Origin of the sequence: Streptomyces sp. NPDC038707, from assembly GCF_040636485.1 — a bacterium.
Taxonomy (GTDB): domain Bacteria; phylum Actinomycetota; class Actinomycetes; order Streptomycetales; family Streptomycetaceae; genus Streptomyces.
The window spans coordinates 55455-110000 of sequence record NZ_JBEZUP010000014.1 but is presented as its reverse complement, the minus strand read 5'-3'; the positions used below and the strand labels follow the sequence as shown (position 1 = coordinate 110000).

The following is a 54546-nucleotide window of genomic DNA, read 5'->3' as shown; positions in this document are numbered from 1 at the left end:
CGAGCTGCTGGAGGCCGCCGACCGGGTGGTGCTGCGCGACGGCCCGCAGGCGTCGATGAACGCGATCGCGGCGGAAGCGGGGATCACCAAACCGATCCTGTACCGGCACTTCGGCGACAAGGGCGGGCTCTACGCGGCCCTGGCCAAGCGGCACACCGACGCCCTGCTGGCCTCCCTGCGGGCGGCGCTGGACGCGCCGGCCGGCCGGCGCGAGCGGGTCGAGTCCACCCTGGACACCTACCTCGCCGCCATCGAGGCGCGGCCCCAGGTGTACCGGTTCCTGATGCACCCGGCCGAGGGCAGCGCCGGCGGGGAGCACGGCTTCGACACCGGCAAGCACTCCGTGCCGCTGCTGCGGCGGATGGGCGAGGAACTGGCCCAGGTCATCGAGGAGCGGGTGGACCTCGGACCGGAGAGCCGGCAACTGGCCCGGGTGTGGGGCCACGGGATCGTCGGCATGATGCACGCGGCCGGGGACTGGTGGCTGGGGGAACGTCCCTGCTCCCGGGCCGACCTGGTGCGCTCCCTCGCCGACCTGCTGTGGGGACGGCTGGCCGCCGCCGGGGACCGGCTGGGCGGCCCCGGGTTCTGACACCCGGCCCCGCTCTAGCGGCCCGTACCGCTCCCCCGGTGCCAGGAGGCGCGGGAGACCTGACGCATCAGCCTGCGGTGGCGCCATCCCGTCAGACGGTCGGCGTAGATCTCGCCCGCCAGGTGGTCGTACTCGTGCTGCAGGCACCGGGCGAAGAAGCCGGTTCCGTGCACGGTGACGGGCTCCCCGGTCACCGTCCGGCCCTCGAGCACCGCGTGGTCGTAGCGCTCGGTGCCCGCTTCCAGACCCGGCAGCGAGAGACAGCCCTCCGGTCCCCGGACCACCACACCGTCCGCCTCCACCAGCCGTGGGTTCACCACATGGCCCAGGTGGCGCACGTCCTCGTCGTCGGGGCAGTCGTAGACGAACACCCGCAAGGGCACGCCCACTTGATTCGCCGCCAGCCCGACCCCGCCGGCCGCGTACATCGTGGCGAACAGGTCCTCCACGAGGGCCGCGAGGGAGGGGCCGAAGTCGGTGACGTCCCGGCAGGGCTCGCGCAGCGCCGCGTCGCCGAGCAGGGTGAGGGGCCGGACGCGCCCGCGGGCGCCCGGAATGGAACCGTGTCGCATGGCGGCAAGGGTACGGTTCCTTCAGCTCATGCCCGCCGCGCGAAGGCGTGGGCCGGAATTCGGGTGTGTGAACGGATCTCGATAGGCTGAGGGTCCCACCACGCTGCCGGATGGCCCCAGGCGCGGCGCGTACGCAAGGAGGATCGAGAACTGATGGCAGGCAACTCGGACCCGCTCTCGCCGCGGGCCAAGCTGGCCGTGACCGCGGGCAAGGCGGTCGCTGCGGCATCGCGCGCCGCGGGGCGCGGCAGCGGGTCGGTGATCGGTGGCCGGGTCGCGCTGAAACTCGACCCCGACCTGCTCGGACGGCTCGCCCAGAACCTGGACGTCGTCCTGGTGTCGGCGACCAACGGCAAGACCACCACCACCCGGCTGATCGCCGAGGCGCTGCGCGCCGCGGGCCCGGTCGTGTCGAACGCGCTCGGCGCCAACATGCCGGCCGGCATCACCTCCGCCCTCGCGGGCGGTTCGGACGCCAAGTTCGGCGTCATCGAGGTCGACGAGAAGTACCTGGCCGGTGTGGCCCGGGACACCGACCCCAAGTGCATCGCCCTGCTGAACCTCTCCCGGGACCAGCTGGACCGCGCGGCCGAGACCCGGATGCTCGCCGAGAACTGGCGCGAGGGCCTGGCCGGCTCCAAGGCGGTCGTCGTCGCCAACTGCGACGACCCGCTGGTGGTGTGGGCCGCGTCCTCCTCGCCGAACGTGGTCTGGGTGGCGGCCGGCCAGATGTGGAAGGACGACGCCTGGTCGTGCCCGTCGTGCGGCGGTGTGATGCAGCGCCCCGGCGACGACTGGTTCTGCGGCGAGTGCGGCTTCCGCCGGCCCACCCCGACCTGGGCGCTGTCCGGCGACCACGTGCTGGACCCGCACGGGTCCGCCTGGCCCATCCACCTCCAGCTGCCGGGCCGCGCCAACAAGGCCAACGCCGCGTCCTCCGCGGCCGTCGCCGCGGTCTTCGGGGTGCCGCCGCAGGTCGCCCTGGAGCGGATGTACCAGGTGCAGGCGGTGGCCGGCCGGTACGACGTGGTGCAGTTCCAGAACCGGGACCTCAGGCTGCTGCTGGCCAAGAACCCGGCCGGCTGGCTGGAGACGTTCTCCCTGATCGACCCGCCGCCGGCGCCGGTGATCCTGTCGGTGAACGCGCGCGGGGCCGACGGCACCGACACCTCCTGGCTGTGGGACGTCGACTACACCCGGCTGACCGGCCACCCGATCTTCGTCATCGGCGACCGGAAGCTGGACCTCGCCGTCCGCCTGGAGGTCGCGAACCAGCACTTCCAGGTCTGCGACAACCTCGACCAGGCCGTGCAGATGTGCCCGCCGGGCCGGATCGAGGTCATCGCGAACTACACCGCGTTCCAGGACCTGCGCCGCCGCGTCGGCAACTGATCTTCGAAGGGGCGACCAACCTCATGAGCGACAACCAACTGCGGCTGGTGTGGATCTACCCGGACCTGCTGAGCACCTACGGCGACCAGGGCAACGCCCTCGTCGTGGAGCGCCGGGCCCGGCAGCGCGGCCTGGACGTGGCCCGGCTCGACGTGCGCAGCGACCAGCCGATCCCGACCTCCGGTGACATCTATCTCATCGGCGGCGGCGAGGACCGTCCGCAGCGGCTCGCGGCCGAGCGGCTGCGCCGGGACGGGCATCTGCACCGCGCGGTGGAGAACGGCGCGATCGTGTTCTCGGTGTGTGCGGGCTACCAGATCCTGGGGCACGAGTTCATCAACGACCTCGGCCAGCGCGAGCCGGGTCTCGGCCTGCTCGACGTGGTGTCGGTGCGCGGCGAGGGCGAGCGGTGCGTCGGCGACGTCCTCGCGGACATCGACCCGCAGCTCGGGCTGCCCCAGCTGACCGGCTTCGAGAACCACCAGGGCGTCACCCACCTCGGCCCCACCGCCCGCCCGTTCGCCCGGGTGACGATCGGCAAGGGCAACGGCACCGGCGACGGCACGGAGGGCGCGTACAACGGGACCGTCTTCGGCACGTACATGCACGGGCCGGTCCTCGCCCGCAACCCGCTGATCGCCGACCTGCTGCTGAAGCTGGCGCTCGACGTCAACGCGCTGCCGCCGATCGACGACCGCTGGTACGACGCGCTGCGCAACGAGCGCATCGCGGCGGCCCAGCAGCCCGCGTGACCGGCTGCGGCTCGCGTCGCACCCGTCCCTTCGCCGGGATGTCAGCGTGGTCCGGCAGGCTCCCGGCGTGCCCGCCTGACGGCTCGTCCGCTCACATGTGCGGGCGCGTCCAGCAGGCGGACGCCCGCTGTGGAGTCACCCCCGCACGCCGGTAGGGTGACCGGGAATCCGCCGGACAACGTGGTCCGGTCACCCGGCCCACGTTGAGAAGGTAATTCGGGCTATGCGCATTGGTGTCCTCACGTCCGGCGGCGACTGCCCCGGTCTGAATGCCGTCATCCGGTCCGTCGTGCACCGTGCCGTCGTCGACCACGGCGACGAGGTCATCGGTTTCCGGGACGGCTGGAAAGGCCTCCTGGAGTGCGACTACCGCAAGCTCGACCTGGACGCCGTGGCCGGCATCCTGGCCCGCGGCGGCACCATCCTCGGCTCCTCCCGGGTCCGTCCGGAGCACCTGCGGGACGGGGTGGAGCGGGCCCGGGGCCATGTCGCGGAGCTGGGCCTGGACGCGATCATCCCGATCGGCGGCGAGGGCACCCTGAAGGCGGCCCGGCTGCTCTCGGACAACGGGCTGCCCATCGTCGGCGTGCCCAAGACCATCGACAACGACATCGCGGTCACCGACGTCACCTTCGGCTTCGACACCGCGGTGACCGTGGCGACCGAGGCCCTGGACCGGCTGAAGACCACCGCCGAGTCCCACCAGCGGGTGCTCATCGTGGAGGTCATGGGCCGGCACACCGGCTGGATCGCGCTGCACTCCGGCATGGCCGCCGGTGCCCACGCCGTCGTCGTGCCCGAGCGGCCCTTCGACATCGAGGAGCTGACGCGGAAGGTCGGCGAGCGGTTCGCGGCGGGCAAGCGGTTCGCCATCGTGGTCGCCGCGGAGGGTGCCAAACCGCGCCCCGGCACCATGGACTTCGACGAGGGCGGCAAGGACGTCTACGGCCACGAGCGCTTCGCGGGCATCGCCCGGCAGCTGTCGGTCGAGCTGGAGCAGCGGCTCGGCAAGGAGGCCCGGCCGGTGATCCTCGGGCATGTGCAGCGGGGCGGGACGCCCACGGCGTACGACAGGGTGCTGGCCACGCGGTTCGGCTGGCACGCGGTGGAGGCGGTGCACCGGGGCGAGTTCGGCGCGATGACCGCGCTGCGCGGGACCGACATCGTCATGGTGCCGTTGGCCGAGGCCGTGGAGACGCTGAAGACGGTTCCCGCGGAGCGGTACGCCGAGGCGGAGTGCGTTCTGTAGCCGGCGGGCGTCTTTTCGTTCAGGGGAGAACAATCCGCCCCCGGTCGCGGCCGCGACCGGGGGCGGTTCTAGTCTTGGGGCGGACAACTCGCACAACCCCCACGAAACAGGAGCCGGCGGATGGATCACAGCGGGCACGGCATGACCATGGATCTGCCGCCGTTCACGCTGGGGCGGGGGCTTCAGTGGTCGGCGGAGCCGTTCTTCCTCGTCGCCTGCGTGGCCGGACTCGCTCTGTACGGATGGGGTGTCGTGCGGCTGCGGCGGCGCGGGGACGCCTGGCCGGTGAGCCGTACCGTCTCCTATGCCGTCGGGGTGCTCACCATCGCGCTGGTGATGTGCACCAAGCTGAACGACTACGGCATGGTCATGTTCAGCGTGCACATGGTGCAGCACATGGTGATCAGCATGCTGTCGCCGATCCTGATCCTGCTCGGCGCCCCGGTGACGCTGGCGCTGCGCGCGCTGCCGGCCGCCGGGAAGGGCCGCAAGGGCCCGCGCGAACTGCTGCTGATGCTGCTGCACAGCCGGTACATGCGGGTCATCACGCACCCGGCGTTCACCATCCCGCTGTTCATCGCCAGCCTCTACGCCCTGTACTTCACCCCGCTGTTCGACTTCCTGATGGGCTCGATGGCCGGGCACATCGCGATGATGGTGCACTTCCTCGCGGTCGGCGTGGTGTTCTTCTGGCCCATCATCGGCGTGGACCCCGGTCCGCACCGGCCGGGTCATCTGATGCGGATGCTGGAGCTGTTCGCGGGCATGCCGTTCCACGCGTTCTTCGGTATCGCGCTGATGATGGCGTCGTCCCCGATGGTGGACACCTTCGAGCACCCGCCGGCCTCGCTGGGCATCGACGCGCTGTCCGACCAGAGCGCGGCGGGCGGCATCGCCTGGGCGTTCAGCGAGGTCCCGTCGGTGCTGGTGCTGATCGCGCTGCTGTTCCAGTGGTACCGCTCCGAGCAGCGGCAGGCCAAGCGCCAGGACCGGGCCGCCGACCGGGACGGTGACAAGGAGCTGGAGGCGTACAACGCCTATCTGGCCTCGCTGAGCGCCCGCAAGGGCTGAGCCGGAGTGTCCCGCGCGGGCCGGAGCCGACGGGCTCCGGCCCGTCGGCGTATCCCGCTCGGGCCGGAACCGGGGCACCATGGGTCGGGGACGGACCACGAGGAGGGTGTCGCGATGCGCGGTTCCATGAACGGCTCCACGAACGGTTCCACCAAGGCGATGGGGGCGCTCACGGCCGGCGCGCTGGTCCTCGTGACCGCGTACACGGTCGCGCTCGGCAGCAACGGCTGGCTGTGGTTCGGCTGGGTGGTGCTGGGGCTGCTGACCCTGGCCGTGGTCGTCACCCGGTCCTGAGCGACGGCGCGCGGGCGCTGGCTACAGTGCCCGCATGAACAGCAGGACACCGGCGTTCGACGAGCTGGACCGCCGGATCATCACCGCCCTCATGGCGAACGCCCGCACGAGTTTCGCCGAGATCGGCGCGGACGTCGGTCTGTCCGCCACGGCGGTCAAGCGGCGGGTGGACCGGCTGCGGGAGACCGGGGTGATCACCGGGTTCACGGCGACGGTCAGACCGGCCGCGCTGGGCTGGCGCACGGAGGCGTACGTCGAGGTGTACTGCGAGGGCGCGGCCCCGCCCCGGCGGCTGGCGGAGGTGGTCCGCAACCATCCGGAGATCGCGGCGGCCATGACGGTGACCGGCGGCGCCGACGCGCTGCTGCATGTGCGGGCCCGGGACGTGGAGCACTTCGAGGAGGTGCTGGAGCGGATCCGCGCCGAGCCGTTCATCCGCAAGACGATCAGCGTGATGGTGCTGTCGCACCTGCTGCCGGAGAGCCCGGAGGCGGGCGCCACCCACGCGGCACCGGAGTGACCGAACGGCGGGGCGCGCGCTTGCTTCGTGCGTGCGCCCCCGTGAGAACGCAGCGATGCTGCGCAGTTGCGCAGCCTTTCGCGCTTGTCGTCCGTCTTCCTCCCTTTCTACCGTGGTGTCACCCCTCAGTGACACACAGGAAAGCGGAGGGAACCCTCTGTGACCGCACGTCGTGTGCCGCGTCCCCGGCGTTTTCTCGTCTGCGAACCCAGACACTTCGCCGTCCAGTACGCGATCAACCCCTGGATGCGTCCCGGCCGGCCCGTCGACGTGGGCCTGGCCCGCCGGCAGTGGCGGTCGCTGGTCCGCGCCTACGAGGATCACGACCACACCGTCGACCGCGTCGAGCCGGTCGCCGGCCTGCCGGACATGGTGTTCGCCGCCAACGCGGCCTGCGTGGTCGGCGGCCGGGTCTTCGGCTCCCTCTTCCACGCCCCCGAGCGGCGCCCCGAGTCGGACCACTACGACACCTGGTTCAAGGCGGCCGGCTACGACGTGTACCGGCCCGAGTCGGTGGCCGAGGGCGAGGGCGACCTGGTGTGGACGGGCCGGTACGTGCTCGCCGGCACCGGGTTCCGCACCACCCCCGGGGCGCACCGGGAGGCGCAGGAGTTCCTGGGCCGGCCGGTGATCGGCCTGCGGCTGGTGGATCCGTACTTCTACCACCTGGACACGGCGCTGTTCGTGCTCGACGACGAGAACGTCTGCTACTACCCGGAGGCGTTCTCGCCGGGCAGCCGGGAGGTGCTCCAGCGGCTGTACCCGGACGCGGTGCTCGCCACCCGCGAGGACGCGCTGGCGTTCGGCCTGAACTCCGTGTCCGACGGCCGGCACGTCTTCATCGCCCCGCAGGCCGGGGCGCTGGCCGGCCGTCTGGCCGGCCACGGCTACGTCCCCGTCCCCGTCGACCTGTCCGAGCTGCACAAGGCCGGCGGCGGCATCAAGTGCTGCACCCAGGAGATCCGCTGATGACCGCACCCGCGCGCCCCCGTACGTCCGACGAGCTGATCCGGGCGGAGGAGCCGGTGCTCGCGCACAACTACCACCCGCTGCCCGTGGTCGTGGCCCGGGCCGAGGGCAGCTGGGTGGAGGACGTCGAGGGCAACCGCTACCTCGACATGCTGGCCGGTTACTCGGCCCTCAACTTCGGCCACCGGCACCCGGCGCTGATCGAGGCCGCCCACCGCCAGCTCGACCGGCTCACCCTGACCTCCCGCGCCTTCCACAACGACCGGCTGGCCGGGTTCGCCGAGCGGCTCGCGGCGCTGACCGGGCTGGACATGGTGCTGCCGATGAACACGGGCGCGGAGGCGGTGGAGAGCGCCATCAAGGTGGCCCGCAAGTGGGCGTACGAGGTGAAGGGCGTCCCTGACGGCCGGGCGACGATCGTGGTGGCGGCGGAGAACTTCCACGGCCGTACGACCACGATCGTCGGCTTCTCCACGGACGAGACGGCCCGCGCCGGCTTCGGCCCGTTCACGCCCGGCTTCAAGGTCGTGCCGTACAACGACCCGGCCGCGCTGGAGGCGGCGGTCGACGACACCACGGCGGCCGTGCTGATCGAACCGATCCAGGGCGAGGCGGGCGTGATCGTCCCGGACGACGGCTATCTCAGGGGGGTGCGCGAGCTGACCCGCCGCAGGGGCTGTCTGTTCGTCGCCGACGAGATCCAGTCGGGCCTCGGCCGCACCGGCCGTACCCTCGCCGTCGAGCACGAGGACGTGGTGCCGGACGTGCTGCTGCTCGGCAAGGCGCTGGGCGGCGGCATCGTACCGGTGTCGGCGGTGGTGGCCCGGCGGGAGGTGCTGGGGGTGCTGCGTCCGGGTGAGCACGGGTCGACGTTCGGCGGCAATCCGCTGGCCGCTGCGGTCGGCACGGCCGTGGTGGAGCTGCTGGAGACGGGTGAGTTCCAGCGCCGGGCGGCCGAGCTGGGGGTGCTCCTGCGGGACGGCCTGACGGAGCTGATCGGCAGGGGCGTGACCGGGTTCCGGGCGCGGGGGCTGTGGGCCGGGGTGGACGTCGATCCGGCGCTCGGCACCGGCCGGGAGATCAGTGAGCGGCTGATGCGCGAGGGCGTCCTGGTCAAGGACACCCACGGCGCCACGATCCGGCTGGCGCCGCCGCTGACCATCACGGCGGAGGAGCTGCGGTCGGCGCTGGGCGCGCTGGAGAAGGTGCTGGCCCGATAGAGGGGCGGGCGGGGGCCGGTGACGCGACCGGCCCCCGCCTCCCGTCACTTCGCGCCGAGGAGCCGCTTCATCTCCTTGATCTCGGCGTCCTGCGCGGTGATGATCGCGTCCGCCATGGCCTTGGCGTCGCTGGAGCGGCCCTTCCGCTTCTCGGTGGTGGCCATCTCGACGGCGCCCTGGTGGTGCTCGACCATCAGGGACAGGAACCGGTTGTCGAAGTCCCTGCCGGTGGCCTTCTTCAGGGTGGCCATGTCGGCGTCGCTCATCATCCCGGACATCCCGGTGTGACCGGAGTGGTCCATGCCGGCCATCGGGGCCTGTTCGCCCCAGGTCTTCAGCCAGCCGGTCAGGGTGCGGATCTCCGGGCCCTGTGCCTTCTCGATGCGCGCGGCGAGGTCCTTCACCCGCGTCGAGGAGGCCCGGTCGGCGGCGAGTTCCGCCATCTCCAGGGCCTGCTGGTGGTGCGGGATCATGCCCTGGGCGAAGGCGACGTCCTGGGCGTTGTGCGCGCCGGCCGGCGCGCTCGGCGTGGCGGAGCCGGCGGAGGCGCCGTGCCCGGTGTGCCCGGTGTGGCCGGTGCCGCCGTCGCCGTTGTCGTCGCTGTTGCCGCCGCAGGCGGCGAGGACGAGCGCGGAGGTCACGGCGGCCGTGGCGAGGGCGGCACGGCGCGTCAGGGTACGGGTGATCATGGGGGCAACTCCTGCTGTTCCGGGGGGATTTCGGGCACGCGTGGGCACGGCCGCGGGTCCCGCGGGTGGCGGGACGGGTGCGGCCGGGGCGGCCTCTAGATCCGCAGGAGCTGGAGTTCGGACAGGTCGGGCGGGGCGCGGGCGCCGTCCGGGGCGGTGGCCCACGCGGCGGGCCGGCAGGGGGCCGGTGCCGGTCCGGTCACCGGGTCGGGGGCCGGCGCGGGCAGGCGCGGTCCGCCGTCCAGGGCGCCCGAGGCGCAGCTGGGGTCGGCGTGGTGCAGCCGGTGGCCGCCGCAGTGGCCGTCGCCGCCCGCGCAGTCGTCGACGGCGCCGAGCGCGGCCGCCACGGTCGCGGTGTGAGCGTGCTCCGCGTGCCCGGCGGCGCCGCCGGGCGCCAGGGCGTGCATGCCCAGCAGACCGGTCAGCAGCGCCAGCACGGACAGCGCGCGGTACCGCCTGAGCGGTCGCCGCGGGTGCTGTCCGGTGGTGCGCATGGGGTCATCGTACGGGGGCGCACGACGGCGCCGTGCCGAGGCCCGCCGACGCGCCCGCGCGCCCCAGGTTCGGTTCGGCGGTGTGCGGGCAACCGGGCGGTGTACGACGCGTGACGCGGTACTGGCCGCCGGTGACCGGGCACCGGATGATGACCGGGGGCGCCCGGCCGTCCGGCCCGTGTGCCGCACCGCCGCCGGTCCGCCGCCGGCCTGACGGAGTGAGGCGAGCCGTGTTCTACAACCTCCTCAAGTACGTGCTGCTGGGCCCGTTGCTCAGACTGGCCTTCCGGCCCCGGGTCGAGGGGCTGGAGCAGGTGCCGGCGTCCGGTCCGGCGATCATCGCGGGCAATCATCTGTCGTTCGCGGACCACTTTCTGATGCCGGCGGTGCTGAAACGCCGCGTCACCTTCCTCGCCAAGGCCGAGTACTTCACCGGTCCGGGGCTGAAGGGCCGGCTCACCGCGTTCTTCTTCCGCAGCGCCGGGCAGATCCCGGTGGACCGTTCCGGGAAGGAGGCGGGGCGGGCGGCGATCCGCGAGGGCCTCGGGGTGCTGCGCCGGGGCGAGTTGCTCGGCATCTATCCGGAGGGCACGCGGTCGCACGACGGCAGGCTGTACAAGGGCAAGGTCGGGGTCGCCGTGCTGGCGCTGACGGCGGGGGTGCCGGTGGTGCCCTGCGCCATGATCGGCACGTTCGAGGCCCAGCCGCCCGGGCGGACCGTACCGAGGATCCGCCCGGTGACCATCCGCTTCGGCGAGCCCCTGGACTTCTCCCGCTACGCCGGTCTGGAGCGCGAGAAGACGGTGCTGCGCGCGGTCACCGACGAGATCGTCCACGCGATCCTCACCCTGTCCGGACAGGAGTACGTCGACGAGTACGCGGCCGACGTCAAGGAGCGCCGGTCCGCGCGGCAGCGCGGCTTGCGCCGCACCCCGCTCGGCTGACCTCTGCCGACGGCAGAAGACCGGTGCCTGTTGCGGTCGGGGGGCCTAGGCTCAGCGGATGAGGAGAGCGGTGGTGATCGGGGCGACCGGGCAGATCGGCCGTCCGGTGGTGGACGCGCTGGCCCGGGACGGCTGGGCGGTGACGGCGGCCTCGCGCGGCGGGGGCCGGGACGCGGGCTGGGACGAGGGGGTGCGCACGGCCCGGCTGGACCGCGCCGACGGCGACGCCCTGGCCGCGCTGGTGGGCGACGGCTGCGAGCTGCTGGTCGACGTGGTCGCCTATGACGCCGCGCACGCCCGGCAGTTGTCGTCGCTCGCGGACCGGATCGGCTCGGCGGTGGTGATCTCCAGCGTGTCCGTGTACGAGGACGGCGCCGGGCGTGGTTTCGACACCCAGGGCGAGCCGGACGGCTTCCCGGTCTACCCGGTGCCGGTCCCCGAGACCCAGCCGACGGTCGCGCCGGGCGAGGCCACCTACAGCACCGGCAAGGCCGCTCTGGAACGGGAACTCCTCGGCGGCGACGGGACATTGCCGGTCACCGTGTTGCGCCCGGGCGCGGTGCACGGGCCGTACAGCCCGCTGCCGCGCGAGCTGTACTTCGTCAAGCGGAACCTGGACGGCCGGAAGCGGCGGGTGCTGGCGTACCGGGGCCGGAGCCGGTTCCATCCGTCGAGCACGCGGAACATCGCGGAGCTGGTGCGGCTGGCGGCGGCCCGGCCGGGTTCGCGGGTGCTCAACGCCTGTGATCCGCAGGCGCCGACGGCGGCCGGCATCGGTGCCGCGGTCGACGCGGTGATGGGGGCGGAGACCGAGACGGTGTATCTGGACGGCCCGCCGGAGGGCTCGGTGGGCCGCACGCCGTGGTCGGTGCCGCATCCGCTGGTGTGCGACATGTCCGCCGCGGAGCGGGAGTTGGGGTACCGGCCGGTGGTGTCGTACGCGCGGAGCCTGCCGGAGACGGTGGAGTGGCTGGCCGAGACGGTGCGCGGGCGGGACTGGCGGGTGGCGTTCCCGCTGCTCGCGCGGGCGTATCCGGATCTGTTCGACTACGCGGCGGAGGACGCCTGGCACGCGGCATGACCGAGGGGCGGCCGGAAGGTACGGCCGCCCCTGGGTGGTGTGGTGGTTCGGTTACGGCTTGGGCGTGGCGTGCGGGGCGCAGGTCACGTCCTCGGCGTCGAGCGCGCCCTTGAGGAGGTAGGCGTCGACGCGCTGGTTGACGCACGGGTTGACCAGACCGGTCACGCCGTGGGAGCCCGCGTCCTTCTCGGTGATCAGACGGGAGCCCTTGAAGCGCTTGTGCAGCTCGGCGGCGCCGTCGTACGGGGTGGCCGCGTCCCGGGTGGACTGCACGATCAGTACCTTCGGCAGGCCCGCGTGGGTCTTCACCTCGACCGGGGTGTGCTGCTTGGCGCCCCACGTGGCGCACGGCAGGTTCATCCAGGCGTTGGACCAGGTCAGGAAGGGGTAGTTCTGGTTGAGCCGGGTGTTGTCCCGGTTCCACTTCTGCCAGCTGGTGGGCCACTTGGCGTCGGCGCACTCCACGGCCGTGTAGACGGCGTTGGAGTTCTCGGAGGCGATGTTGCCCGCGGTGTCCGACAGGTCGGGGGCGGCGGCGTCGACCAGCGCCTGGGTGTCACCGGCGACGTACTTGCTGAAGACCGTGGCGACCGGCACCCACGAGGAGTCGTAGTACGGCGCGCTCTGGAAGAACGAGATCAGCTCGGCCGGGCCGACGACCCCGCCGATCGGGTGCTTCTTCGCGGTGGCGCGCAGCTGGAGCCACTTGGCCTGGACGGCGGCGCGGGTGGTGCCGAGGTGGAAGGCCGCGTCGTTGGCGGCGACCCAGTCCTGCCAGTCCTTCCAGCGGCCCTCGAAGGCGATGTCCTGGTCCAGGTTGGCCTGGTACCAGATCTTCTCGCGGGAGGGGTTGACCACGCTGTCCACGATCATGCGGCGCACGTGGCCCGGGAAGAGGGTGCCGTAGACGGCGCCGAGGTAGGTGCCGTAGGAGACGCCCAGGTAGTTGAGCTTCTTCTCGCCCAGCGCGGCGCGGATGACGTCCAGGTCGCGGGCGGTGTTGGGGGTGGTCATGTGCGGCAGCATCGCGCCGCTGCGCTCGGCGCAGCCCTCGGCGTACGCGCGGGCCAGCTTGCGTTGCGCGGTCTTGTCGGCCTCGCTGTCCGGCACCGGGTCCTTCTTGGGCGCCTTGACGAACTCCTGGGGGTCGACGCAGGAGATGGGCGCGGAGTGGCCGACGCCGCGCGGGTCGAAGCCGACGAAGTCGTAGGCCTTGGCGACGTTCGCCCAGGTGGGGTTGTTGGTGGTGACCCGGCGCGGGAAGCGCAGGCCGGAGCCGCCGGGGCCGCCGGGGTTGTAGACGAGCGCGCCCTGGCGCTCCTTCTTGGTGCCGGTGTTGCCGATGCGGTCCACGGCGAGCTTGATCTGCTTGCCATTGGGGTGGGCGTAGTCGAGCGGCACGCTGACCCAGCCGCACTGGATGGGCTTCTCCAGCCCCCAGTCGGCCGGGCAGTCCTGCCACTTGATGCCCGCCTTCGCGGCCCGGGCGGCGGCTGTCTCGGCGCCCTTGGCCTCCCGGTCCTGCGCGGGCCGGGAGGCGGCCCCGGCCACGGGCGCCGACACGGCGCCGGCGATCAGGGTGGCGGTGACGAGTACTCCGGCGGAACCTAGCGCCAGCAGGCGGCTTTTCGGTCTGGCTTCCCTCACGTGGGCCCCTCCCCCTACCTCGATGCGAGTGGTCAGACGGGGATCCTCTCGGCTGCGGGGGCGCGGGGGACAGGGTTTGCCGGGCATCTTTACCAATCCGATAACCGGATGATCATGTCCCGTTGAGCGAAGCGTCGAGCGCCGCTCAGCCGAAGGCCGCCCGCACCTGGTCCAGGGTCCGGCGCAGGCTCAGCGCGTCCGGGGCCACCGCGCTGACCAGCGCCGCGGGGCCCGCGAGCGGGACCAGCGCGGCGTACTCGCCCAGCATCCGCGCGGCCGGCGGGTCCGTCGCGAACTCCGGCCGTACGACGACCAGCTGGCCCACCGCCCGGTGGCCCGCCAGCACCGCGGGACCGTCCCAGCCGCCCGGCGCGCCGGGGCCGCAGGAGAGCTCCTGGTCCAGTACGGTCCGGCCCGCCACCCGTACGGTCAGCCGGCTGGTGAGCCGCCCGGGCTGCTCCCCGGCCCGCCCCAGCACCTGCTCCTCGCGCAGCACGAGCCGGGCGCCGGCGCCGAGTTCGGCCCGGGTGACGACGGCCAGGTCGCTGCCCCCGGCGGAGATCAACTGCTCGGGCAGCCAGTGCAGTTCGGCACCGTCGGCCACGTCGAGCCGTACGTCGTACCGCGCCTCCCCCTTGGCCTGGCCCGGCAGGGCGAGGGTGGCGGCGGCCGACCCGACGTGCAGCCGGGCGCCCTCCTCCACCCGGGCGGCCAGGGTGAAGCGGTCGCCGCCCAGCGGGCCGCTCATCGCGCCGACGAGCATGACCTTCGCCCAGGGTCCGGTGGACCGGGTGCGGCGCGGCGCCAGCGGGCCCTCGCCGTCCAGGACGGGCAGGGCCGTACCACCGCGTCCGTCGGCGCGGGCGACGATGTGGGCGCTGGCCCGGACGCGGACCCCGGTGGCGGTCACGCCGTCCACGCGGCGAGCCGCTCCCGCACCCAGGCGGCCACGTCGGCGACGCCGGTCTCGCCGCGCAACGACTGGAGGACCACCGGGAGTTCGGCGCGCTGTGCCTTGGCGTCGGCGGCCATCCGGGCGAGGTCGGAGCCGACGTACGGGGCGAGGTCGGTCTTGTTGATCACGAGCAGGTCGGCGGTGCTGACGCCGGGGCCGCCCTTGCGCGGGATGTCGTCGCCGCCGGCCACGTCGATCACGAAGACCTGGGCGTCCACGAGCCCCTTGGAGAAGGTGGCGGTGAGGTTGTCGCCGCCGGACTCGACGAGGATCAGGTCCAGCGGGCCGACCGCGTCCTCCAGGTCCTCCACCGCTTCGAGGTTGGCGGAGATGTCGTCGCGGATCGCGGTGTGCGGGCAGGCGCCCGTCTCGACGGCGGTGATCCGCTCGGGCGGCAGCACGGCCTCCCGGAGCAGGAACTCGGCGTCCTCGCGGGTGTAGATGTCATTGGTGACGACCGCGAGGGACAACTCGTCGCGCAGGGCCCGGCACAGGGCGGCGACGGTGGCGGTCTTGCCGGATCCGACGGGCCCGCCGAGCCCGATCCGCAGGGCGCGGCGGGACCCGTCCGGGCGGTGGGCGTCCGCGCTGACGGCACGGGGGGCGGCGTGGGAGTGGTCGAGGTGCATGGGCGGCTCCTTGTGCGAGAGGCCTGGTACGGGTGGGGGGAGGGGAGCCGCTGCCGGTCGGTGGGCAGCAGGCGGGGTCAGGAGGCGAACAGCCGGACGGGCCAGGACGCGTGGGCCTGCGCCATGACTTCCAGCAGCGGGGCCGACACCGCGGGGAGCGCGTCGACGCCCTCGGCGGCCACGCGCCGCGCCGACTCCACGGCGGCGTCCGCGACCCGGTCCAGCTCGGGCGCCAGCCGGGCCAGCACTCCCGTCGCGTCGAACGGGTCGAGGCTGAGCAGCCGCACGGTGGCGGTCGCGGGCCCGCTCACGCTCTCGTACACCGCGCAGTGGGCGGCGTCCTCGGGGGTGAGCCCGGCCGCCCGGGCGGCGAGGCCGAGCACGACCGGCTGATGGGCGCCCTTGGGGAACTCCCTCGCCAGCGCGTCCAGTTCGACGGACGGCCAGGCCGTCCGCGCGGCCCGCAGCAGTTGCCGGCCCAGGCGCCGGGCGGCGGTCCGCAGCGCCGGGGACGGGGTGCGGGCGTCGGCCGCCGCGTCCAGGTCGCGCGGATCGGCGCCGAGGACGGCCGCCGCCGCCAGCGCGCCCGCGACCAGCCCGGCGGTGTGCAGCCGGCCCCGGCAGAACTCCTCAAGGCTCGCGGGGTCGGTGATGCGTCCGGCCTTGACGGCGGCCTCGGCCCCGCCGGAGTGCGCGTGCCCTCCGGCGGGGAAGCGGCCGTCGGCCAGGACGAGCAGTGCTGCCCGTGTCATCGGAAAACGCCTGTCAGAAGAGGAAGTAGCGCTGGGCCATGGGCAGTTCGGCGGCCGGGGTGGCCTCGACCAGCTCGCCGTCGATGTGCACGGCGAAGCTGTCGGGGTCGATCCGGACGTCCGGCAGGGCGTCGTTCTCCCGCATGTCGGCCTTGGTGACCGCGCGCGTGGACTCGATCGCCGCGAACCGTTTGCCGAGCCCGAGCCGCTCCGGCAGCCCGTCCTCGATCGCGAGCCCGGACACGAAGTTGACCGAGTTGGCGGCGGGGGCCCGGCCGATCGCGCCGTACATCGGCCGGGGCAGGATCGGCTGCGGGGTGGGGATGGAGGCGTTGGCGTCGCCCATCTGCGCGTAGGCGATCTGCCCGCCCTTGATCACCAGCAGCGGCTTGACGCCGAAGAACGCGGGCTCCCACAGCACCAGGTCGGCGAGCTTGCCGCGCTCCACGGAGCCGGTCTCGGCGGCCAGGCCCTGGGCGAGCGCCGGATTGATGGTGTACTTGGCGACATAGCGCCGTACCCGGTGGTTGTCGGCGCGGCCGTCGCCGGGCAGCGCGCCCCGCCGGCGCTTCATGACGTGCGCGGTCTGCCAGGTGCGCAGCACGACCTCGCCGACGCGGCCCATGGCCTGGGAGTCGGAGGAGATGATCGAGATCGCGCCGAGGTCGTGGAGGATGTCCTCCGCGCCGATGGTGGAGGGCCGGATCCGGGACTCGGCGAACGCCAGGTCCTCGGGGACGGCCGGGTTGAGGTGGTGGCACACCATCAGCATGTCGAGGTGTTCCTCGGTGGTGTTGACGGTGAAGGGCCGGGTCGGGTTGGTGGAGCTGGGCAGGATGTTGGCCCGCGAGACCACGGTCATGATGTCGGGCGCGTGGCCGCCGCCGGCGCCCTCGGTGTGGTACGAGTGGATGCCCCGCCCCGCGATGGCGGCGAGGGTGTCGCCGACGAAGCCCGCCTCGTTCAGGGTGTCGGTGTGGATGGCGACCTGGATGCCGGTGCGGTCGGCGACGGTGAGCGCGGCGTCGATGACGGCGGGCGTGGAGCCCCAGTCCTCGTGCAGCTTCAGGCCGACGGCGCCGCCGCGGATCTGGGAGAGCATCGCCTCGTGGCTGACGGTGTTGCCCTTGCCGAGGAAGCCGACGTTGACCGGGTAGGCCTCCATCGCCTCCAGCATCCGGGCCAGGTGCCAGGGGCCGGGGGTGACGGTGGTGGCCTTGGAGCCCTCGGCGGGGCCGGTGCCGCCGCCGACCAGGGTGGTGATGCCGGAGGCCAGCGCCTCGTCGGCGACCTGGGGGCAGATGAAGTGGACGTGGGCGTCGATGGCGCCGGCGGTCAGGATGCGGCCGTTGCCCGCGATGATCTCGGTCTCGGGTCCGATGACCAGGTCGGGGTGGACGCCGTCCATGGTGTCGGGGTTGCCGGCCTTGCCGAGGGCGGTGATCCGGCCGTCGCGGATGCCGACGTCGGCCTTGACGATGCCCCAGTGGTCCACGACGACGGCACCGGTGATCACGGTGTCGGGGGCGCCCTCGGCCCGGGTGGCGCGGGACTGGCCCATGGACTCGCGGATCACCTTGCCGCCGCCGAAGACCGCCTCGTCACCGGAGGCGCCGGGGCCTCCGGAGCGGTCCTCCTCGATCTCGATCAGCAGATCGGTGTCGGCGAGCCGGATGCGGTCGCCGGTGGTGGGGCCGAACAGGTCGGCGTAGGCGCCACGGGAGATCTCAGGCATCGAGGGCACCTCCGGTCTCGCCGCGCAGCCCGGGCACGATCCGGGCGCCGGACAGCGGCACCAGCTCGACCTCGACGGGGATGCCGGGTTCGAAGCGGACGGCGGTGCCGGCGGCGACGTTCAGGCGCTTGCCTCGGGCGGCCGCGCGGTCGAACTCGAGGCCGGGGTTGGCCTCGGCGAAGTGGTAGTGGGAGCCGACCTGGACGGGCCGGTCGGCGGCGTTGAGGACAGTCAGACGCGTGACATCACGGCCGTCGTTGAAGATGACGGGGCGGTCCGCGAACAGGATCTCTCCGGGAATCACGGCGGCGCCCCTCAGATGATCGGCTCGTGGACGGTGACGAGCTTGGTGCCGTCCGGGAAGGTGGCCTCCACCTGCACGTCATGGATCATCTCGGCGACCCCGTCCATGACGTCGTTCCTGGTCAGGACCTTACGGCCGGAGGACATCAGCTCGGCGACCGTACGGCCGTCGCGCGCGCCCTCCAGGACGTGCGACGTGATGAGGGCGACCGCTTCCGGATGATTGAGCTTGAGCCCCCGGGCCTTGCGCTTCTCGGCGACGTCGGCCGCCACATGGATCAGCAGCCTCTCCTGCTCGTGCGGGGTCAGTTGCACGTCCCACCTCACTGTCCTTGCTCCGGACCGTGCGGGGTCCGGTTGCCGCAGCCATCGCGAACGGGGATAGGTGTAACACGCAGACAAATTCCCCGGATCGCTCTCAATTCCGGGCAGAAAAACCCCTGATGGCATGGATGGGCAGACTAGAGCGCGGGAATTTCAACGACGTTAACCAGACCTTGGCCGGCCCATGACCGTGCTATGGGCTCCCCCAGAGACGACGGCGGGCGGCACTCAGGGAGCGTCCGGCCGGCGGTGCTCCGCCGCTATCCCGAAGCGCTGCCGCTCCGGCGGCACCGAGCCGGCCTCCTGGACCCCGGAGACCGAGCTGATGATCCGCTCCTCGCCCGGCTCGCCCGCCTCGTCCAGCGCGACCAGCCGCTCCAGGTCGGCGGCCGAGACCAGCGCGACCAGCGGCTTGCCGTGCCGGGTCACGACGACCCGCTCACCGCCGTACACCACCCGGTTGATGAGCTCGGCGAGCTCAGCCCTGGCTTGCGTCACCGGAATCTCGTAGGCCATATCGCCATCATAACGCGTAACATACGTTTCATACATTCTGTACAGATCGGTCGGCGCCCGGGTCGTGCAGGCAGGGGAGTCGGCCCGGGTCCGCGCCGCGCCACCCTGGAGGAGATGCTCGTCCGGCATGCAGGGCGCACGGCCGCGTGGGCCCACCAGGACCCGGGGTACGACCTGACCCTGGGCGCCCCGTGGGAGCCGGCCCAAGGTCTCGTGCCCAGCCGCCGGGACGTGCCCGGCGCACCGGGCGCGGGGTGAGCCGCCCATGCTGCCGGACCTGCCACCGCTGCCCGCCCCGGCCCGCGCCGAGGGCGAGCTGATCGTTCGTCAGCCGGAGGCCGTCGGCCTGCTCAGCCGCGCCGACCGGCCCCGCACGGGTCCGCCGGCGGCGGGCTGGGCGCCGCCCGACCTCTGGTGCGCAAGGCGGCAGAACCGCGGGACGCGCTCGCACTGATGCACCAGCGGCGCGAGACGGCGCCGCACGGGGACTCGCCGACACGGGCGCCGCGGGTGCCGGCCGGCGAGCGCCGGGCCGCTCGCGTCGCGCTCCCGCCGGACGGCGTCGGCCGAGGCGGACGCCTGTCCGGCCCGGCGGCACCGGCACGTCGACACGCGTCGTTCGGACCGGAGTTGAAACGGCCCGAACGACGTACCGCCGACCGGTGTACATCCCGAGCGTTTTCCGGGCCTCCCGAGTTGCGCCACGCACGGGTCCACAGGTCACCGGCGGAGCACATCGCCCCAGGTCCGGGGCTACGGCGGCGATCTGACGGGGCCTCGAACGGAGCACTGTCCACCCGAACGGGTGAGTGGTGAGGAAGACCACAAATCCCCGATTCCGTTGGGATTTTCAGACAGTTGTGGGCCAAGATCCCTGTCTGACGACAAGCCCCCGCCACCGCGGCGGGGCGGTCCGGGCGGACGCCGAGTCCTGCCGCCGCCCGGATGACCGGTCGACGGAAGTGGATCGGCAGGAGTGGAGGACCCAAGCAAGGCGGGTTCGCCGGAACGGATGTCCAGCCGTCCGACACGGAGTCGGGCGCGGGGCGGAGGTTCCGAGCGGCCCTTGGGGTGAAGCCGTGGCAACGCGGCCGGGCTACTTCGCCAGCCCGAATCCGACAGGTCATCCTTCACAGGCGGCTGACGAAGGGTTGCGCATGACTGCGCTCAATCGAGTCCCGTCGCTGATGGCCCGGGCCGGCACGGCCTCGGCTCTCACACTCGCCGCCGTGGGCGGCTCGATCGCGGTGCCCGGTCTCGCCACCGACGCCTCCGCCGCGACGATCGCGACGAAAGCACTCAAGGTCGCGGCCTCCAAGAAGGGCTCCCCGTACCGGTGGGGCGCCACCGGGCCGAGCAGATTCGACTGCTCGGGGCTGACGCTCTACTCGTTCAAGAAGGCCGGCAAGAAGCTGCCGCGCACCGCCGCGCAGCAGTACAACAAGACACGCCATGTCTCGGCCCGCCACCGCAAGGCCGGCGACCTGGTCTTCTTCCACTCGGGTTCCAGCGTCTACCACGTCGGCATCTACGCCGGCCACAACAAGATCTGGCACGCCCCCAAGACCGGGGACGTGGTGAAGCTCCAGAAGATCTGGAGCAAGAGCGTCTGGTACGGCCGGGTCGGCTGACCCGGCCACGACCCGGAAGCGGCTCCAGCAGCGGGGCCGCGCCCCCCATGGCACGCCTGTGGCCCTTGGGCGGGCCGGGTGCCGCCCACGACCGCCCCGTGCCCCACGCGGGCGCCGGAGCGACGGCGGGACACCGGGCCCGGTGCCTCCGGTGGTGTGCGCGCGGACGGCAGGGCTGGGCCCCGAGGGCTCGAACACGGGCACCCCCCGCAGAGCCAGGCGCCCGCGGGCCTGCCCGGCACACCGCCGGGCCCGCCCGCGGGCGCGGCCGCACGGCCCTGCGGCTGCGCCGCAAGCCGCTGGACGGCGAGACACCGGTCCCGTGAACGGGAGCCCGGCACACCGAGACGGCCGCGCCCCGGCGGAGCCGGCCAGGGCGGGTGCCGGGCGGACCGGCACATGACCGCCCGGAGCCGCACCGACCGGCCGCCTGGAGCCCGACTGAACACCCGGCACACCCACACGGCTCCGCCCCGGCGCTCGGCGGCGACCCACCCGAGCCCTGCGGCCGACCGCGGCACGGGTGCCCGGCAACTGCCCGATGCACCAGCAGCAGTCCGGCCAGCACTCGGCGGCGCCCCCGCCCCACCGGGCAGGCATGAAACCCGCACACCGGAAACCACCCGGCAAACACCCACCCGGCCCCCCGACGCCAGCAGGCGGGCGAGCCCCTGGCGCCCGGCGGCGACCCGTCCGAGCCCTGCGACCGGCCACCGCACAGACGCCCAGCACCCACCCGACGCAGCAGCAGCCCGGCGCACCAGCACGACCCCGCCCCGCCGGACAGGCATGAACCCGCACACCGGAAACCACCCACACACCCACACGCCCCCCGACGCCAGCAGGCGGGCGAACCCCCGGCGCCCGGCGCCGACCCACCCGAGCCATACGACCGGCCACCGCACAGACGCCCAGCAGCCACCCGACGCGCCAGCAACTGCCCGACGCTCGGCGGCGACCCCGCCCCGCCGGGCAGGCATGAAACCCGCGCATCGGAAACCACCCGGCAAACACCCACCCGGCCCTCCGACGCCAGCAGGCGGCGGGCGGGGTCCGGGCAGGTGGCTGGCGGGCCGGCCCTGGAAGTGCGCTCAGGGCCGGGTGCAGGCGTGCCGTCGGCGTCGGTGCCGGGAGGCGTCCGTCCGCTGTCTGCACCAGGGCATCGGCCGAGGACGCGTCGGACGGCCTCGGTGCCGTAGAGGCCGCCGGAGCGGCCGGCGTCGGCGTGGTGGTTCACTCACCGGTGGCCGGCCGCCCCTGGTCACCCCGCCGCAGAGCTGCCGGCTTGCCGCGCCGGACCCGGGCACCATGCGGCGCGGGCGAGATGGCGCGGCGGTGAGGGCCGCCGGTTCCTGTCCCTGGGCCACCGGAGCGCGTTCCACGCGGCGTGCGGTCGGCGACGGGGAACTCGGTCGGTCCAGCCGCCGAGTTCCCGGTGTCCCGTGCCGAGTGTCCGGCCGCGGTTCGCCGGTGATCCCCCCTCGCGCGTATCCACGGCCGGCGCGCTGCCCGGCGCCCTCGATGAGCGGTTCCCCATGTCCCCGACCCCCGACCGCCGACCACCGACCGCCGACCCGCGGTCATGAGACGGCAGCCTCTCTGCGCCCCTCCCCACTGCCCCTCCCCTGTACGCGAACGGGGGCGCACGCCCGTCGTCAGCGCGCCGGAGTCTCCGGTGGCTGTCCCGCCGGGACCGGTGCTGTCGGCAGGGACCAGGGGAGTTCGATGGAGACCGTCTTGCCGCCCTCGCGGGTCGGGCGGACGCGGAGGCGGCCGCCGCATTCCGCGGTGAGCCAGCGGATGATCACCATGCCGCGCCCATTGTCCTGCTGGACCGCGGCGGGCAGTCTCTTCGGAAAGCGGGGGTGGCTGTCCGTGACGCCGATGCGCAACTGTTCGTCATGGTGCAGCGCGATGTCGACCGTAAAGGTGGGGGACTGACCGAAGGTGTGCTGTACGGCGTTGGTGGCGAGTTCGGAAACGATGAGCCGGACGGTGTCGGCCGTCTCGGTGTCCGACGGCAGGCCCCACTCCGCGAGGGTGCCCACGACGTAGGAGCGCGCGGCCGAGACCGAGGCGGGATCGCTCGGCAGAGTGACGGAGGCTTCCAGATGGTCTGCCATGGCGACGTCGTCCCTTTCCCAACGGGACCGCGGTCCTCCATACAGCGGTGGGTTCGAGTACGGTCCCGGACTGGTGCTTGTCCGTCAGACTGCCATCACCGGGACGGTCACGGGGGGCGATCCACCAAGATATGCATATATCTGTCGCTCGAAGCGGTGAACTCTGCGACGCGAGACCGTATCGGGGCGGTCCGGACGGAGTAAGGAGGAGCCCATGCAGAACGGTCCCGCGGTGCGCCGTCGCAAGCTGGGCGCCGAACTGCGCACGCTGCGCACCGGCGCCGGGCTCACCAGCGGTGAGGCGGCCCGGCTGGTCGGCTGGCACCAGTCGAAGGTGAGCCGTATCGAGACCGGCGCCAGCGGCGTGAAACCGGCCGATCTGCGGTTGCTGCTGGACGCCTACGAGGTGCGGGACAGGCATCTGCGCGAGTTGCTGCTGATACTGGCGGGGTCGGAGGAGACGAGCGGACGGCACCGCTGGTGGCACGCCTACCGAGGGGTGCTGCCGCCCACCTACCGGGACTTCATCAGCCTCGAGTCACAGGCGAGCGCGATGCGCACCCTGGAGACCACGGTGGTGCCCGGTCTCCTGCAGACCGCCGAGTACGCCCGCGCGGTGACCCGGGCCGCCGTGAAGGACCTGGACGAGGACCGCCTGGACACCTTGGTGGAGGTGCGTCTGGCCAGGCAGGACGTGCTGCGGTCGGATCCCCCGCCGACACTGAGCGCCGTGCTGGACGAGGCGGTACTGCGCCGCGAGGTGGGCGGTCCCGGGGTGATGGCCCGGCAACGCCGGCGGCTGATGGAGGCCGCCCGCCTGCCGCAGGTACGGCTTCAGGTGCTGCCCTTCTCGGCGGGGGCGCATATCGGCCTCACCGGGCCTTTCGTCATCTTCTCATTTCCGAGCACTGCTGATCTGGACGTGGTTGTTCTCGACCAGTTGACGAGTAGCCTCTACCTGGAACGGAAAGAAGACCTCATGGCCTACTCCGAGGCCTTCAGCACCCTTCAGTTCCACGCCCTTTCCCCCGAGGACTCGTTGGACTACATCGCCGGGCTAGGTGACGGCGTGTAAGGAGGCACCATGTCAGCTCTGCCTCGGAACGTCCCTGCCAGTACCGACCTGCACGAGGTGCGCTGGCTGCGCAGCAGCCGCAGCACGGGCGCGAACAACTGCGTGGAGACGGCTCGGCCGCGCTCCGGCCCCGCGGCCGGGCTGCTCGCCGTGCGCGATTCCAAGAACCCCGCCGGACCCGCCCTGCTCTTCTCCCCCGAGAGCTGGACGGGATTTGTGACCGCCCTCTGATCACGCTCGAACCCACGCTCAGGCCCATGCTCAGGCCCACGCTCAGACCCACGCTCTGATCAGAATCGTTCAGTCCTTCATCAATTTCCTGCGATGCACGGCCGTGTCACGCCGACTCATGGTCGCGTCTCGCCGATGACACGTACAGCGCGTTCGATCTCGGCCCCGGACAGGTCCGCTCGGGCGGTCAGCCTGAGCCGTGAGACGCCGTCGGGCACGGAGGGAGGACGGAAACAGCCCACGGCCAGGCCCGCCGACCGGCAGTCGGCCGCCCAGCGCACCGCCCGCTCCGGGGACGGAGCCCGCACGGAGACCACCGCGGCGTCCGGACGTACCGCCTCCAGACCCGCGGCGGTCAGCCGTGCGTGCAGTTCCGCGGCCACCTCACGGGCGCGCGCCGCCCGCCGCGGCTCGCGCTCCAGCAGCCGCAGCGCCGCCAGCGCGGCACCTGCCGCGGCCGGCGCGAGGCCCGTGTCGAAGATGAAGGTCCGGGCCGCGTTCACCAGATGGTCGATCACCCTCTCGGGTCCCAGCACCACACCGCCCTGGCTGCCCAGCGACTTGGACAGGGTGGCCGTGACCACCACGTCACCGGCGCCCGCGAGACCGGCCGCGTGGGGCGCGCCCCGGCCGCCGTCGCCCAGCACGCCGAGTCCGTGGGCGTCGTCCACCACCAGGCCCGCGCCGTGCTCCCGGCAGGCGGCGGCCAGTCCGGCCAGCGGTGCCCGGTCCCCGTCGACCGAGAAGACCGTGTCGGAGACCACGATCGCCGCGCCCCGGCGCGTGCCCAGGGCCTTGCGCACGGCCTCGGGATCGGCGTGCGCGACGACCTGGGTCTCGCCCCGGGCGAGCCGGCAGCCGTCGATGAGGGAGGCGTGGTTGCCCGCGTCGGAGACGATCAGGGAGCCGTGCGGGCCGAGCGTGGTGACCGCGGCCAGGTTCGCGGCGTACCCGGAGGAGAACACCAGGGCCGCCTCGAACCCGCAGAAGTCGGCCAGCGCGCGCTCCAGTTCGGCGTGCAACTCGGTACTGCCGGTGACCAGCCGGGAGCCGGTGGAGCCGCCGCCCCAGCGCCGGGCGGCCTCGGCGGCCCCCTCGGTGACCTCGGGATGGCGGGACAGCCCCAGGTAGTCGTTGCTCGCCAGGTCCAGCAGCGGGGAGTCGGCGGGGCGCGGACGCAGGGTGCGCACGAGTCCGGCGCGGCGGCGCGCCCCGGCCTGCTCGTCGATCCAGCCGAACACCATGGGTCCTCCGGTGTTTTTGTAGGTATCGAACAGACACTAGCGGCCTGATCAGCCGCCCAGGGTGTGGCAATACCCACACGATCTACGGACTTCGTTGTGCCAAGTCTCCTTGGCCCGGGCGGCCCGGTAGGACAGGATCGGGGTTCATGGACCTGCTGAACACGCTGGTGGACAAGGGGCTTCGGCGCGAGCTGCCGACGCGCGAGGAAGCGCTCGCCGTGCTGGCCACCTCCGATGACGATCTGCTCGACGTGGTGACCGCGGCCGGGAAGGTGCGCCGGCACTGGTTCGGGCGACGGGTGAAACTCAACTATCTGGTCAACCTCAAGTCGGGCCTGTGCCCCGAGGACTGCTCGTACTGCTCGCAGCGGCTGGGCTCCAAGGCCGACATCCTGAAGTACACCTGGCTCAAGCCCGACGAGGCCTCGCAGGCCGCCGCGGCGGGCCTCGCGGGCGGTGCCAAGCGGGTGTGCCTGGTGGCCAGCGGGCGCGGCCCGACGGACCGGGACGTGGACCGGGTCTCGGAGACCATCAAGGCGATCAAGGAGCAGAACGAGGACGTCGAGGTGTGCGCCTGCCTCGGTCTGCTCTCCGACGGCCAGGCCGAGCGGCTGCGCGCGGCGGGCGCAGACGCCTACAACCACAACCTCAACACCTCGGAGTCCACGTACGGGGACATCACCACCACGCACACGTACGCCGACCGGGTGGACACGGTGCGCAAGGCGCACGCGGCCGGGCTGTCCGCCTGCTCGGGTCTGATCGCCGGCATGGGCGAGAGCGACGAGGACCTGGTGGACGTGGTGTTCTCGCTGCGCGAACTGGACCCGGACTCGGTGCCGGTGAACTTCCTGATCCCGTTCGAGGGCACCCCGCTGGCCAAGGAGTGGAACCTCACCCCGCAGCGCTGCCTGCGGATCCTGGCGATGGTCCGGTTCGTCTGCCCGGACGTGGAGGTCCGCATCGCGGGCGGCCGTGAGGTCCATCTGCGCTCCCTGCAGCCGCTGGCGCTGCACCTGGCCAACTCGATTTTCCTCGGCGACTACCTGACCAGCGAGGGCCAGGCCGGCAAGGCCGACCTGGAGATGATCGCGGACGCCGGCTTCGAGGTGGAGGGCGCCGGGGAGGTGACGCTGCCGCGGCACCGGGCCGACGCGGCGCACGGCTGCGGTTCGCACACCGGGGCGGGCTGCGGGTCGCACGCGGAGGCGGGCTGCGGCTCGCACGAGGGCGGCGGGGTGTGCGGTACGGCGGGTGCGCCGGCCGCCGCCGAGCCGCGCACCGACCTGGTCGCCGTACGCCGCAGGGGTGCCGGCACGGACCTCGCGCCCAATGCCTGAGTCGCGCGTCGCGGAGCTGCTGGAGCTGGACCGGCGGCATGTGTGGCATCCGTACGGTCCGATGCCCGGCCGGGTGGACCCGCTCGTCGTGGAGTCGGCGAGCGGGGTCCGGCTGCGGCTGGCGGACGGCTCCGGCGAGCTGGTGGACGGCATGTCGTCGTGGTGGTCGGCCATCCACGGCTACAACCACCCGGTCCTGAACGAGGCCGCGCGCGGGCAGCTGGACCGGATGAGTCATGTCATGTTCGGCGGGCTCACCCACGAGCCCGCCGTCCGGCTGGCGAAGCTCCTGGTCGACCTGTCACCGGACGGCCTGGAGCATGTCTTCCTGGCCGACTCGGGGTCCGTGTCGGTCGAGGTCGCGGTGAAGATGTGCCTGCAGTACTGGCGTTCGCTGGGCCGGCCGGGCAAGCGGCGGCTGCTGACCTGGCGGGGCGGCTACCACGGGGACACCTGGCAGCCCATGTCGGTGTGCGACCCGGAGGGCGGGATGCACGAGCTGTGGACCGGGGTGCTGCCGCGCCAGGTGTTCGCGGACCCGCCGCCCGCCGGGTACGAGGAGTCGTACGCGGAACACCTGCGGGAGCTGATCGCCCGGCACGCCGACGAGCTGGCCGCGGTGATCGTGGAGCCGGTGGTACAGGGCGCGGGCGGGATGCGCTTCCACTCCCCCGCGTATCTGCGGGTGCTGCGCGAGGCGTGCGACGCGCACGACGTGCTGCTGGTGTTCGACGAGATCGCCACCGGCTTCGGGCGCACCGGAGCGCTGTTCGCGGCGGACCACGCGGCCGTCGCGCCCGATGTGATGTGTGTCGGCAAGGCGCTGACCGGTGGTTATCTGACGCTGGCGGCCACCTTGTGCTCCGCTCGGGTGGCCGACGGGATCTCCCGGGGCGAGGTGCCGGTGCTCGCGCACGGTCCGACGTTCATGGGCAACCCGCTGGCGGCGGCCGTGGCCTGCGCCTCCGTCGAACTGCTGCTGGGCCAGGACTGGCTCGGCGAGGTCAAGCGGATCGAGGCGGGCCTGCGCGAGGGGCTGGCCCCGGCGCGGGACCTTCCCGGGGTGCGCGACGTCCGGGTCCTCGGCGCCATCGGGGTCGTGCAGCTCGACCACCCGGTCGGCATGCGGGCCGCGACGGACGCGGCGGTACGGGCCGGTGTGTGGCTGCGTCCGTTCCGGGACCTGATCTACACGATGCCGCCCTACGTCACCTCGGACGAGGACGTGGCACGGATCGCGCGCGCGGTGTGCGCCGCGGCGCGGGAGGGATGACATGCGGGTACTGGTGATCACGGGGACGGACACGGAGGTCGGCAAGACCGTCACCACCGCCGCCGTCGCCGCCTCGGCACTGGCGGCCGGGCGGTCGGTGGCCGTGCTCAAGGCCGCCCAGACGGGCGTACGGCCGGACGAGCGCGGCGACGCGGACGAGGTCGCGTGGCTCGCGGGGCCGGTCACGACGGACGAAGTCGCCCGTTTCCCGGAGCCGTTGGCGCCCGGCACGGCGGCCCGGCGGGCCGGGATGGCGCCGGTGCGTCCCCGGGAGGTGGCCGAGCGGGCCGCCAAGCTGGCCACCGAGCACGATCTGGTGCTGGTCGAGGGCGCGGGCGGGCTGCTCGTCCGGTTCGACGAGGACGGCGGCACACTGGCCGACGCGGCCCGGCTGCTGGGCGCGCCGGTGCTGGTGGTCGCGCGGGCCGGGCTCGGCACGCTCAACAGCACGGAGCTGACGGCCCGCGAACTGCGCCGCCGGGAGCTGGAGTTGGCCGGTGTGGTGATCGGCAGCTGGCCGGGCGAGCCGGACCTGGCCACCCGCTGCAACGTGGCCGACCTGCCGGAGGTGGCCGGCGCCCCGCTGCTGGGCGCGCTGCCCGCCGGGTCGGGGGCGCTGCCGCCCGCCGAGTTCCGTACGGCGGCCCCGGGCTGGCTGGCCCCCCGGCTGGACGGCACCTGGGACGCGGAGGCGTTCCGCACCCGGGAGGCCGCGTAGCGGACGCGGCCGGCGCGGTAACCCGTGCTCGTGCGATGACGTACGACGATGCCGCCCATCCCACGGTCCCCGTGCGGGTGGGTGACCGTGCGGCACGGACCGACGGGGCCGGATGGTCATCGGCTTCCCGGTCGGCAGCGGTCCCGCCTTCCTGGCGGCCGTGGCGGACGCGGGCCCGGGGGACGCCTTCCGCGTCCGGATGACGCACTGGGCGGGCCCGGACGCCCGGGGCGTCAGGGACCGAGCCGATGAACGCCGCGATGTCCGACGAGGAGTCGCCGTCGCGGTTCGGCCCGCGTCCGCTCCAGGCCGCCTTCCCGGGGTACGACCTGCGGAGCCGGTCCGGCGGCCGCGCGAGCACGCGGCGGGCCTCGGTGCCGCCCGCCCCCGCCGGCTGGAGCACAGTCGGCCGCTGAGGTCCTGCGTGGGACCGCACGAGGGTGCCGTGCGGCTGCCGCCGGCCGGCCCGCGCCGCTCAGCCGCTCAGCCGCTCCAGCGGCGCAGTTCGCGGGCGATGTCGTCGACACCGGCCGCGCCGTCCTTCACCAGCCGGGCGAGGTCGCGGACCTGCTCGGGGGTGGTGGCGATCTTCTCGCCGCTGGCGACCAGATAGGCGTAGGCGACCGCGGAGGCGAACAGGGCGTTGGCGCGTTCCAGTGCGGGGACGTGGATCAGCAGCTGGAGCAGGGAGGCGGCGCGGGTGTACGGGTCGGCGTAGACGGGGACGCCGAATATCTCGGCCCGGTGCCGGGCCACCGCGGCGACCAGCGCGCCCCAGTCGGTGACCTGCGGATCTCCCGGGGTCTTCTGTTCGGCGAGCATGAGCAGCCAGGCGAGGTCGATACGGAGATCGTTCAAGGAATCCGCTTCAGGGCGTCGGCTTCGGGAAGGGCCTCAAGGGCTTCGGTACAGGCATCGAGGGGTGAGGGATCAGCGGGGGCCTTCCGCCGGGGCGGTGCCGTGCGCCTCGGCGGACTCCTCGGCGAACACGGACTCGTACCGCTTCATGAAGTCGGCGGCGGCCTCCACGAACGTGCGGCCGGTCTCCCCGGCGTCCTGTCTGACCAGCTCCTCGATGTAGCGGTTGACGCTCATGCCGCGGGCCAGGGCGCGCTCGCGGGCCACGCGGGCGGTGCCCTCGTCCACGCGCACGTTCAGCTGGGTCTTCGCCATGCTGTGACGCTAGCGCCGGGGTGCTAGCGGCTGCAAGGGCGCACGGTGGCACGGGTCCGGGGGCCGTGCGCCGGTACCCGCGGTGATCAGCCGCACGTGATCGCGCCGGCCCGGACATGATGGAATCGGATCGGCTCAAGTGTCCACTCATCGGGGAGAGTTCATGTCGCGTCCGTACCGTTTCGGAGTCAACCTGCTGGACCCGGCGCCCGCCGCCGAATGGCGTGCCAAGTGCCGGCGCGCGGAGGAACTGGGGTACGACGTGATCCTCGTCCCCGACCACCTCGGCCTGCCCGCGCCCTTCCCCGCGCTGGTCGCGGCGGCGCAGGCCACCGAGCGTCCGCGGGTCGGCACCTTCGTGCTCAACGCGGGCTTCTGGAACCCGGCGCTGCTGGCCCGCGAGGTGGCGACCACCGACGCCCTGACCGGCGGCCGGCTCGAGCTCGGCCTCGGCACCGGTTACGTGCGGGCCGAGCACGAGGCGGCCGGGCTGCCGTACGGGTCGCCGGGCGAGCGGGTGGACCACCTGGAGCGGACGGTCGGGGAGCTGGACCGGCTGCTCGGCTCGGCCGAGCACCAGCCCCGGCCGGTGCAGTCCCGGGTGCCCGTGCTGATCGGCGCCAACGGCGACCGGATGCTGCGGCTGACCGCCGAGCACGCGGACATCACGGCCTTCACCGGGGCCCGGCCGGGTGCCACGCCCGGCACGCTGGACCCGCTCACCGCCGAGGAGCTGGACGAGCGGGTGGCCCGCTACCGCGCGCTGGCGCGGCACCGGGCGACGCCCGCCGAGCTGAACCTGCTGATCCAGCTGGTGGCCGTCACCGACGACCCCGAGCCGGTGCTGCAGCCGCTGCTGGAGGGGCGGCCCGGGCTGACCGTGGAGCAGGCGGTGGCGCTGCCCATCGTGCTGGCCGGTCCGCTGGAGGACGTGGTGGCGAAGGTACGGGCGCAGCGGGAGCGGTACGGGTTCTCGTACCTGACCGTGCTGGAGCCGTTCATGGAGGCGTTCGCGCCGGTGCTGGCCCGGCTGCGCGAGGAGTCCGCGTGACGGACACCCGGTGGGCCGCCGGACTGCTTCCGATCATGATGAGGGCATGACCGACCTGCGCATACGCACCGCCGTTCCCGCTGACCTCGACTCCGTGCTCGCCTTCTGGAGGACGGCCGCCGAGGGGACGAGCATCAGCGACGACCGCGCCGGGGTGGAGCGGCTGGTGGCCCGCGATCCCGAGGCGCTCCTGCTGGCCGAGCGGGACGGCGAACTGGTGGGCACGGTGATCGCCGGCTTCGACGGCTGGCGGTGCCACCTGTACCGGCTGGCCGTGCACCCCGGGCGGCGGCGGCAGGGCATCGGCTCGGCCCTGCTGACCGCCGCCGAGGAGCGGTTCGTACGGCTCGGCGGGCGGCGCGCGGACGCGATGGTGCTGGTCCGCAACGAGACCGCGCACCACGCCTGGGGCGCGGCCGGATACGGGCCCGAGGAGCACTGGCGCCGCTGGGTGAAGCCGCTCACGGACTGAGCCCGGAGGCACGGCCGCGAGGACTTGGACGCGCTTCTTTGCCCATCCTTTACTCTTGAGGGAGCACTCGGCCCTCTATGAAAGGTTGTGAGCGTCCGCCCATGGGCGAGCCTCCCAGTCCGCGACACCGCGCGTTCTCCCCTGCCCTGTCCGATCCTGGGACGGGGGTGACCCGATGACCGAAGTGCTCCTCCTCCTGCTGGCGATCCTGCTCTCGCTCGCCTGCGGCGCCTTCGTGGCCGCGGAGTTCTCGCTGACCACGGTGGAGCGCGGCGAGCTGGAGCGGGCCGCCGCCCGTGGCGAGCGGGGTGCCGCGGGCGCCCTGAAGGCCGTACGGAACCTGACGTTCCAGCTCTCCGGCGCCCAGCTCGGCATCACCGTCACCAATCTGGTGGTCGGCATGCTCGCCGAGCCGTCGGTCGCGAGGCTCCTCACCGGGCCGTTCACGGCGCTGGGACTGTCCCGGACCACGGCGGCCTCGGTCGCACTGGTGCTGGGCACGGCACTGTCGACGGTCGTCCTGATGGTCGTCGGCGAGCTGGTGCCGAAGAACTGGGCGATCTCCTCCCCGCTGGCCATGGCCAAGCGGGTGGGCAACGCCCAGCGCTGGTTCAGCGCGGCCTTCCGGCCCTTCATCACCCACCTGAACAACACGGCCAACCGCTTCGTGCGCCGGCTCGGCGTCGAACCGGCCGAGGAGCTGGCCTCCGCGCGCGGTCCGCAGGAGCTGGCCGCCCTCGCCCGGCACTCCGCCAAGGAGGGCGCGCTGGAGCCGGACACCGCGGAACTGTTCGTCCGCACCCTGAACCTGGCCGACCTCACGGCCGAGAACGTGATGACCCCGCGCGTCCAGGTCGTCGCCCTGGACATGCAGGCGACCTGCGAGGACGTGGCCAATGCCACCCGGGCCACCGGACTGTCCCGGTTCCCGGTCTACCGGGGCAGCCTGGACGCCGTCGTCGGCACCGCCCACATCAAGGACGTGCTGGCCGTCCCCGCCGACCAGCGGCGCCACCGCACGGTCGCGCAGATCATGCGCGAGCCGCTGCTGGTGCCGGAGTCACTGACCGTCGACCGGCTGCTGGACCGGCTCGGCGGCCGGCGCACCATGGCCGTCGTCATCGACGAGTACGGCGGCACGGCCGGGGTGGCCACCCTGGAGGACATCGTGGAGGAGGTCGTCGGCGAGGTGCGCGACGAGCACGACCCGCACGAGACGGCCGACCTCGCCCCGGCCGGCGCCGACGAGCGGGGCCGCGCCCTGTACGCGGCGGACGGCGCCGCCCGCACCGACCAGCTCGCGCGGGTGGGACTGCGCGCGCCCGAGGGACCGTACGAGACGCTGGCCGGTCTGGTCGCCACCGAGCTGGGCCGGATACCCGCCGCGGGCGACAGCGTCGAGGTGGCCGGCTGGCGCCTCGACGTCGTGGACGCCTCCGGCCGCCGGGCCGCGCGGCTGCTGCTGCACGCGCCCCTGGACGACGAACGCACACCCCCCGCCGACGGCCCCGGACGGCGGGACCGGACCGGACGGAGCGACAGGGCCGGGCGCGGAGACAAGGCCGGGCACGGAGACAAGGCCGGGCGCGGCCGCGGGGCCGGCGACGCCCGCGGGACGCGGGAGGGGACGCGATGACCGTCGTACAGCTGCTGATCGGTCTGTCGACCCTCGTGGTCAACGCCTTCTTCGTCGGCGCCGAGTTCGCGCTGATCTCGGTGCGCCGCTCCCAGATCGAGCCGCTCGCCCAGGAGGGCGACCGCCGGGCCCGCAGCGTGCTGTGGGGCCTGGAGCATGTGTCCGCGCTGCTGGCCGCCGCCCAGCTCGGCATCACCCTGTGCACGCTGGTGCTCGGCGTGGTCGCCGAGCCGGCGATCGCACACCTGCTGGAGCCGTTGTTCCACGCGGTGGGCGTGCCCGCGGGCGCGGGTCATGCCGTGTCCTTCGTGATCGCCCTGACCCTCGCCACCTATCTGCACATGCTGCTCGGCGAGATGGTCCCCAAGAACATCGCGCTGGCGGAACCGGTCCGCAGCGCGCTGCTTCTCGGCCCGCCGCTGGTCACGCTGTCCCGGGCACTGCGCCCGGTGATCTTCGCGATCAACGCGTTCGCCAACGGGCTGCTGAAGCTGTTGCGCGTGGAGGCCAGGGACGAGGTGTCGGCCACCTTCTCGGACACCGAACTCGCCGAGATCGTCAAGGACGCCAGCCAGGCGGGCCTGATCGACGACCGGGCGCAGGAGCGCCTGCACGACGCCCTGGAGCTGGGCAGCCGTCCGGTGCGGGACGTGGTCGTGCCCCTGCGCCAGGTGGTCTACGCTCGCGTCGGCGTCACCCCGGAGCAACTGGAGCGGCTGTCGGCGGAGTCGGGCTTCTCCCGCTTCCCGGTGGTCGACACCGGCCGCCGGATCGTGGGCTATCTGCACGTCAAGGACGCGCTGGACGCCTCGCCCCGGGACCTGCCGTTCCGGCTGCGGGACATGCGGTCCATCGCGCGGGTCCGGGAGAGCACCCCGCTGGACGACGTGCTCACCGCGATGCGCGGCAGCCGCACCCACCTCGCCGCCGTGCTCGGCGACGACGGCCGGCTGGCGGGCCTGGTGACCATGGAGGACGTGCTGCGGGAACTGTTCGGCCAGCCCGCGCCGGGGTGAGGCGGGGGCCGCGCGCAGCGGCTCCGGGGCGACCGACCGGCGGGTATGGCGGCGGGATACCATCGCTGTCGCCATGCACACGAACCCCACCTCTCCCCCGTACACCAGCCTGGTCGCGGTCGGTGACTCCTTCACCGAGGGCATGTCGGACCTGCTTCCCGACGGCTCCTACCGGGGCTGGGCGGACGTCCTCGCCGCGCGGATGGCGGCCCGCACGCCCGGGTTCCGGTACGCCAACCTCGCCGTCCGCGGAAAGCTGATCGGGCAGATCGTCGACGAGCAGGTGGAGGTGGCGGCGGCCATGCGGGCCGACGTCGTCACCCTGGTCGGCGGGCTCAACGACACCCTGCGCCCCAAGTGCGACATGGTGCGGGTCCGGGACCTGCTCACCGAGGCCGTGGAGCGGCTGGCGCCCTCCTGCCGGCAACTGGTGCTGATGCGCAGCCCCGGCCGCCAGGGCCCGGTGCTGGAGCGGTTCCGGCCGCGCATGGAGCAGCTGTTCGCCTGCGTGGACGAGCTGGCCGGCAAGCACGGCGCCGTGGTGGTCGACCTGTACGGGGCGCCCGCGCTGGCGGACCCCCGGCTGTGGGACGTGGACCGGCTGCACCTGACGGCGGAGGGGCACCGCCGGGTCGCCGAGGCGGTGTGGCAGGCGCTCGGGTACGAGCCGGAGGACACCGAGTGGCACGTGCCGTTGGCGGCGACCGCCCCGCCGGACTGGATGGCCCGCCGGATCGCCGACGCACGGTTCGCCCGGCGGCACCTGCTGCCGTGGATAGGCCGCCGGCTGACCGGCCGCTCCTCGGGCGACGGACGGCCGCCCAAGCGCCCGGAGCTGCTGCCCTACGAGGCCGGGGCCTGACCTGGGTGACGTGCGTCTCGTAGCTTCCGCCCATCGGGGGCGTGGCGCTGGCCTGCACTAATCGCCAGTAGACTCTGGACACGTGACTTCAGCGCCCGCCAAGCCCCGCATCCCGAACGTCCTCGCCGGACGGTACGCCTCCGCCGAGCTCGCCACGCTCTGGTCGCCCGAGCAGAAGGTCAGGCTGGAGCGCCGGCTCTGGCTCGCCGTGCTGCGGGCCCAGAAGGACCTCGGCATCGAGGTGCCCGACGAGGCGATCGCCGACTACGAACGCGTGCTCGACACCGTCGACCTGGCCTCGATCGCCGAGCGCGAGAAGGTCACCCGGCACGACGTGAAGGCGCGGATCGAGGAGTTCAACGACCTCGCCGGGCACGAGCACGTGCACAAGGGCATGACCTCCCGTGACCTCACGGAGAACGTCGAGCAGCTGCAGATCCGGCTGTCGCTGGAGCTGATGCGCGACCGCACGGTGGCCGTGCTGGCGCGCCTGGGCAAGCTGTCCGGCGAGTACGCCGAGCTGGTCATGGCCGGCCGTTCGCACAACGTGGCCGCGCAGGCCACCACCCTCGGCAAGCGGTTCGCGACCGCCGCCGACGAGCTGCTCGTCGCCTACGGCCGGGTGGAGGAGCTGCTCGGCCGCTACCCGCTGCGCGGCATCAAGGGCCCGGTCGGCACCGCGCAGGACATGCTGGACCTGCTGGGCGGGGACGACGCCAAGCTGGCTGAGCTGGAGCAGCGCATCGCGGCGCACCTCGGCTTCGCCCAGGCCTTCACCTCCGTCGGCCAGGTCTACCCGCGCTCGCTGGACTACGAGGTCGTCACCGCGCTGGTGCAGCTCGCGGCGGCCCCGTCGTCGCTGGCCAAGACCATCCGGCTGATGGCCGGCAACGAGCTGGTCACCGAGGGCTTCAAGCCGGGCCAGGTCGGCTCCTCGGCGATGCCGCACAAGATGAACACCCGCTCCTGCGAGCGCGTCAACGGCCTGATGGTGATCCTGCGCGGCTACGCCTCGATGGCCGGCGAGCTGGCGGGCGACCAGTGGAACGAGGGCGACGTGTCCTGCTCGGTGGTGCGCCGGGTGGCGCTGCCGGATGCCTTCTTCGCCCTGGACGGCCTGCTGGAGACGTTCCTGACGGTGCTCGACGAGTTCGGCGCCTTCCCCGCGGTGATCGCCCGTGAGCTGGACCGCTACCTGCCGTTCCTGGCCACGACCAAGGTGCTGATGGGCGCCGTGCGGGCCGGTGTCGGCCGCGAGGTCGCCCACGAGGCGATCAAGGAGAACGCGGTCGCCACCGCGCTGGCGATGCGCGAGCAGGGCGCCGAGCGCAACGACCTGCTCGACAAGCTCGCCGCCGACGAGCGCCTGCCGCTCGACCGGGAGCAGCTCGCCGCGCTGATGGCCGACAAGCTGTCCTTCACCGGCGCCGCCGCCGGCCAGGTCGGCGCGGTCGTCGCCCGGATCGAGGAGATCGTCAAGCAGCGCCCGGAGGCGGCCGGTTACACCCCCGGAGCGATCCTCTGACCCGCGCACCCCGCACCCCGCGCCTCACCCGGGCGGAGCTGGAGGCCGCCCGCGACCGCCTCGTCCCGGACGTGGTCGCGGACGGCCTGCGCGTGCTGTTCTGCGGCATCAACCCCGGGCTGATGTCGGCCGCGACCGGCCACCACTTCGCCCGCCCCGGCAACCGGTTCTGGCCGGTGCTGCACCTGTCCGGCTTCACGCCCCGGCTGCTGAGGCCGGCCGAGCAGCACGAGCTGCTGTCCTACGGGCTCGGCATCACCAACGTCGTGGCCCGGCCCACCGCGCGGGCCGACGAGCTGAGCGCCGAGGAGTACGCCGAGGGCGGGCGGCTGCTGGCCGAAAAGGTGACCAGGCTGCGGCCCGGGTGGCTGGCCGTCGTCGGCGTGACCGCCTACCGCGCGGCCTTCGACGACCGCACGGCCCGGGTGGGCCCGCAGGAGCGGACCATCGGCGGCACCCGGATCTGGGTCCTGCCCAACCCCAGCGGGCTGAACGCGCACTGGACGGCCGCCACGATGGCGGAGGAGTTCCGGCGGCTGCGCGAGGCGGCCGGCAGGGCCGGCTGACCGCGCCCGATGTCCGAAAGGCCGGGCTGGGCCGCGTAGCGCCTTTTGTGTGCGACCGCCTCTGAGCAGCGATCACCCGCGGCGCCCCATCGTTCACCGTCGGATGTCTGTACGCGCCTCGATCTCCCGGTGTACGGTCTCGGGCCGATGGGCTTTGGGAGCGCTCCCATCGTGCTGTTCCCGCTTCACACGAGGAGGAACGCTTTGAAACGCATTGTGGCCCTGCTGGCGACCTGCGCCACGGCTGTGGGTCTCACGGCACTGCTCAGCCCCCAGCCGGCGGCGGCCGCCACCGGCTGCAAGGTCGACTACACCGTCACCAGCCAGTGGCAGGGCGGCTTCCAGGCCGGGGTGAAGGTCACCAACCTGGGCGACCCGGTCACCGGATGGACGCTGAAGTTCACCCTGCCCGACAGCGGTCAGAAGTTCGTCCAGGGCTGGAACGCCACCTGGTCACAGTCCGGTGCCACGGTCAGCGCCACCGGCGTCGACTGGAACCGCACCCTGGCCACCGGCGCGTCGACCGACCTGGGATTCGTCGGCTCCTTCACCGGCTCCAACCCCAAGCCCTCGGCGTTCACGCTCAACGGCGTCGCCTGCACCGGCTCCGTGGAGGACCCGCCGCCGAACCCCGACCCCAACCCGGGCAACGGCACCCCGGTGGGCGTCAACGGGCAGCTGCACGTGTGCGGTGTGAACCTGTGCAACCAGTACAACCGCCCCATCCAGCTGCGCGGCATGAGCACGCACGGCATCCAGTGGTTCAGCAAGTGCTACAACAGCGCCGCCCTGGACGCGCTGGCCAAGGACTGGAAGTCGGACCTGCTGCGCATCGCCATGTACGTGCAGGAGAACGGTTACGAGACCGACCCGGCGGGCTTCACGAGCCGTGTGAACAGCCTCGTCGACATGGCCGAGGCCCGGGGCATGTACGCCCTGATCGACTTCCACACCCTCACGCCGGGTGACCCGAACTACAACCTGGACCGCGCCAAGACGTTCTTCGCGTCCGTCGCCGCCCGCAACGCCGCCAAGAAGAACGTGATCTACGAGATCGCCAACGAGCCCAACGGCGTGAGCTGGACGGCCATCAAGAACTACGCCGAGCAGGTCATCCCGGTGATCCGGGCCGCCGACCCGGACGCCGTGATCATCGTCGGCACCCGGGGCTGGTCCTCGCTGGGCGTCTCGGACGGCTCCAACGAGACCGAGGTCGTCAACAACCCGGTCAACGCCACCAACATCATGTACACCTTCCACTTCTACGCCGCGAGCCACAAGGACAACTACCGCGCCACGGTGAGCCGGGCGGCCTCGAAGCTGCCGCTGTTCGTCACCGAGTTCGGCACGGTGAGCGCCACCGGCGGCGGGGCGATGGACCAGGCCAGCACCACGGCCTGGCTGGACCTGCTCGACCAGCTGAAGATCAGCTACGCGAACTGGACCTACTCCGACGCCAACGAGAGCAGCGCGGCGCTCAAGCCCGGCGCCTGCGACGGCACCGACTACAGCAGCAGCGGTGTGCTGACCGAGTCCGGTGCGCTGATCAAGAGCCGCATCAGCACGGCCGACTCCTTCCCCACCAGCTGACCCCGGTGGGGCTCCGGACGGACCGGAGTCCCGCCCCGGTGAATTGGGAGCGCTCCCAAACAGTCTCGGCCCGGACCCGTCTCACGGCGGGTCCGTCTCCGTCACTATGCCGAGGAGTTGGAAGGGCAGTTCCTTGTCCCACTGGGAGACCCCGAGGGCGACCCAGCGGCCCGTCCCCGGCTCCTGCCACAGGAGGACGTCCGGGACATGCCCGCTGAGCCCGGCCCAGGGTTCGGCGACCTCCTCGCCCGCCGTCGTCCGGTCGAACACGCTGTACAGACTGAAGTGCCCGGGAGGGCCCCACCGTTCGGCCAGCCGCTCGGCGAGGCCGTCCCGGTCGGCCTCGTACTGCGCCTCCGTCTCCTCCCGTTCGCTGCCGTCCCCCTCCCAGAACTCCTCGCTGCTCCGTAAGGCGGCCAGGTGATAGCCGGGCCCGCTCTCGCCGTGCTCCGTCCTGCCGGGCGCCGCCGGGAACTCCCGGACGCACAGCAGCTCGATGAGGCTCAGGCACTCCGCGATGTCCATGCGGTCCAGTAAAGCGGGCACCACTGACAACTGGTCCTCCGTCAGGCGTCCCTGCGCCTCACGCACCGGGCGCCCGCCGCGAGGGCCGCCGCCGTCCACAGCGCGGTCACCCCGAGCCCGCTCCACGGACCGAGGGCACCGTCCCAGGTGCTGTGCAGGGCGACCTGTCCGGCCCGGTCGGGGAGGAAGTCGGCGACCGAGCCGGACAGGTCGCCGATGACGAAGGACACGATCAGCAGGAACGGGATCAGCACGGAGAGGGTGGCGACCCCGCTGCGCAGCACGGCCGCGAGTCCGGCGGCGAACAGAGCCATCAGCGTCAGGTGCACACCGCAGCCGACCGCGCCGCGCACCCCCTCGGCCCAGCCGGGCGCGGACGCGCCGAGGGCCGCCCGGCCCACCAGCAGGGTGACGAACCCGGTGAGCAGCCCGGTGGCCAGTGCCGGCAGGGCGATCGCCGTCGCCTTGGCGGCGAACCAGCGCCCCCGGCCGGGCACCGCCGCCAACGTCAGCCGCAGCGCGCCGCCCCGGAACTCCGACGCGACGGCCGTCGTACCGAAGGCGATCGCGGCGATCTGCCCGAAGCTGACGCCGAAGAACACCGAGAACAGCGGGTCCGCGTCGGCGGCGTCGGCCGCGGCGAGCGCCGAGAACGCGGCGGTGGCGACGAGGATCGCGGCGAGGGCGCCCAATTGGGAGCGCAGGGTACGGATCTTGATCCACTCGGCGTGGAGGACGGGGAGGAACGGCATGGTCAGGCCTCCTGGTGCGGTGCGGTGAACTCGGCCTCGGCCGCGGTCAGATCGAGGTAGGCCTCCTCCAGGGTGGCCTCCCGGGCGGTGAGTTCCAGGACCGGGACACCCGCCTCGGACATCAGCCGGCCGAGGTCCTCCACCCGCGCGTGCCGTACGGACCAGGCCCCGTCCTCCTCGCGGGAGGCGTCGTGACCGTGCCGGGCGAGCAGGTCGGCCAGGGCGGTGGGATCGGTGGTGCGGACGCGGACCTCGGGCCGCACCCGCGCGTGGATGAAGTCCTTGACCGGTGTGTCGGCGAGCAGGCGGCCCCGGCCGAGGATCAGCAGGTGGTCGGCGAACGCGGCCGTCTCGCCCATGAGATGGCTGGAGACCAGGACCGTGCGGCCCTGGGCCGCGAGCCGGCGCAGCAGGGTGCGGATCCACACGATGCCCTCCGGGTCGAGGCCGTTGGCCGGCTCGTCGAGCAGCACCACCTCGGGGTCGCCGAGCAGCGCGGCGGCGATGCCGAGCCGCTGGCGCATGCCCAGGGAGTACGTCCGCACCCGCTGCCGGGCCACGGCGGCGAGGCCGGTCTCCTCCAGGACGGTGTCGACCCGGCGGGCGGGGATCCGGTTGCTCGCGGCGAGGGCCAGCAGATGGCCGCGGGCGGTGCGCGAGCCGTGCGCGGCCCCGGCGTCGAGCAGGGCGCCCACCCGGCGCAGGGGCTCGCGAAGCCGGGTGTAGGGGGCGCCGCCGACGGTGGCGGTGCCGGCGGTGGGCCGGTCAAGGCCGAGGACGAGGCGGAAGGTCGTGGACTTCCCGGCGCCGTTGGGGCCGAGGAAGCCGGTGACCCGGCCGGGGCGGACGCTGAAGGTGAGGCCGTCCACGGCCCGCCGGCCGCCGTACTCCTTGATGAGGTCGCGCACGTCGATGCTGGTCATGGCACCAGCCTGGCCGGGCACTGCCGTCGGGTCCTCCCCCGCCGGTGGGGACCCTCTCCCCCGTGCGGGGGAGGCCCGTTGTCAGTGCCGGCTGCGACGATGAGGCCATGCCCCGCCTTCCGAATCCGCTGCTGCGCGCGACGACGTACACGCGCCTGCTGCATCTGTGGGTGCCGATGCTGGTGGTCAGCCTCTGGCTCTTCATCGACCCGTCGACGCCGTGGATGCCCGCGCTGTTCCTCGTCCCGCTCGGTCTGCTGCCCGCGGTGCGGCGGGGCGAAGGGGTGCAGGCGCGGCTGATGCTCACGCCCGGCGAGCCGGAGCCGGGCATCTCCGAGGCGCCCGCGGCGACCTGGCGGGACCGGCTGCGTACGGTGCTGTGGCTGGAGCTGCGCATGGCGCTCGGCGCCGTGACCGTGTTCGCGTCCGTGTGGCTGCTCGTCACCGCCTTCGAACTGGCACGGTGCGCAGGGGGCGGGACGCCGCCCGGGATGCCGCTGCTGGAACGGCTGCCGCCGCACCCCGCCTGGGCCCTGCTGACGCCGCTGCCGCTGCTCGTCCTGTACGGCGTGGCCGTCGGGCTCGGCGAGCTGATCACGGCCGCCGCGCGCCGGCTGCTCGGGCCGTCGGCGGCCGAGCGGCTGGCCGCGCTGGAGCGGCGCACCGAGCAGTTGCTGGAACGCACCCGGATCGCCCGGGAGTTGCACGACTCCATCGGGCACGCCCTGACGCTGGCGGTGGTGCAGGCGGGGGCCGCGCGGACGGCCGGTGATCCTGAGTTCACCGACCGGGCGCTGGCCGCCGTCGAGGAGACCGGCCGGGCCGCGCTGGAGGACCTGGAGCGGGTGCTGGGCGTGCTGCGGGAGGCCGAGCGGCCGCTGAGCGCACGGCCCACCCTGGCCGACGCCGGCCGGCTGCTGGAGTCGGCGCGAGCCTCGGGCGCGAAGGTCGACGCCGAGGTGACGGGTCCGGTGGCGGCCGTACCGGGACCGGTGTCCCGCGAGGGCTACCGCATCCTCCAGGAGTGCCTCACCAACGCGCTGCGGCACGCGGGGGCGGTGCCGGTGCGGGTCCGGGTCGCGGTCGCCGGCGGCACGCTCGCCCTGGAGGTGCGCAATCCGCTGCCCGGCGCGGTACCCGGCCCCGGGCGGGGCAGCGGTCTGCGCGGCATACGGGAGCGGGCCGCGCTGCTCGGCGGCACCGCCGTCACCGGCCCCAAGGAGGGCGACTGGCGGGTGCGGGCGGAGCTGCCGCTCGGGTGATCTAGGCTGGCCGGATGCCGGTCACCGTCCTGCTCGTCGACGACGAACCCCTGGTCCGCGCGGGCCTGCGGGCCGTGCTGGAGGCACAGCCCGACATCGTGGTGGCGGGCGAGGCGGCCGACGGCGCCGCGGTCGTCCCGCTGGTACGGCGACTGCGCCCCGATGTGGTCGCGATGGACGTACGGATGCCGCTCATGGACGGCATCGAGGCGACGCGCGCGGTGCTGCGCACGGTGCCCGATCCGCCGAAGATCCTCGTGGTGACCACCTTCGAGGACGACGCGTTCGTGTACGAGGCGCTGCGCGCGGGCGCCGACGGGTTCCTGCTGAAGCGGGCCCGGCCGGCCGAGATCGTGCACGCGGTGCGGCTGGTCGCCGCGGGCGACTCGCTGCTGTTCCCGGCCTCCGTACGGCGGCTGGCCGCCCGGTACGGCGACGGCGGCCGGCCGGCGCGGACCGCGCTGGAGCGGGCCCGGCTGACCGAACGGGAGGCGGAGGTGCTGCGGCTGATGGCCCGCGGGCTGTCGAACGCGGAGATCGCCGCGCGGCTGGTGGTGAGCGCCGAGACGGTGAAGTCGCATGTGAGCGCCGTCCTGGCCAAGCTCGGCGCGCGGGACCGTACGCAGGCGGTGATCGCCGCCTATGAGTCGGGGTTCGTGGAGCCGCGCTGAGCGGACCGCGGGCGGGTGCGGAACCCGGCACTCGCCGGGGTGCCCGCGGCCGAGTACGATCCGGCCAACACGCCTGCGAGCTGGGAGGACGGACGGTGGGGCAGCTGACCGGCGGCGATCCCTCGCTGCTGCGGAGGATCAATTCCGCGGTGGTGCTGCACGCGCTGCGCGCCACGGACTGCGCGACGCTCACCGAGATCACCCGGCTCACCGGACTGTCCCGGCCGACCGTCGAGGGCGTCGTGGAGGGGCTCATCGAGGCCGGTCTCGTGGTGGAGACGGCGGCCGACGAGGGCGGCACCCGCCGGCAGGGGCGGCCCGCGCGGCGGTTCCGGTTCCGGGCCGAGGCGGGGCATCTGCTGGGCCTGGAGATCGGGCCGCACCGGGTCGCCGCGCTCCTGTCCGACCTGGACGGCCGGGTGCTGGGGGCACAGGCCAAGCAGGTCGGCGCGGACGCCCCGGCGGACGAGCGGCTCGACCGGCTGCGCGGCGCGGTCGCCGAGCTGCTGCGCCGGGCCGGGGTCGCGCGCGGTGCGCTGCGCGCGGTGGGCGTCGGCACGCCGGGCATCGTGGAGGCGGACGGCACGGTCCGGCTGGGCACGGCGCTGCCCGGGTGGACGGGACTGCGGCTCGGAGAGCGGCTGAGCCGGTCCTTCCGCTGTCCGGTGCTGGTGGAGAACGACGCCAACGCGGCGGCGCTGGCCGAGCACTGGAAGGGCGCGGCGGCCGGCACGGACGACGTGGTCTTCGTGCTGGCCGGGCTGAGCCCGGGGGCCGGTTCGCTGATCGGGGGGCGGCTGCACCGGGGTTACGGCGGGGCGGCCGGGGAGATCGGCGCGCTGCATCTGCTGGGCCGGGAGGCGACGCCGGAGGCGCTGCTGTCCACCACCGACGAGCCGCTGCACCCGCTGGACGAGCAGGCGGTCGCCGAGGTGTTCGCGCTGGCGCGCGGCGGCGATCTGCGGGCGCGGGCGGCCGTGGAGCGGTACATCCAGCGGCTGGTGCACGACGTGGCCGCGCTGGTGCTGGCGCTCGATCCGGAGCTGGTGGTGATCGGCGGCTGGGCGTCCGGGCTGGACGGCGTCCTGGAGCCGCTGCGCCGCGAACTGGCCCGCTACTGCCTGCGTCCGCCCCGGGTGGCCCTGTCGGTGCTGGGCGAGGCGGCGGTGGCCACGGGGGCGCTGCGGCTGGCCCTGGGCCATGTGGAGGAGCAGCTGTTCACCGTGGACGGCACGGTGGCACGACGCTGAGCCAGGCCGTGGCGAAGGCGCGGGCCGGCGAACCGCACGGCGGGAAGGAGCGGGGCGGGGCCCGGCCGGGTGCGGGCCGGTGTGCCGCTGTCCGTGAGGTGTCCGTCGCGGGGCCGCGGCTCCCGTGCGGCCCCGCACCGCGCACCCCGTGCCGCCCGAGGCCGTCGGGCGGCGGGGAGTTCAGGAGGCCCGCTGCTGGGGGTCGTGATGTATTTCGACGCCGGCCGAGTCGCCGAAGGTGAGCCGGCAGGTGTCGGCTCGGTAGGTCGCCACCGACAGGGCGGCGGTGCGGCCCTGGGCGAAGAAGCGGGTGGTGACGACGAGGACCGGGGAACCGGGGAGCCGGTCCAGTGCCCGGGCGTCGTCCGCGCGCGCGGAGCCCAGCTCGACCGCGCGGTCCTCGCCCTCCAGCGGCAGGTGCTGAAGCTCCCGCAGCACCGCACGCGCGCGTGCCGCGCCCGACGGGGCGTCGATCGCGGTCAGGCCGGGCACCGAGGCCGCCGGGATGTACAGCAGTTCGGTGGCGACCTGCTGGCCGTGGGACATCCGGGAGCGGCGCACGGTGTGGACCGCTTCGTCCGCGCCGCTCTCCAGCGCGGCGGCGACCGCGGCGGGCGGCACCGCCTGGGCGCTGTCGACGGGCTGCCAGGCGTCCTGGGGGGCGCCGGGCCAGACGTGCCGCTCCGTGCCGACGGCCACGCCCACGCGCGGCGGCGCGACGGTCGTGCCGACCCCGCGCCGGCGCTGCAGCCGGCCCTCCAGCTCCAGCTGTTCGAGGGCCTGGCGGAGCGTGGCGCGGGCCACGCCGAAACGGGCGGCCAGATCACGCTCGTTGGGCAGGATCTCGCCGACCGAGAACTCGGAGTCGAGTGCCTCGCTGAGCACGGTCCTGAGATGCCAGTACTTCGGTTCCGGTACCGATTCCAGCTGCGTGGTCCCCACCCTGTCCTCCGCGAGAGCCGTGGTCCGGCGGTTTTTGGCGCCCTTGTTTATTAAAGGTTGTTGCACTTCTCTGCGACCATAGGGCGGCGCTCACCCTTGGTCAAGACCAATCCTCGGCCGCGCCGTCGGTATCCGGACGGCCGGCAGCGAAGCGTTCATGAGGCGTTCGCGTGCGCCGGTGTGTGTGACATCGCGGCAAAGCTCCCGTCGCACGGCGGGGACGTGCGGGTACGGCGGAGCCCCCGCCGGGACGGCGGGGGCTCGGGGCCGGGCGCTCAGTGGCCGGTGAGGTGCCGGAGCTTGTCCGGGTTGCGCATGATGTAAATGGACGTGATGCGGCCGTCGGCGATGTCCACCTGGAACAGGGCGTCGGGCCTGCCGCCGGTCAGGACGAGCAGGGCCGGGCCGCCGTTGGTCTCCAGGACGCGGTGGGCGCGGTCGGCCGGGGCGGTGCGCGCGGCGCCGACGAGGAAGCGGCCGACCTTGTCGGCGGTGTGCAGGACGCGTACCGGCGCCTTGGCCTTGCCGCCGCTGTCGCCGACGAGGCGGACGTCCGGGGCGAGCAGCGACATCAGCCCCTCCAGATCGCCCTCGCCGGCGGCGGCGAGGAAACGCTCGGTCACCTCCCGGCGCCGGACGGGGTCGACGTCGTAGCGCGGCCGCCGTTCGGTCACGTGCCGGCGGGCCCGTCCGGCGAGCTGCCGTACTGCCGGTTCGGTCCGTTCCAGCAGCGCGGCGATCTCGGCGTACGGGTGCCCGAACGCCTCTCTGAGCACGAACACCGCCCGTTCCAGCGGGGACAGCGATTCCAGGACGACCAGGACGGCGAGGGAGACGGTGTCGGCGAGCACGGCGCGGTCGGCGGAGTCGGGGGCGGTGCCGGCGAACTCGGTGAGGTACGGCTCCGGCAGCCAGGGGCCGATGTAGGTCTCGCCGCGCCGCTGGACCTGGCGCAGGCGGTCGATGGCCAGCCGGGTGGTGACGCGCACCAGGTAGGCGCGCGGTTCGCGCACCTCCTCGCGGTCGGCGTGGTACCAGCGCAGCCAGGCCTCCTGGACCACGTCCTCGGCGTCGGCGACCCGGCCGAGCATGCGGTAGGCGACCCCCATGAGCAGGGGCCGGTGTTCTTCGAAGTCATCGGTGGCGGGCTGTGCGGTCACGGGCCCATCCCAGCGGACCCGTCCGCCGGTGTCCACCCGGAACCGGGGCCGGCGCCCGCCGGGGGCTACCCGCCGGTAGGCGGTTGCTGACAAGCTGTCCACGGCGTCCGTCGGCAGCACAGACGAGGAGCACCCATGTCCGCGACCGTCTCCTTCCAGGTCCCCGCCCCCCACGGCCCGGGTCGAGTGACCGTGTCCTATGCGCGCGTGGGCCGCGGCGAACCGCTGGTCCTGCTGCACGGCATCGGCCACCACCGGCAGGCCTGGGACCCGGTCGTGGACATCCTGGCCACCGAGCGCGAGGTGATCGCCGTGGACCTGCCCGGGTTCGGTGCCTCGCCCGCGCTGCCGGACGGCCTGGCCTACGACCTGCCCACCACCAACTCCGTGCTCGGCGCCCTGTTCGAGGCGCTGGACGTGGACCGCCCGCACGTCGCCGGCAACTCCCTCGGCGGACTGCTCGCCCTCGCGCTGGGCCGGGACAGGCTCGTACGGTCCGTCACCGCCCTGTCCCCCGCCGGTTTCTGGTCGCGGGCGGAGCGGCGGTACGCCTTCACGGTGCTGCTCGCGATGCACGGCATCGCCCGGCGGCTGCCCCCTGCGGTGGTGGCGGGGCTGTCCCGCACGGCGGCCGGCCGCACCGCGCTGACCAGCACCATCTACGCCCGCCCCGGGCGCCGTTCGCCCGAGGCGGTGGTCGCCGAGACACGCGCGCTCGCGACGGCCACCGGCTTCACCGCGACCCTGCGGGCGGGCGCCGCCGTCCGGTTCACCGACGACGTGCCGGGCCTGCCGGTCACGGTGGCCTGGGGCACCCGGGACCGGATCCTCGTGCCCCGCCAGGGCATCCGCGCCAAGCACCTCATCCCGCACGCCCGGCTGGTGCGGCTGCCCGGCTGCGGTCACGTCCCGATGAACGACGACCCGGCGCTGGTGGCACGCGTCGTCCTGGACGGCAGCCGCTGACGCGTCCCGCCGGACCGGTGCGGTGGCGCGGCGGCCACGCACGGCGCCGACGGCTCTGCCGGCGACCGGAGTTCACCTCCGGTTCGCGTGCGCGCCGCGCCGCCCCAGTAGGTGTGGCTGCGCACACCGGCCGGATCTCGTCCCTGGAGGCGCAGCCATGTCCCACCGTCCGCTCCCGGACCGCCGCAGCGTTCTGCGCGGTTCCCTCGCCGCGTCGGCGGCCCTCACCCTGCCCGCCGGCCTCGGCGCGGCCCCGGCGTTCGCCCGCTCCGGCCGTCCCGAGGCGGGCTGGGGCGTCCAGACCGGCGACGTGACCTGCGACTCCGGCCTGGTGTGGGTGCGTGCGGACCGGCCCGCCCGGATGATCGTGGAGACCTCGGCCACCGAGTCGTTCCGTGACGCGCGCCGCTGGCACGGCCCGCTGCTGGGCACCGGCACGGACTTCACCGGCACCACCCGGCTGCACGGCCTGCCGTCCGGCGAGCAGATCCACTACCGCGTGCTGCTCGCCGACCCCGACGACCCGCGCCGCACCGGCGAGCCCGTCACCGGCACCTTCCGCACGGTCTCCCGGCGCCGCCGGGACCGCGTGCGCTTCCTGTGGTCGGGCGACCTGGCCGGCCAGGGCTGGGGCATCAACCCCGACCTCGGCGGCTACCGCATCTACGACGCGATGGCCAGGCTGGACCCGGACTTCTTCCTGTGCAGCGGCGACTCCATATACGCCGACGGCCCGATCCCCGCGACCCAGGCGCTGCCCGACGGCGGCACCTGGCGCAATGTCACCACCGAGGAGAAGGCGAAGGTCGCCGAGACCCTGGCCGAGTACCGGGGCAACTTCCGCTACAACCTGCTGGACGCCAACCTGCGCGCGTTCAACGCCCAGGTGCCCTCCGTCGTCCAGTGGGACGACCACGAGGTGCGCAACAACTGGTACCCGGGCGAGGTGATCGCCACGACCGACACCCGGTACACCGAGAAGAGCGTCGACGTCCTCGCGGCGCGCGCCCGGCGGGCGTTCAGCGAGTACTTCCCGATCCCCACGCTGCGGCCGGGCGCCAGGGAGGGCCGGGTGTACCGGGTGCTGCGCCGGGGCCCGCTGCTGGACGTGTTCGTGCTGGACATGCGGACCTACCGCAACGCCAACTCGCCGGACGACCAGGTCACCGACCCGCGGGGCATCCTCGGCCGGGAGCAGCTGGAGTGGCTCAAGCGGGAGCTGGCCCGCTCGCGCGCGGTGTGGAAGGTGATCGCCGCCGACATGCCGATCGGTCTGGTCGTACCGGACGCCACGGAGGGCCGGCCGAACTTCGAGGCGGTGGCCCAGGGCGACCCGGGCGCGCCGCTCGGGCGCGAGCTGCAGATCGCCGAGCTGCTGCGATTCATCAAGCACCGGCGGATCACCGGCACGCTGTGGCTGACGGCGGACGTGCACCACACCTCCGCCCAGCACTACCAGCCGTCCCGGGCCGCGTTCACCGATTTCGAGCCGTTCTGGGAGTTCGTCTCCGGGCCGCTGAACGCGGGCGCGTTCCCGGCCAGTCCGCTGGACGGCACGTTCGGGCCGGAGCGGGTGTTCGTGAAGGCGCCGGCCGCGTCCAACGTCTCGCCGGCCGGCGGCTACCAGTTCTTCGGCGAGGTGGACATCGACGGGGACAGCGGCGAGCTGACGGTACGGCTGCGGGAGCAGGACGGCGGCGTACTGTTCAGCCGGACGCTCCAGCCGGGGCGGGTCGGCCAGTAGGCGGACCGGGGGGCCGGGGGGCCGGGAGCTGAGGGCCGGAGCGGGGGGCCGGAGCGGGGAGGGCGCCCGGTCGGCCGTAGAAAATGCAACAAATGGGGCGGAGCATGCTTTACCCATCGGACACAATCAGTTCGTGATCGCGCAACACCCCTCCTGCACAGTGGCCGCATGACTCCAGAGATGCCTAATGTGACCCGGGCCCGGCACGGACGGCCCGTGCACCACTGGCGGCGGGACGTCGTCGAACTCGCCGCGCTGTTCACGGCGGTGGCCGTCGCGGACGCGGTGGCCAACCTGATCGGGCACGGGCCGGACGGGCCGGCCCTGCTCGTGATCTCGGCGATCGTGCTGGCCGCGACGGCGGGGTTCCACGTGTGGTGGTCACGCCGCCACGGACACGCGCCGCCCGTGAGCGATACCGGTGCCCGGCCGACCGCCGTGACGCGGCCGGCCGGGCCGTCCGAGCAGCCCGGCGCCCCGGAGACCGGTCTCACCGGCCCCGGCACCCTGTGGCGGATGCGGACGACGGTGCGGGACGAGCCGGGTTCCCTGGCCGCCCTGTGCACGGCGCTCGCCGGGCACCGGGTGGACATCCTCAGCCTGCAGACCCACCCGCTGGCCGACGGCACGGTGGACGAGTTCCTGCTGCGGGCGCCGGGCGCGCTGCCGGCGGCCGATCTCACCCGGGCGGTCGCGCTGGCCGGGGGCACCTCCACGTGGATCGAGCGGGCCGACGCCCACGATCTGGTCGACGCGCCGACCCGGGTGCTGGGCCTGGCCGCCCGTACCGCGCTGGACGCCTCCGAACTTCCGTTGGCGTTGCGGCAGTTGCTGGGCCGGTGCACGATCCGTTCGCTGCCCGCCACACCGGCCGGCGGGGGCCCGGGTCCGTTGCCGGTGCCGGCCGAGGGGGTGCTCGAGGACACCGTGATGCGGCTGCCGGCGCCCGAGGGCGGGGTGCTCACGGTGGAACGGCCGTATCTGCCGTTCACCCCGACGGAGTTCGCGCGCGCCCGGGCGCTGGTGGAGCTGGACGGCCGGCTCGGGCCGCGGATGCCCCGGGGCCACGACGTCCTGACGCTGCCCGAGGGCGACGACATCACGGTGCGCCGGGTCGACACCGGGGACCTGCCCGCGGCCAGGGCGATGCACGAGCGGTGCTCGGCGCGCACGCTCGGGCTGCGCTACCACGGGCCGGTCGGCGACGCGGACCGCTATCTGAACCACCTGCTCAGCCCCCGCTTCGGCCGCACCCTGGCCGCGCAGACCGGTTCCGGCCGGATCGTCGGCCTCGGCCATCTGCTGTGGGACGGCGACGAGACGGAGGTCGCGCTGCTGGTCGAGGACGACTGGCAGCGGCGGGGTGTCGGCGGCGAACTGCTCGGCCGGCTGGTCGGGATGGCGGCGGAGGCCGGTTGCGCGAGCGTGTACGCCGTGACCAAGGCGTCCAACACCGGCATGATCGCCACGATGCGGGCCCTCGGCCTTCCCCTGGACTACCAGATCGAGGAGGGCACCCTGGTGATCACCGCCCGCCTGGACGCCCCTCCGGAGTCCTCGGCGTCCCCGCTCGGCCCCGTCACTCCCTACCGCCTCACCGACCCGGCCCACCGGGACTGACCCGTACCGGCGAGGCCGGCCCCCGCGCGCCGTCCCCGCGGGGGCCGGCCCCTGTCCGCGTACGGCAGCCCTCCCCACGCGGCCCGCCGCTCCGCACGGCCCCCTCAGCGCACCGCCTCCCCCGCTCCCCGCCGCTCGCGCCGCCCGGCCACGCCGAGAGCTGAAACCAGCCGTGGGCGGATGACGCGGAGATCTCCGGCGTACGAGGATGGGCCGCATGTCTGACACCCAAATCTCGCTGCCCCGTCAGGTCGCCGACGCCTATGTGGACGACCTCATCGCCCTCGACCCCGTCACCGGTACCTATCTGGGGGTGCGGGAGAGTTCGAGCAGGCTGCCCGACTACTCGCCCGCGGGCTGGGACGCGCAGGCGCGGCTGGCCCGGGCCACGCTCGCGAGGCTGGACGAGGCGGAGCGGCGGCCCGGCGCGGACAGTGACGTGGAGCGGCGCTGCGGGCGGCTGCTGCGGGAGCGGCTGACCGCCCAGCTCGCCATGTACGAGGCGGGCGAACACCTGCGCGAGGTCGGCAACATGCACACGCCCGGCCACGCGGTGCGGGAGATCTTCACGGTCACCCCGGCGGACACGGAGGAGGACTGGGCGGCGATCGCCGAGCGGCTGCGCGCGGTGCCGGACGCGTTCGCGGGCTACCGCGCCTCCCTGGAAGTCGGCCTGGACCGGAAGCTGTTCGGGCCGCCGCGGCCGACCGCCACGTTCATCGGCCAGCTGACCGAGTGGGCGGACACCGGCGCGGGCCGCGGCTGGTTCGAGGACTTCGCCGCCGCGGGCCCGGAGGCGCTGCGCGCGGAGCTGGACGAGGCGGCGCGGGCGGCGACCGGTGCCGTGGTGGAACTGCGGGACTGGCTGCGTCAGGTGTACGCGCCGGCGATCGAGGGCGCCCCGGACGTGGCCGGCCGGGAGCGGTACGCGCGCCTGGCCCGCTACTACAACGGCACCGACCTGGACCTGTACGAGGCGTACGCCTACGGCTGGGCGGAGTTCCACCGGATCCTCGGCGAGATGCGCGAGGAGGCGGAGAAGATCCTGCCGGGCGCCGCCACACCGTGGGCGGCACTCGCGCACCTGGACGAGCACGGCCGGCACATCGAGGGCGTGGACGAGGTCCGCGACTGGCTCCAGGGCCTGATGGACCGGGCGATCGAGGACCTGGACGGCACCCACTTCGAACTGGCCGAGCGGGTGCGCCGGGTGGAGTCCCGCATCGCCCCGCCCGGCGGAGCGGCGGCCCCCTACTACACGGCCCCGTCGGAGGACTTCTCCCGGCCCGGCCGCACCTGGCTGCCCACGATGGGCCTGACCCGCTTCCCGGTCTACGACCTGGTCTCGACCTGGTACCACGAGGGGGTGCCGGGCCACCATCTGCAGCTCGCGCAGTGGGCGCACGTGGCGGAGGACCTCTCCCGGTACCAGGCGACGGTCGGCATGGTCAGCGCCAACGTCGAGGGCTGGGCGCTGTACGCGGAACGGCTGATGGACGAACTGGGCTGTCTGGGCAGCCCGGAGGAGCGCCTCGGCTACCTGGACGCGCAGATGATGCGCGCGGTCCGGGTGATCATCGACATCGGCATGCACCTGGAGCTGGAGATCCCGGCCGACTCCCCGTTCCGTCCGGGCGAGCGCTGGACCCCGGAGCTGGCGGAGGAGTTCTTCGGGGCGCACAGCAGCCGCCCGGCGGACTACGTGGAGAGCGAGCTGACCCGGTACCTGACCATGCCGGCCCAGGCGATCGGCTACAAGCTGGGCGAGCGGGTCTGGCTGCTGGGCAGGGAACGGGCGAGCGCGCGGCACGGTGCCGCGTTCGATCTGAAGGCCTGGCACATGGCGGCCCTGTCCCAGGGCTCGCTGGGCCTGGACGACCTGCTGGACGAGCTGTCCGCACTGTGACCGCCCGGGGAGCGACCGGCTGCCCGAATCCGACCCTCCGCGCCCAGACCGGCCACGGGTCCGACCCCGCGGAACCGCCGAACGTTCCCCGACCCGGCCCCCCGGGACCGGCAGGCACTCCCCGACCCGGCCCCCGCGGGGCCAACAGGCATTCCCCGGCCCGACCCCGCGGGGCCAACAGGCATTCCCCGGCCCGACCCCGCGGGGCCAACAGGCGATCCCCGGCCCGACCCCGACCGAACCGACGAACGATCCCCGATCCAGTCCCACGGAGCCGACAGACAAAACCCCGACCCGGCCCCGCCAAGCCGACACGCAACCCCCGACCCGACCCCGCAGGGCCAACAAGCGATCCCCGGCCCGACCCCGACCGAACCGACGAACGATCCCCGATCCAGTCCCACGGAGCCGACAGACAAAACCCCGACCCGGCCCCGCCGGACCGCAGGACGCTCCCCGCCCCGGTCCCACAGAGCCGGCAGACGGAGCCCGGCCCGGTCCCGTCGTGTCGGTGGGCGGTCCCGCCACCGGGCTCCCGGGGTCAGCGCCGGAAGCCGCCCTCGGAGGTGATGACCTCGCCGGTGATCCAGGCCGCCTCGTCGGTGGCCAGCCAGGCGATGAGGCGGGCGGGGTCGTCGGGGGTGCCCCAGTGGCCGGCCGGGAACCGCGCGGCCACGGCCGCGCGCACCTCGTCGGTGGCGTAACCGGTGTCCACCGGGCCGGGGTTGACGGCGTTCACCGTGATCCTCCGGTCGGCGAGCGTGGTGGCCAGCGAGCGGGTGATGGAGGCCAGGGCGCCCTTCTGCAGGGCGTAGGCGATCTCGCCGGGCATGCCGCCGCCGAGGTCCTGGCCGGAGGTCAGCAGCACCACGCGTCCGCCGGGCGCGTCCGCGGGCAGGGCGGCGCGCGAGCGGGCGTACGCCTGGACGAGCAACAGCACCGAGCGGGTGTTCACGGCCCAGTGGGCGTCCAGCATCGCGGCGTCGATGTCGTCCAGGGTGCCGTCGGAGCCGCTGAGGGCGTGGTTGGCGACGAGGATGTCCAGGCGGCCGAACTCCTCGGTCACGGTGCGCACCAGCCGGGCCGGTTCGGCCGGGTCGGCGAGGTCACCGGGGCCGGAGACGACCCGTGCCCCGGGGCCGGCGAGCGCCTCGCGCACGGAGTCGGCGACGGCGTCGGGGCTGTCGGCGCCCCAGGGCATGGCGGCGTCGTGCTCCACGTGGTGGTGCAGGTACACGTCGGCGCCGTAGGCCGCCAGCCGCCGGGCCACGGCGTGCCCGATCCCGGCCCGCCGGGAGGCACCGGTGACGAGAGCGGTACGGCCGCGCAGGGGCAGGGGGTCTCGGCGCAGTTCGGCAGAAGAGAACATGGGCGCTGACCTTAGGGGAGCCGCGAAGGCGGTGCGAGTGGTTTTCCGCTCGGCCGGACGGCCGTCTCCCGGTGGCGCGGCCGGCCGCGGGGTGGCCCGCTGGTGCCCGAGGACCGATGCGGGAAAGGCGGGCCGGGCATGCGGGAGAACGCGCCGGGGCACGACGCGCTGCGGACACCGCGCGCCGCGGGCCTGGCCGGGGTCGTCTTCGCGCTGCTCCTGGCGGCGGCGATGGTCCTGGTGAGACTGGCGATTCCGGAAGGCGCCGACGCGGCCGTCCCCCAGGGGCCCTCGGATCCCGGGCGCCGCGACGCGCTGCGGGCGGCCCTCGCGCTCGTGCCGTTCGCCGGGATCTTCTTCCTGTGGTTCCTCGGCGCGGTCCGCGCGCACGTCGGCGCGGCCGAGGACAAGTTCCTCGCGACGGTCTTCCTGGGCAGCGGGCTGGTCTTCACGGCCACGCTGTTCGGCGCCGCCGCGGCGGCGGGTGCCGTGCTGGCGGTGTCCCCTCCGCCCGGTGTGCCGCCGCCGGGCGCCTGGGACTTCGGCCGGCATCTCGCGTACACGCTGCTGACGGGGTACGCCATGCGGATGGCGGCCGTGCTGGTGTCGTCCCTGTCGGTCATCGGCCACCGGCTGGGCGTGCTGCCGCGTCCGCTGACGATCGCCGGGTTCGTCACCGTACTGGTCCTGCTGTTCGTCTCGTCGAACGTGCCGTGGGCGGAACTGGTCTTCCCGGCCTGGGCGCTGCTGGTCGGCCTGCACGTCCTGCGGGCGGGCCGGGGCGCGGGCGCCGGGTGACCCGCCGGGCGCTCACTCGATCGGCGTGCCCGGCGCGCGGACGCCCCGCCTCCGCTCGCATGCTGGCGAGCGGGGGTGACCGCCGTCCGGAGCCCGTCCGCGCGTGGCGCGCTCCGGACCTCGCGACCGGAAGGGCGGAGCGTCGATGAGGCTTGTCGTCGATCTCAACAAGTGCCAGGGGTACGCCCAGTGCGCGTTCCTCGCGCCCGATGTCTTCGCCATGCACGGCGAGGAGTCGCTGCTCTACGACCCGTGCCCGGACGAGGAGCAGCGGGAGCGGGTGGCGCGGGCCGTGGCCGCGTGCCCGGTGCGGGCGATCACCGCCGACGGCCTGGACCGCGCGGGCACGGCCCCGGAGGCGTCCGATGTCCGCTGACCACGTGGAACGGCTCAGGCGCGAGGGGCGGATCGTGATCGTGGGCGCCTCGCTGG

General features: G+C 73.7%; 57 protein-coding genes, 1 pseudogene and 1 riboswitch (2 of these 59 running past the window's edge). Of the genes and pseudogenes, 37 read left to right on the top strand and 21 right to left on the bottom strand.

From position 1 onward, the window contains the following. Window positions 1–592, top strand: partial view of a TetR family transcriptional regulator gene (locus AB0E62_RS20770; protein WP_362195502.1) — the 3' portion only. It extends 53 nt beyond the left edge of the window; the window shows 592 of its 645 coding nt (coding positions 54–645); its start codon lies off the left edge, out of view; it ends in the stop codon at window positions 590–592. 14 nt (window positions 593–606) lie between these two features. Here AB0E62_RS20770 and def read toward each other — a convergent pair whose 3' ends face one another. Beyond that, window positions 607–1164: a peptide deformylase gene (gene def, locus AB0E62_RS20765; protein ID WP_362195499.1), complete on the bottom strand. Its 558-nt coding sequence runs from the start codon at window positions 1162–1164 to the stop codon at window positions 607–609. Window positions 1165–1317: 153 nt separating this feature from the next. On the opposite strand from def, the gene AB0E62_RS20760 reads away from it, so the two are divergent. The 8 genes from AB0E62_RS20760 to rocD all read left to right on the top strand — a co-directional run bounded on the left by AB0E62_RS20760 (window position 1318) and on the right by rocD (window position 8631). Further along, window positions 1318–2556, top strand: coding sequence for a MurT ligase domain-containing protein (locus AB0E62_RS20760; protein ID WP_030775201.1), 1239 nt, complete (start codon window positions 1318–1320; stop codon window positions 2554–2556). 23 nt (window positions 2557–2579) lie between these two features. Beyond that, on the top strand, window positions 2580–3308 hold the full coding sequence (locus AB0E62_RS20755) for a glutamine amidotransferase (protein ID WP_362195496.1): 729 nt from the start codon (window positions 2580–2582) through the stop codon (window positions 3306–3308). 223 nt (window positions 3309–3531) lie between these two features. After that, window positions 3532–4557 (top strand): 6-phosphofructokinase, encoded by a 1026-nt coding sequence (locus tag AB0E62_RS20750; protein ID WP_362195493.1) that lies wholly within the window; start codon window positions 3532–3534, stop codon window positions 4555–4557. A 120-nt stretch (window positions 4558–4677) separates the two neighbouring features. Then, window positions 4678–5628, top strand: coding sequence for a cytochrome c oxidase assembly protein (locus AB0E62_RS20745; RefSeq protein WP_362195490.1), 951 nt, complete (start codon window positions 4678–4680; stop codon window positions 5626–5628). A 114-nt stretch (window positions 5629–5742) separates the two neighbouring features. After that, entirely contained in the window at window positions 5743–5922 is a 180-nt protein-coding gene (locus AB0E62_RS20740) for a hypothetical protein (protein ID WP_362195802.1), read from the top strand. A gap of 34 nt (window positions 5923–5956) precedes the next feature. Then, window positions 5957–6442 carry an Lrp/AsnC family transcriptional regulator gene (locus tag AB0E62_RS20735; RefSeq protein ID WP_362195487.1) on the top strand — a complete coding sequence of 162 codons (486 nt, stop codon included), beginning with the start codon at window positions 5957–5959 and terminating at the stop codon, window positions 6440–6442. Window positions 6443–6601: 159 nt separating this feature from the next. Next, window positions 6602–7411: a dimethylargininase gene (ddaH, locus tag AB0E62_RS20730; RefSeq protein ID WP_362195484.1), complete on the top strand. Its 810-nt coding sequence runs from the start codon at window positions 6602–6604 to the stop codon at window positions 7409–7411. Next, complete coding sequence (gene rocD, locus AB0E62_RS20725; protein WP_362195481.1) at window positions 7411–8631, top strand: ornithine--oxo-acid transaminase; 1221 nt, start codon at window positions 7411–7413, stop codon at window positions 8629–8631. The genes ddaH and rocD overlap by 1 nt, the downstream gene beginning before the upstream one ends. 44 nt (window positions 8632–8675) lie before the next feature. Here rocD and AB0E62_RS20720 read toward each other — a convergent pair whose 3' ends face one another. Then, on the bottom strand, window positions 8676–9320 hold the full coding sequence (locus AB0E62_RS20720; RefSeq protein WP_362195478.1) for a DUF305 domain-containing protein: 645 nt from the start codon (window positions 9318–9320) through the stop codon (window positions 8676–8678). 95 nt (window positions 9321–9415) lie between these two features. Then, the gene (locus AB0E62_RS20715) at window positions 9416–9814 is read right to left on the bottom strand and encodes a DUF6153 family protein (RefSeq protein WP_362195475.1); all 399 of its coding nucleotides are present in this window, start codon (window positions 9812–9814) and stop codon (window positions 9416–9418) included. Between the two features lie 230 nt (window positions 9815–10044). Between AB0E62_RS20715 and AB0E62_RS20710 the strand changes: the two genes are divergently transcribed. Both AB0E62_RS20710 and AB0E62_RS20705 read left to right on the top strand, forming a co-directional pair. Then, window positions 10045–10758 (top strand): lysophospholipid acyltransferase family protein, encoded by a 714-nt coding sequence (locus AB0E62_RS20710; protein ID WP_362195472.1) that lies wholly within the window; start codon window positions 10045–10047, stop codon window positions 10756–10758. A gap of 58 nt (window positions 10759–10816) precedes the next feature. Further along, complete coding sequence (locus tag AB0E62_RS20705) at window positions 10817–11839, top strand: NAD-dependent epimerase/dehydratase family protein (RefSeq protein WP_362195468.1); 1023 nt, start codon at window positions 10817–10819, stop codon at window positions 11837–11839. Between the two features lie 51 nt (window positions 11840–11890). Here the strand turns inward: AB0E62_RS20705 and AB0E62_RS20700 are convergent, their stop codons facing one another. The 8 genes from AB0E62_RS20700 to AB0E62_RS20665 form a co-directional block, all read right to left on the bottom strand. Continuing rightward, on the bottom strand, window positions 11891–13486 hold the full coding sequence (locus AB0E62_RS20700) for an alpha/beta hydrolase (RefSeq protein ID WP_362195465.1): 1596 nt from the start codon (window positions 13484–13486) through the stop codon (window positions 11891–11893). Between the two features lie 145 nt (window positions 13487–13631). Further along, window positions 13632–14405 (bottom strand): urease accessory protein UreD, encoded by a 774-nt coding sequence (locus AB0E62_RS20695; RefSeq protein WP_362195462.1) that lies wholly within the window; start codon window positions 14403–14405, stop codon window positions 13632–13634. Continuing rightward, window positions 14393–15070 carry an urease accessory protein UreG gene (gene ureG, locus AB0E62_RS20690; protein ID WP_362195460.1) on the bottom strand — a complete coding sequence of 226 codons (678 nt, stop codon included), beginning with the start codon at window positions 15068–15070 and terminating at the stop codon, window positions 14393–14395. The genes AB0E62_RS20695 and ureG overlap by 13 nt, the downstream gene beginning before the upstream one ends. Window positions 15071–15147: 77 nt before the next feature. Then, window positions 15148–15822 carry an urease accessory UreF family protein gene (locus tag AB0E62_RS20685; RefSeq protein WP_362195457.1) on the bottom strand — a complete coding sequence of 225 codons (675 nt, stop codon included), beginning with the start codon at window positions 15820–15822 and terminating at the stop codon, window positions 15148–15150. A 13-nt stretch (window positions 15823–15835) separates the two neighbouring features. After that, window positions 15836–17557 carry an urease subunit alpha gene (locus AB0E62_RS20680; protein ID WP_362195454.1) on the bottom strand — a complete coding sequence of 574 codons (1722 nt, stop codon included), beginning with the start codon at window positions 17555–17557 and terminating at the stop codon, window positions 15836–15838. Further along, a complete protein-coding gene (locus tag AB0E62_RS20675; RefSeq protein ID WP_362195451.1) occupies window positions 17550–17861 on the bottom strand; it encodes an urease subunit beta in 312 nt (103 codons plus the stop codon). Before AB0E62_RS20675 ends, AB0E62_RS20680 begins: the two co-directional genes overlap by 8 nt. 11 nt (window positions 17862–17872) lie before the next feature. Beyond that, a complete protein-coding gene (locus tag AB0E62_RS20670; RefSeq protein ID WP_181795537.1) occupies window positions 17873–18175 on the bottom strand; it encodes an urease subunit gamma in 303 nt (100 codons plus the stop codon). 237 nt (window positions 18176–18412) lie between these two features. After that, window positions 18413–18700, bottom strand: coding sequence for a type II toxin-antitoxin system Phd/YefM family antitoxin (locus AB0E62_RS20665; RefSeq protein ID WP_362195448.1), 288 nt, complete (start codon window positions 18698–18700; stop codon window positions 18413–18415). A gap of 265 nt (window positions 18701–18965) precedes the next feature. Here AB0E62_RS20665 and AB0E62_RS20660 point away from each other — a divergent pair. Further along, window positions 18966–19258: pseudogene (locus AB0E62_RS20660) on the top strand (hypothetical protein); the annotation flags it as partial. A gap of 453 nt (window positions 19259–19711) precedes the next feature. After that, window positions 19712–19854, top strand: a riboswitch (cyclic di-AMP (ydaO/yuaA leader). Window positions 19855–19857: 3 nt separating this feature from the next. Continuing rightward, window positions 19858–20331, top strand: coding sequence for a C40 family peptidase (locus AB0E62_RS20655; RefSeq protein WP_362195445.1), 474 nt, complete (start codon window positions 19858–19860; stop codon window positions 20329–20331). Window positions 20332–21986: 1655 nt separating this feature from the next. Here the strand turns inward: AB0E62_RS20655 and AB0E62_RS20650 are convergent. Beyond that, on the bottom strand, window positions 21987–22454 hold the full coding sequence (locus tag AB0E62_RS20650) for an ATP-binding protein (protein ID WP_362195442.1): 468 nt from the start codon (window positions 22452–22454) through the stop codon (window positions 21987–21989). Window positions 22455–22668: 214 nt separating this feature from the next. Here AB0E62_RS20650 and AB0E62_RS20645 point away from each other — a divergent pair, with 214 nt between their 5' ends. Beyond that, entirely contained in the window at window positions 22669–23529 is an 861-nt protein-coding gene (locus tag AB0E62_RS20645; protein ID WP_362195439.1) for a helix-turn-helix transcriptional regulator, read from the top strand. Window positions 23530–23538: 9 nt separating this feature from the next. After that, entirely contained in the window at window positions 23539–23760 is a 222-nt protein-coding gene (locus tag AB0E62_RS20640; RefSeq protein WP_362195436.1) for a DUF397 domain-containing protein, read from the top strand. 116 nt (window positions 23761–23876) lie between these two features. Here AB0E62_RS20640 and AB0E62_RS20635 read toward each other — a convergent pair whose 3' ends face one another. Continuing rightward, entirely contained in the window at window positions 23877–25004 is a 1128-nt protein-coding gene (locus AB0E62_RS20635) for an 8-amino-7-oxononanoate synthase (RefSeq protein WP_362195433.1), read from the bottom strand. A gap of 146 nt (window positions 25005–25150) precedes the next feature. On the opposite strand from AB0E62_RS20635, the gene bioB reads away from it, so the two are divergent. From bioB to AB0E62_RS20615, 4 genes are all read left to right on the top strand, one after another. Then, a complete protein-coding gene (gene bioB, locus AB0E62_RS20630) occupies window positions 25151–26344 on the top strand; it encodes a biotin synthase BioB (protein ID WP_362195430.1) in 1194 nt (397 codons plus the stop codon). Continuing rightward, a complete protein-coding gene (locus tag AB0E62_RS20625; protein ID WP_362195427.1) occupies window positions 26337–27617 on the top strand; it encodes an adenosylmethionine--8-amino-7-oxononanoate transaminase in 1281 nt (426 codons plus the stop codon). Before bioB ends, AB0E62_RS20625 begins: the two co-directional genes overlap by 8 nt. A 1-nt stretch (window position 27618) precedes the next feature. Beyond that, window positions 27619–28335, top strand: coding sequence for a dethiobiotin synthase (gene bioD / locus AB0E62_RS20620; protein WP_362195424.1), 717 nt, complete (start codon window positions 27619–27621; stop codon window positions 28333–28335). Window positions 28336–28583: 248 nt separating this feature from the next. Next, window positions 28584–28751 (top strand): hypothetical protein, encoded by a 168-nt coding sequence (locus AB0E62_RS20615; RefSeq protein WP_362195421.1) that lies wholly within the window; start codon window positions 28584–28586, stop codon window positions 28749–28751. A gap of 67 nt (window positions 28752–28818) precedes the next feature. Here AB0E62_RS20615 and AB0E62_RS20610 read toward each other — a convergent pair whose 3' ends face one another. Together AB0E62_RS20610 and AB0E62_RS20605 are read right to left on the bottom strand one after the other, a co-directional pair. Next, entirely contained in the window at window positions 28819–29193 is a 375-nt protein-coding gene (locus AB0E62_RS20610) for a fic family toxin-antitoxin system, toxin component (protein ID WP_362195418.1), read from the bottom strand. Window positions 29194–29265: 72 nt separating this feature from the next. After that, window positions 29266–29508 carry a toxin-antitoxin system HicB family antitoxin gene (locus AB0E62_RS20605; RefSeq protein WP_362195416.1) on the bottom strand — a complete coding sequence of 81 codons (243 nt, stop codon included), beginning with the start codon at window positions 29506–29508 and terminating at the stop codon, window positions 29266–29268. Window positions 29509–29671: 163 nt separating this feature from the next. On the opposite strand from AB0E62_RS20605, the gene AB0E62_RS20600 reads away from it, so the two are divergent. The 8 genes from AB0E62_RS20600 (at window position 29672) to AB0E62_RS20565 (ending at window position 38226) form a co-directional block, all read left to right on the top strand. Further along, on the top strand, window positions 29672–30559 hold the full coding sequence (locus tag AB0E62_RS20600; protein WP_362195413.1) for an LLM class F420-dependent oxidoreductase: 888 nt from the start codon (window positions 29672–29674) through the stop codon (window positions 30557–30559). A 46-nt stretch (window positions 30560–30605) separates the two neighbouring features. After that, window positions 30606–31031 carry a GNAT family N-acetyltransferase gene (locus tag AB0E62_RS20595; protein WP_362195410.1) on the top strand — a complete coding sequence of 142 codons (426 nt, stop codon included), beginning with the start codon at window positions 30606–30608 and terminating at the stop codon, window positions 31029–31031. Between the two features lie 175 nt (window positions 31032–31206). Continuing rightward, entirely contained in the window at window positions 31207–32667 is a 1461-nt protein-coding gene (locus AB0E62_RS20590; protein WP_362195407.1) for a hemolysin family protein, read from the top strand. Beyond that, window positions 32664–33683: a hemolysin family protein gene (locus tag AB0E62_RS20585; protein ID WP_362195405.1), complete on the top strand. Its 1020-nt coding sequence runs from the start codon at window positions 32664–32666 to the stop codon at window positions 33681–33683. The genes AB0E62_RS20590 and AB0E62_RS20585 overlap by 4 nt, the downstream gene beginning before the upstream one ends. A gap of 73 nt (window positions 33684–33756) precedes the next feature. After that, entirely contained in the window at window positions 33757–34545 is a 789-nt protein-coding gene (locus tag AB0E62_RS20580; RefSeq protein ID WP_362195402.1) for an SGNH/GDSL hydrolase family protein, read from the top strand. 82 nt (window positions 34546–34627) lie between these two features. Next, window positions 34628–36070 carry an adenylosuccinate lyase gene (gene purB, locus AB0E62_RS20575; RefSeq protein WP_362195400.1) on the top strand — a complete coding sequence of 481 codons (1443 nt, stop codon included), beginning with the start codon at window positions 34628–34630 and terminating at the stop codon, window positions 36068–36070. Window positions 36071–36141: 71 nt separating this feature from the next. Further along, window positions 36142–36636: a G/U mismatch-specific DNA glycosylase gene (mug, locus tag AB0E62_RS20570; RefSeq protein ID WP_362195397.1), complete on the top strand. Its 495-nt coding sequence runs from the start codon at window positions 36142–36144 to the stop codon at window positions 36634–36636. A gap of 204 nt (window positions 36637–36840) precedes the next feature. Then, window positions 36841–38226, top strand: coding sequence for a cellulase family glycosylhydrolase (locus AB0E62_RS20565; protein WP_362195394.1), 1386 nt, complete (start codon window positions 36841–36843; stop codon window positions 38224–38226). A gap of 81 nt (window positions 38227–38307) precedes the next feature. Here the strand turns inward: AB0E62_RS20565 and AB0E62_RS20560 are convergent, their stop codons facing one another. Genes AB0E62_RS20560 through AB0E62_RS20550 form a run of 3 tightly spaced genes read right to left on the bottom strand, consistent with a single transcriptional unit; the run spans window position 38308 to window position 40426 of the window. Beyond that, window positions 38308–38751 carry a hypothetical protein gene (locus AB0E62_RS20560; protein ID WP_362195391.1) on the bottom strand — a complete coding sequence of 148 codons (444 nt, stop codon included), beginning with the start codon at window positions 38749–38751 and terminating at the stop codon, window positions 38308–38310. Window positions 38752–38792: 41 nt separating this feature from the next. Continuing rightward, window positions 38793–39503: an ABC transporter permease gene (locus tag AB0E62_RS20555; protein WP_362195388.1), complete on the bottom strand. Its 711-nt coding sequence runs from the start codon at window positions 39501–39503 to the stop codon at window positions 38793–38795. Between the two features lie 2 nt (window positions 39504–39505). Continuing rightward, window positions 39506–40426, bottom strand: a complete 921-nt coding sequence (locus AB0E62_RS20550; protein WP_362195385.1) for an ATP-binding cassette domain-containing protein — start codon at window positions 40424–40426, stop codon at window positions 39506–39508. 107 nt (window positions 40427–40533) lie between these two features. Here AB0E62_RS20550 and AB0E62_RS20545 point away from each other — a divergent pair, with 107 nt between their 5' ends. The 3 genes from AB0E62_RS20545 to AB0E62_RS20535 all read left to right on the top strand — a co-directional run bounded on the left by AB0E62_RS20545 (window position 40534) and on the right by AB0E62_RS20535 (window position 43609). Continuing rightward, complete coding sequence (locus AB0E62_RS20545; protein WP_362195382.1) at window positions 40534–41688, top strand: histidine kinase; 1155 nt, start codon at window positions 40534–40536, stop codon at window positions 41686–41688. Between the two features lie 14 nt (window positions 41689–41702). Further along, a complete protein-coding gene (locus AB0E62_RS20540; protein WP_362195379.1) occupies window positions 41703–42359 on the top strand; it encodes a response regulator transcription factor in 657 nt (218 codons plus the stop codon). 95 nt (window positions 42360–42454) lie between these two features. Further along, window positions 42455–43609 (top strand): ROK family transcriptional regulator, encoded by a 1155-nt coding sequence (locus AB0E62_RS20535; RefSeq protein ID WP_362195376.1) that lies wholly within the window; start codon window positions 42455–42457, stop codon window positions 43607–43609. A gap of 180 nt (window positions 43610–43789) precedes the next feature. On the opposite strand, the gene AB0E62_RS20530 is transcribed toward AB0E62_RS20535, so the two are convergent. Then, on the bottom strand, window positions 43790–44551 hold the full coding sequence (locus AB0E62_RS20530; RefSeq protein WP_362195373.1) for a GntR family transcriptional regulator: 762 nt from the start codon (window positions 44549–44551) through the stop codon (window positions 43790–43792). A gap of 275 nt (window positions 44552–44826) precedes the next feature. Further along, window positions 44827–45711 carry an RNA polymerase sigma factor SigJ gene (sigJ, locus tag AB0E62_RS20525; RefSeq protein WP_362195370.1) on the bottom strand — a complete coding sequence of 295 codons (885 nt, stop codon included), beginning with the start codon at window positions 45709–45711 and terminating at the stop codon, window positions 44827–44829. 135 nt (window positions 45712–45846) lie between these two features. Here sigJ and AB0E62_RS20520 point away from each other — a divergent pair, with 135 nt between their 5' ends. The 4 genes from AB0E62_RS20520 (at window position 45847) to AB0E62_RS20505 (ending at window position 51947) form a co-directional block, all read left to right on the top strand. After that, complete coding sequence (locus AB0E62_RS20520; protein WP_362195367.1) at window positions 45847–46677, top strand: alpha/beta fold hydrolase; 831 nt, start codon at window positions 45847–45849, stop codon at window positions 46675–46677. Window positions 46678–46834: 157 nt separating this feature from the next. Beyond that, window positions 46835–48421: an alkaline phosphatase D family protein gene (locus AB0E62_RS20515; protein ID WP_362195364.1), complete on the top strand. Its 1587-nt coding sequence runs from the start codon at window positions 46835–46837 to the stop codon at window positions 48419–48421. A 180-nt stretch (window positions 48422–48601) separates the two neighbouring features. Continuing rightward, complete coding sequence (locus AB0E62_RS20510) at window positions 48602–50041, top strand: GNAT family N-acetyltransferase (protein WP_362195361.1); 1440 nt, start codon at window positions 48602–48604, stop codon at window positions 50039–50041. 217 nt (window positions 50042–50258) lie between these two features. Next, window positions 50259–51947: a DUF885 domain-containing protein gene (locus tag AB0E62_RS20505; RefSeq protein ID WP_362195358.1), complete on the top strand. Its 1689-nt coding sequence runs from the start codon at window positions 50259–50261 to the stop codon at window positions 51945–51947. 541 nt (window positions 51948–52488) lie between these two features. Here the strand turns inward: AB0E62_RS20505 and AB0E62_RS20500 are convergent. After that, entirely contained in the window at window positions 52489–53316 is an 828-nt protein-coding gene (locus tag AB0E62_RS20500; protein ID WP_362195355.1) for an SDR family oxidoreductase, read from the bottom strand. A 138-nt stretch (window positions 53317–53454) separates the two neighbouring features. Here AB0E62_RS20500 and AB0E62_RS20495 point away from each other — a divergent pair, with 138 nt between their 5' ends. The 3 genes from AB0E62_RS20495 to AB0E62_RS20485 form a co-directional block, all read left to right on the top strand. After that, a complete protein-coding gene (locus AB0E62_RS20495; RefSeq protein ID WP_362195352.1) occupies window positions 53455–54114 on the top strand; it encodes a hypothetical protein in 660 nt (219 codons plus the stop codon). A gap of 145 nt (window positions 54115–54259) precedes the next feature. Then, the gene (locus tag AB0E62_RS20490) at window positions 54260–54490 is read left to right on the top strand and encodes a ferredoxin (RefSeq protein ID WP_362195349.1); all 231 of its coding nucleotides are present in this window, start codon (window positions 54260–54262) and stop codon (window positions 54488–54490) included. After that, window positions 54480–54546 carry the beginning of an FAD-dependent oxidoreductase gene (locus AB0E62_RS20485; protein ID WP_362195346.1) on the top strand. The gene runs 1325 nt beyond the window's last position, so 67 of the gene's 1392 nt are visible here — the first part of the coding sequence; the start codon lies at window positions 54480–54482; the stop codon falls past the right edge of the window. The genes AB0E62_RS20490 and AB0E62_RS20485 overlap by 11 nt, the downstream gene beginning before the upstream one ends.

Excerpts from the sequence above, each read along its gene's own strand:
- AB0E62_RS20655 (WP_362195445.1), top strand. The coding sequence starts at position 19,858 with ATGACTGCGCTCAATCGAGTCCCGTCGCTGATGGCCCGGGCCGGCACG.
- AB0E62_RS20550 (WP_362195385.1), bottom strand. The coding sequence starts at position 40,426 with ATGACCAGCATCGACGTGCGCGACCTCATCAAGGAGTACGGCGGCCGG.
- AB0E62_RS20585 (WP_362195405.1), top strand. The coding sequence starts at position 32,664 with ATGACCGTCGTACAGCTGCTGATCGGTCTGTCGACCCTCGTGGTCAAC.
- AB0E62_RS20510 (WP_362195361.1), top strand. The coding sequence starts at position 48,602 with ATGCCTAATGTGACCCGGGCCCGGCACGGACGGCCCGTGCACCACTGG.
- AB0E62_RS20500 (WP_362195355.1), bottom strand. The coding sequence starts at position 53,316 with ATGTTCTCTTCTGCCGAACTGCGCCGAGACCCCCTGCCCCTGCGCGGC.
- AB0E62_RS20625 (WP_362195427.1), top strand. The coding sequence starts at position 26,337 with ATGCCTGAGTCGCGCGTCGCGGAGCTGCTGGAGCTGGACCGGCGGCAT.
- AB0E62_RS20600 (WP_362195413.1), top strand. The coding sequence starts at position 29,672 with ATGTCGCGTCCGTACCGTTTCGGAGTCAACCTGCTGGACCCGGCGCCC.
- AB0E62_RS20505 (WP_362195358.1), top strand. The coding sequence starts at position 50,259 with ATGTCTGACACCCAAATCTCGCTGCCCCGTCAGGTCGCCGACGCCTAT.
- AB0E62_RS20560 (WP_362195391.1), bottom strand. The coding sequence starts at position 38,751 with ATGGACATCGCGGAGTGCCTGAGCCTCATCGAGCTGCTGTGCGTCCGG.
- AB0E62_RS20490 (WP_362195349.1), top strand. The coding sequence starts at position 54,260 with ATGAGGCTTGTCGTCGATCTCAACAAGTGCCAGGGGTACGCCCAGTGC.
- AB0E62_RS20555 (WP_362195388.1), bottom strand. The coding sequence starts at position 39,503 with ATGCCGTTCCTCCCCGTCCTCCACGCCGAGTGGATCAAGATCCGTACC.
- AB0E62_RS20735 (WP_362195487.1), top strand. The coding sequence starts at position 5,957 with ATGAACAGCAGGACACCGGCGTTCGACGAGCTGGACCGCCGGATCATC.
- AB0E62_RS20740 (WP_362195802.1), top strand. The coding sequence starts at position 5,743 with ATGCGCGGTTCCATGAACGGCTCCACGAACGGTTCCACCAAGGCGATG.
- AB0E62_RS20615 (WP_362195421.1), top strand. The coding sequence starts at position 28,584 with ATGAACGCCGCGATGTCCGACGAGGAGTCGCCGTCGCGGTTCGGCCCG.
- AB0E62_RS20590 (WP_362195407.1), top strand. The coding sequence starts at position 31,207 with ATGACCGAAGTGCTCCTCCTCCTGCTGGCGATCCTGCTCTCGCTCGCC.
- AB0E62_RS20495 (WP_362195352.1), top strand. The coding sequence starts at position 53,455 with ATGCGGGAGAACGCGCCGGGGCACGACGCGCTGCGGACACCGCGCGCC.
- AB0E62_RS20515 (WP_362195364.1), top strand. The coding sequence starts at position 46,835 with ATGTCCCACCGTCCGCTCCCGGACCGCCGCAGCGTTCTGCGCGGTTCC.
- AB0E62_RS20595 (WP_362195410.1), top strand. The coding sequence starts at position 30,606 with ATGACCGACCTGCGCATACGCACCGCCGTTCCCGCTGACCTCGACTCC.
- AB0E62_RS20650 (WP_362195442.1), bottom strand. The coding sequence starts at position 22,454 with ATGGCAGACCATCTGGAAGCCTCCGTCACTCTGCCGAGCGATCCCGCC.
- AB0E62_RS20680 (WP_362195454.1), bottom strand. The coding sequence starts at position 17,557 with ATGCCTGAGATCTCCCGTGGCGCCTACGCCGACCTGTTCGGCCCCACC.
- bioD (WP_362195424.1), top strand. The coding sequence starts at position 27,619 with ATGCGGGTACTGGTGATCACGGGGACGGACACGGAGGTCGGCAAGACC.
- rocD (WP_362195481.1), top strand. The coding sequence starts at position 7,411 with ATGACCGCACCCGCGCGCCCCCGTACGTCCGACGAGCTGATCCGGGCG.
- AB0E62_RS20580 (WP_362195402.1), top strand. The coding sequence starts at position 33,757 with ATGCACACGAACCCCACCTCTCCCCCGTACACCAGCCTGGTCGCGGTC.
- AB0E62_RS20665 (WP_362195448.1), bottom strand. The coding sequence starts at position 18,700 with ATGGCCTACGAGATTCCGGTGACGCAAGCCAGGGCTGAGCTCGCCGAG.
- AB0E62_RS20645 (WP_362195439.1), top strand. The coding sequence starts at position 22,669 with ATGCAGAACGGTCCCGCGGTGCGCCGTCGCAAGCTGGGCGCCGAACTG.
- AB0E62_RS20745 (WP_362195490.1), top strand. The coding sequence starts at position 4,678 with ATGGATCACAGCGGGCACGGCATGACCATGGATCTGCCGCCGTTCACG.
- AB0E62_RS20540 (WP_362195379.1), top strand. The coding sequence starts at position 41,703 with ATGCCGGTCACCGTCCTGCTCGTCGACGACGAACCCCTGGTCCGCGCG.
- AB0E62_RS20635 (WP_362195433.1), bottom strand. The coding sequence starts at position 25,004 with ATGGTGTTCGGCTGGATCGACGAGCAGGCCGGGGCGCGCCGCCGCGCC.
- AB0E62_RS20715 (WP_362195475.1), bottom strand. The coding sequence starts at position 9,814 with ATGCGCACCACCGGACAGCACCCGCGGCGACCGCTCAGGCGGTACCGC.
- AB0E62_RS20705 (WP_362195468.1), top strand. The coding sequence starts at position 10,817 with ATGAGGAGAGCGGTGGTGATCGGGGCGACCGGGCAGATCGGCCGTCCG.
- AB0E62_RS20520 (WP_362195367.1), top strand. The coding sequence starts at position 45,847 with ATGTCCGCGACCGTCTCCTTCCAGGTCCCCGCCCCCCACGGCCCGGGT.
- AB0E62_RS20760 (WP_030775201.1), top strand. The coding sequence starts at position 1,318 with ATGGCAGGCAACTCGGACCCGCTCTCGCCGCGGGCCAAGCTGGCCGTG.
- AB0E62_RS20605 (WP_362195416.1), bottom strand. The coding sequence starts at position 29,508 with ATGGCGAAGACCCAGCTGAACGTGCGCGTGGACGAGGGCACCGCCCGC.
- AB0E62_RS20545 (WP_362195382.1), top strand. The coding sequence starts at position 40,534 with ATGCCCCGCCTTCCGAATCCGCTGCTGCGCGCGACGACGTACACGCGC.
- def (WP_362195499.1), bottom strand. The coding sequence starts at position 1,164 with ATGCGACACGGTTCCATTCCGGGCGCCCGCGGGCGCGTCCGGCCCCTC.
- AB0E62_RS20640 (WP_362195436.1), top strand. The coding sequence starts at position 23,539 with ATGTCAGCTCTGCCTCGGAACGTCCCTGCCAGTACCGACCTGCACGAG.
- AB0E62_RS20750 (WP_362195493.1), top strand. The coding sequence starts at position 3,532 with ATGCGCATTGGTGTCCTCACGTCCGGCGGCGACTGCCCCGGTCTGAAT.
- AB0E62_RS20720 (WP_362195478.1), bottom strand. The coding sequence starts at position 9,320 with ATGATCACCCGTACCCTGACGCGCCGTGCCGCCCTCGCCACGGCCGCC.
- ureG (WP_362195460.1), bottom strand. The coding sequence starts at position 15,070 with ATGCACCTCGACCACTCCCACGCCGCCCCCCGTGCCGTCAGCGCGGAC.
- AB0E62_RS20685 (WP_362195457.1), bottom strand. The coding sequence starts at position 15,822 with ATGACACGGGCAGCACTGCTCGTCCTGGCCGACGGCCGCTTCCCCGCC.
- bioB (WP_362195430.1), top strand. The coding sequence starts at position 25,151 with ATGGACCTGCTGAACACGCTGGTGGACAAGGGGCTTCGGCGCGAGCTG.
- AB0E62_RS20755 (WP_362195496.1), top strand. The coding sequence starts at position 2,580 with ATGAGCGACAACCAACTGCGGCTGGTGTGGATCTACCCGGACCTGCTG.